The organism is Candidatus Neomarinimicrobiota bacterium (assembly GCA_012964825.1).
Lineage (GTDB): Bacteria > Fidelibacterota > Marinisomatia > Marinisomatales > S15-B10 > UBA2125.
In genome coordinates this window covers 1-53,373 of sequence record DTTI01000082.1, presented here as the reverse complement: position 1 = coordinate 53,373, position 53,373 = coordinate 1, and the positions used below count along the sequence as shown (strand labels likewise).

Genomic DNA, 53,373 nt, shown 5'->3' with positions numbered 1-53,373 from the left:
GACAGGCCGGCGTTCTAACCAACTGAACTACGATCCCGAAAAATCAATTTTCAAGTGTTGATGGCGATTTTCTATCATTGTCCTTGACTACAAGAGCGAGAGGTATGATCACCAGGTATCCGACGAAAAGCATGATGGGTGACAATGTGAGGGACTGAAAACTATTCACATCCCCGGTTGCCATCACGATATAACCGGATATAATCGTCACCAGACCGATACTAAAGAGCAGATAATTCTTTTTTCCAAAAGCCCACCCTTCAAAAAGATGAATTTCAGATTTTTCATTTTTTTTCGCCACAGCGGGGGCAAATATACGACCGACATTTACCCGTAATCAATTCTATTATCCCTTCCTCTTTTCTGAAAAACTATTGTTGTGTGCTTTGTGAAAGGATTAAATTCGCGCCCGAAATTTATGGCATTTTTAAATAGTTCTAAACCCGATCACGTAGCGGGATTCATACTCTCAATCCTGGTTCTTTCTGGAGTGGCCTTCTATTCTCTGGTGGTCTTCTGGCCTCTTCCCGAAGCAGAAACGCCCGTTGTAGTAAAGGTGGATAAAGGAGCATCTCTTAAAGAGATTGGCGATGATCTCAAAATGAAGGATGTCATCACTGATTCGGAAACTTTCGTTATGGCAACCAGGATTATGGGACATGAGACCACCATTCGAGCTGGTGTTTTCTCGCTAACTGACCTCAGGTCGAATTACCACATAATTAGACAATTGGTGGAAGGAACACCTGTACTACACAAAATCACTATTCCTGAAGGACTAAGCAAATATCAAATTGCGGAAGTTTTTCAGGATAAGCTGAACATAGACTCGGGCGTATTTTTGGCCTTATGCGAGAATTCCCAATTTATTAAGTCTCTGAATATTGATGCTTATTCCCTCGAAGGATTTCTCTTTCCGGATACTTACCATTTTCATGAGGGTGAGACACCCGAACGAGTCATTCAAACCATGGTGACCGAATATCACGAGTTTTTCGATAAAATATTGAAGAGTCGACTTCAGATTCATGGTTTGACGGAGCTTGAAATGGTGACATTAGCATCCATTATAGAGGGGGAAGCCATATATGACAGCGAACGTCCACTTATCAGTTCAGTCTACCACAATCGCCTCAAAATAGGAATGCGTCTTCAGGCGGATCCCACCATTCAGTACATCATTGAGGATGGTCCGCGCCGGTTGTTGATAAATGACTTGAAAATTAAATCACCCTACAATACTTATATCCATTATGGTCTTCCAGCCGGTCCCATCAACAGTCCCAGCCGGGAGTCGCTCATTTCAGCGCTTTCGCCGGCTGATGCCGACTATCTCTTCTTTGTGGCTAACGGCGAAGGATACCACACATTCAGCAGGACCGAAGCGGAGCACAATGTTGCTAAAAAGAAGTTTCAGCGCTCCAGACGCCAAATAAGAAGTAAAAAACATGCGCAAACAAAAGATATACAAGATTGATTGAATGAGTGATTTGAATCTTAATGATGTTCAGAAACAGGCCGTTGAGGCTATTGATAAACCAACTCTGATCTTTGCAGGCGCCGGCACAGGTAAAACGCGAGTTCTTACCCACAAGATTGCTTATCTCATTATCGAAAAGGGTTACAATCCTGATGATATCCTGGCGGTAACATTTACAAACAAAGCAGCTGCGGAAATGAGGACCAGGGTCCAGTCATTGCTCGGGAAGAAATCAATGTCGCTTAACATTGGTACATTCCATTCCATTTGTGCCCGTCTCCTAAGGCATGAGATTGTATCTCTCGGTTTTACCCCGGATTTTGCCATTTATGACACTGCGGATCAGGATCAGCTCATCAAAACGTTAATGTTAAACCTGAAGTTGACGACCAACGGTATTTCGGCAGCCGCTTACCGTTCCAGGATGAGTTTTATTAAAAGTAGTATGGAAGATCCTTCACAATTGATGAAAAATGGTGCTTCGCCGTTCGATAAGTCAGTGGCTGAACTTTACCCCGTTTACAAGAAAGCTTTGAAGGAAAATAATGCTGTGGACTTCGGTGACCTGCTCTTGTATCCGCTAGAGATTTTTAAGAAACATCCGAAGGTGCTGAAAAAATATCAGGATAAATTCAAATATGTTTTGGTGGATGAATACCAGGATACTAATCGACCTCAGTTTCTCTTTGTAAAATTTCTTTCTGATACACATAATAAGATCTCTGTCGTGGGGGATGATGATCAATCCATTTATGGCTGGCGTGGGGCAGATATTTCCAATATTCTGGAATTTGAAAAGGCTTACCCCGATTGCGAAGTCTTCAGGCTGGAACAGAATTACCGCTCCACTGCGAATATTCTTTCTGTTGCCGGAGCCGTTGTCAAGAACAATGAGTATCGTGCAAAAAAAGAGCTTTGGACAGATCAAGGTCAAGGTGAAAAAATAGGCATAATGGAAACCTATGATGAAATAGAAGAAACGGACGGTGTATTGGAGCTGATCCAGAAGGAAATACAACAGAATAAAAGAACTTTTCAGGATTTTGTGATCCTTTACAGGACCAATGTTCAGAGCAGGGCACTGGAAGACGGTCTGAGGAGAAAGGGCATCGCCTATCACATTGTCGGCGGTGTGAAGTTTTACGAAAGGAAAGAGGTAAAGGACCTGCTAGCCTATCTCAGAATTCTTGTTAATCCAGTTGACTCTGTGAGTTTAAAAAGAATTATCAATTTCCCTTCCCGCGGTATCGGTGCCAAGACTGTTGACAAATGTGAGGTGTTGGCGGCCAAGAAGGGTATTCCGCTCCTTGCTGTTCTGGAAACGCCAGACGCCATGAATCTGAAAGGCAAACAGGCTGTCGGATTGGTTGAATTTTATGAGCTTGTTCAGAAGTATCGAGAACTGAAGGATAAACTGGATGCGTCTGAACTTGCCTCCGTACTTGTGGATGAACTGGGCTTGGTCAACTTCTACAAGGAGCAAGGAACTGAAGATGCCAGTGAGAGGCTGCAAAACATTCAGGAACTTTTGAACAGTATTCATCAGTTTTGCAAACGGAATGAGAATGCCACTGTACGGGAATTTCTTGAGGAGGTGTCACTGCTGACCGCTATCGACACGTGGAACGACAGCACAAATCATATTACACTCATGACGCTCCACAGCTCGAAGGGACTGGAGTTCCCCGTTGTCTTTATCACCGGTCTTGAAGATGGATTATTCCCTATCTACCGTTCACTTGAGGACCCCAGGGAACTTGAGGAAGAACGCCGTCTGTTCTACGTTGGTTTAACAAGAGCCAAGGAGAAAGCTTATCTTCACTTTGCGCCAAACCGCCGCCGATCTAGCGGTGCCGTTGGTCTCGGTCTGGCTTCACGTTTTCTTCAAGAAATACCTGAAGAATACCTGGATCGCATAAATTTTCACTCCGCTCTCACTAGACGTCTTGTAAAGGATAAAAGTTCGAACAAATACAAACTCAAATATGTAAGAACCATCACTTCATTTAACGAATTTGAACGTAGTGATAAAGTGAAACATCCCCTCTTTGGTAAAGGGATGATCCTTGCTGTAGAGGGTTCAGGTGACAACCAGAAAATCACCGTCGTATTCCAAGGCAACATTCAGAAAAAACTTATCGCCAAATACGCCAACCTAACACCGCTCAGCTGAGCACGATGGTTGTTCCACACAACCTGACATTTTAAATTCTTATTGAGAATGAATCCCAAATGAGTCCATTATGACTGACGTAGAGCTGAAGAAATTCATGAAAGTCCTTAGGAACGAGAACCTGAAGCTGACTCCGCAGCGTGTGGAGATTTTCAGAGAGGTGTGTGATTCAGATGAACACCGCGAAGCTGAGGAGATTTATTTGGCACTACGGGAAAGGGATGTGCATGTTTCCCGTGCTACGGTCTACAGGACCATGAATATTCTGTATCAGCATGATCTAGTATGGCGGATGAATATCGGGGACGGAAAATGGCGGTATGAACACTGGCTGGATTGTCATCAACATGACCATCTTATTTGTATTAGATGTGGAACCATTGTTGAGTTTATGAACCCTCAAATTGAGGAAATTCAGAAAGATGTTGCAGATAAGTTTAACTATAAACTTGTGAGGCATGTCCATCAACTGTTCGGCCTATGTAAGCAATGTAGAAAGATGCCAATTTCTGTGAACTGACTTCTGCTTCTCCTTCTTTAATAATTATACCATCAATAATAACTGAGAACATTTTACTTCGCTGATCAACCTAGACTCATGAATAGGCGGGAATTCACCCGTTTCTTTTCTATAGCTATAACTGGAATCCCGTTATTAATGGGAACAAGTATTTTCCCCGACAGCCCAAATCCTAAACCGTTACTCGTGGATGGCGCCCGCCTTAATAAAATACTCCTTGAACTGGCAAAATATGGTCGGAATGATCACGGCGGCATTGATCGGGTTTCTTTCAGTGAAGCAGACAGAAATGCCCGACGATACGTCATAGGGTTGATGAAAAATGCCGGATTGGATGTAAAAATTGATGCAGCCGCCAATATAATCGGTCGACGAAAGGGAAATAATGCAGATGCTAAACCGATTATGCTCGGTTCACATATCGATTCAGTGCCAAGCGGGGGCAATTATGACGGGCAGGTTGGTTCAGCGGCGGCTGTTGAAGTAGCACAAATACTCCATGAAGATAATCAGATTACTCGTCACCCTCTTGAATTCGTGATTTTTTCCAATGAGGAAGGTGGAAAAACCGGGAGTCGTGCCATGGCCGGTGAGATAGAAACATTTGAGTTAGATATTATGACAGCTAGTGGCTTTACCATTGGTGAAGGCTTAAGGGCCAATAGCGGCGATCCTGATAAGTTGACCAAAGTTAAAAGGTTGAAAGGGAGCATTGCCGGTTTTCTTGAGCTTCACATAGAGCAGGGGGGTATACTTGAAAGAGAGGGATTAACCATCGGTGTTGTAGAAGGAATTGTTGGTATCAAGCGGTGGAGCGTTACTGTTAAGGGTTTTACTAATCACGCGGGCACAACACCCATGACTGAAAGAAGAGATTCTCTTGTGGCGGCGGCGCAGTTCATACAAGCTGTGCACCGAATAGCAAAAAATATGTCTGGGCGTCAGGTGGCAACAGTTGGTCAGATAACTCCTGAACCGGGAGTACCAAATGTTATTCCAGGTCGTACATCTTTAACTCTTGAAATTCGCGATCTGGATATGGCAAAAATAGACAACCTTTTCAAGGTCTTGGTGAAAGAGAGTAAGTTGATTGGTGAAGAAACCGGCACTCAATTTTCATTTGATCAATTCTACCTTAGTAAGGCGGCTCCTACAGATGATTTATTTCGAAAGGTGATTGAAGAGGAAACAGAGAAGCTGGGTTTCAGCTATACTCGCATGCCCAGTGGTGCTGGTCATGATGCGCAGAGCATTGCTCAACTGGCACCGGTGGGGATGATATTCATTCCAAGTCTCGGTGGTATAAGCCACTCCCCTAAGGAAAAATCTCGATCTAAAGACATTGAAGCAGGTGCAAATGTTTTACTCCGGTCACTTCTGACTTTAGATCATCAGCTTTCATAATTGAGAACAGCTTGCCTTCGAATTTTGCATCAGTTACTTTTCCTTACTATTTATTAGACAGTACGGGTTTTATCCTTTTCAAGGAGATGTAGCCATGAAAAAGTATCCTTACGGCATTATCGTATTAGCTTTCATCTTTCTTTTGTTGCCATCATTGACAGATGGAAAAGCAAAGAAAAGTGATGTTGTCAAATCAATTGAGAAACAGGCTAAGACATATGAGAAAATGGCCAAACAGATCTGGACATGGGCGGAAGCAGGTTATCAGGAGTATAAAAGTTCTGAGCTTCTCCAAAAAACCTTGGAAGAAGAAGGTTTTTCTATTGAAGCAGGTGTTGCTGAAATACCCACAGCTTTTGTTGCCAACTATGGGTCTGGTAAACCTGTCATTGGAATATTGGCTGAATATGACGCTTTGCCTGGACTTTCTCAGGAAGTGATTACCGAGCGAAAACCCCGAGTAGTAGGTGCAGCCGGTCACGGCTGTGGCCACCACCTGTTCGGTACCGCTTCAACCGCTGCTGCCATAGCTGTGAAGGATTGGATGAAATCGTCTGGTGCAAAGGGGACACTCCGCCTCTACGGTACCCCTGCTGAAGAGGGTGGCTCAGGCAAAGTATATATGGTCCGGGCCGGGCTTTTTGATGATGTGGATGTTGTACTCCACTGGCATGCTTCTGATAAGAATGATGCCAGTCCGTCCACCTCTCTGGCAAACAGATCAGCCAAGTTCCGGTTCACTGGCTACTCATCGCACGCCTCGAGCTCACCTCACAGGGGTCGTTCGGCACTGGATGGAATTGAAGCTATGAATCACATGGTGAACCTGATGCGGGAGCATGTCCCCCAGGAAACCAGAATTCATTACGTGATTACCCATGGCGGCGGGGCACCCAATGTTGTACCGGACTTTGCTGAAGCTTTTTACTATGTTCGACACCCGGAAGTGGATGTTCTGGAGGATTTATGGAGCAGGGTGCTGAAAACCGCGGAAGGTGCAGCATTGGGAACGGGTACTGAAGTAGATTTTGAGATAATTCACGGCAACAGACCCGTCCTGAGGAATGATATCCTTCAAAAGGTTGTATATAACAATCTCAAAGAAGTTGGTGGAGTGAAATACAATCGAGAGGAAAGGAAGTTTGCCGAATCTATTCAGGGAACCTTCAGGAAAGTGGACACTCCTATTGAGTCTGCAGAGGAGATTCGGCCCTGGAAATTTCGCCCACCGGGCGGTTCTACGGATGTGGGTGATGTAAGTTGGATGGTTCCAACGGCCGGATTGAATGCTGCGACCTGGGTTCCCGGGACGTCAGCTCACACTTGGCAGGCTGTGGCCGCCGGAGGTATGAGCATCGGTTTTAAGGGACTTATGGTGGCCGCAAAAACTTTGGCTCTTTCAACCGTAGATATTTTTGAATCTCCGGCTACGATAAAACAGGCGAAAGCGGAATTAATTGACCGCAGGGGACCGGATTTCAACTATTATGCATTACTGGGAGAGAGAAAGCCTCCTCTCGACTATCGAAATTAGTCTCTAAGGGTTAGAGATTAATTGATCAATTTTTTTCCTCTAATTACGGGGCTGGTTTTGACCGCTTTTGTTGCGGATCAGGAAGTCACAGTTGTCGGTTGGACACCCGAGACAAAACAAAAACTCCTTGACCAAATTGCTGAGAATGAACTGGCCAGAAAAATTTACAGCCAAATTTTTGACCAGCTAGAGAACCAAGATGTCCCGCCTCAATTTCTCGAAGGATCATTTAATCATCCCGATATTTATATTGATGATGAGATTATTCGGAGATTCCACCGGCCTGCTGAAAGACTTTCTTACGAACGTTACAGAAAAATTTTTGTCACTGACCAACGGATCAAAGAGGGCGTAAAGTTTTACAGTCAGAATAAGGCACTCATTGAGACTGTTTACGCTGAATTCGGTGTTGACCCTTTTCTTCTTGTGAGCCTGGCGGGGGTGGAATCAAAATACGGGACTCATGCTAAGACACACTTAGTCTTTGTGGCTCTCCATACTGTCATACACAAATTGCCCCGGAGAGAAAAGTGGGTGGAGAAGGAAATGGCGGAATTTCTCAGTTACTGTTACGAAAACAATGTTCCACCGCTTTCCCTGGGTGGCTCCTATGCTGGTGCCTTTGGGTATGGTCAGTTCATCCCCTCCAGTTTCCGGAGTTATGCGGTAGATTTTGACGGTGATGGTGTCCGGGAACCTTTTGACTGGCCAGACGTCCTGGCGAGCATGGCCAACTATCTGGTAAAAAATGGGTATGCCAAAGGGAGCGATAATTTTTCAAAAGACAGCCCCAATTGGAAGTCTGTATACCGCTACAACCCAGCCCTGAACTATGTGAAAGTTATCTTTGAACTGAGGGAAGCCATAATAGAGGCTCGGGGATAAAGGCCGGTTCTTTAACGGATATAAACCGTTTTTATATTCACAAATTCCCGAATCCCAAACTGAGATAATTCCCGTCCATAACCGCTCTCTTTCACGCCACCGAAAGGCAGCCTTGGGTCAGAACGGACAAAATCGTTCACGAAGCAAGTCCCGACTTCGATCACCTTGGTGGCGATCAGCTCTCCTTTTTCCACATCGTCTGTGAAAACGGCGCCGCCGAGGCCAAAAGGTGTGTCGTTGGCGGCTTTCAGTGCTTCAGCTTCATCTTTAACGGCTATAATGCTGGCCACTGGTCCAAATATTTCCTCTTCATAGGCGGCCATGCCCGGGGTTACATCCGCGAGAACGGTTACTGGATAAAACGCTCCTTTAATCTTGGGGACCTCGCCGCCCATGAGACACCGTGCTCCCGCATCCACGGACCGCTTCACCTGATCATGGAGTTCATCACGTAGATCGTGGCGTGCCATGGGTCCAATGTCGTTTGATTCGTCTGTGGGATCGCCCATTATTTTTCCCTTCAAAACTTCCAGTAGTTTTTCTTCAAAAGGTTTGGCTACAGATTCCACAACGATGTACCGTTTCGCGGCTATACAGCTCTGTCCGGTGTTGATGAGCCGTCCTGTAACGCAAGCGGTCACCGCCTGATCAAGATCTGCGTCTTCAAGAATTACGTACGGGTCACTGCCACCCAGTTCAAGAACAGTCTTTTTAAGTGCCCCTCCGGCACGGGCCGCCACCGCCTTTCCGGCTGCTGTGCTTCCGGTCAACGTAACCGCCTTCACAACAGGGTGATCGATCAGTTCTCCCACCCGGTCGCTTCCCATGACCAAGGTGCTGAAACACCCTTCAGGATAACCAGCATCACGAAATATCTTTTCGATAGCCAGGGCACAGCCCGTGACGTTGGAGGCATGTTTCAAGATACCAACATTGCCAGCCATGAGGGCGGGTGCTGCGAACCTAAATACCTGCCAGAAAGGGAAATTCCAAGGCATGATAGCCAGAACCGTCCCGATAGGTTGAAAAGTGACAAAGCTTTTGGATGCGTCCGTTTCCACAGACTCGGATGCGAGAAATTCCTCCCCGTTTTCAGCATAATATTCGCATGCCCAAGCTGATTTTTCAGCTTCCGCCCGCCCCTCTTTGATGGGTTTACCCATCTCTTCGGTCATGACCTCAGCATAACGTTGAGCGTTTGAACGCAAATCTGCCGCAACTTTGTACAAGAGATTATTGCGGTGTTCAAAATCGGTCTTACGCCAACTCAGGAAATCATTTTGAGCTCGTCGAAGAATGACTTCGACCTCATTTTGGGAAGTTTCTTCATACTCTCTAATCTTTTCGCCTGTGGCGGGATTGATTGAAACAAGTGACATAATTATCTCCTTACGGTTAAGAAAAAGATTCTTATTAACTATGGGAATTTATTCGTTCAAGGTTATGAACAAAAGAATCGTCGGCAAACCCGTTGAACCTGAACAATCCGCCATGTAAGTTTGTCGACCACTAACTCATCATTTAAGGAGACTGAAAGTTGAATTATCGCCGATTAGGAAAATCGGGCCTGAAGCTGAGCGAACTTTCTTACGGTTCCTGGGTTACCTTTTCTTTTCAGCTGGATGAGTCCGCCGCGGAAGACTGCATGAAAGTTGCTTACGATGCGGGTGTCAATTTTTTCGACAATGCGGAAGTGTATGCTGATGGAGAGTCAGAAGTGATCATGGGGAAGGTATTGCAGAAAATGAAATGGTCCAGAGACACTTACTCTGTTTCCAGCAAGGTCTACTGGGGTGGAGAGAAGCCGATGCAACGGGGGCTCTCCCGGAAGCACATTCACGACGCCTGCCATGCTGCTTTGAAACGGCTTCAGGTTGATTACCTGGATCTTTTCTTTTGCCACCGTCCTGACAGGCACACTCCAATTGAAGAGTCAGTCCGAGCCATGGATAGCCTCGTCAAGCAAGGTAAGGTGTTGTACTGGGGTACTTCCGAATGGTCCGCTGATGAAATTCGAGCGGCGTACGGTGTGGCAAACCAGTACAATCTGGAACCGCCTACCACAGAACAGCCTCAGTATAATCTGTTCGAAAGGGAAAAACTTGAGCGCGAATATCTTCGCCTTTTTGATGATGAAGGTCTTGGTACTATCATCTGGTCGCCTTTGGCATCGGGAATACTGACAGGGAAGTACGCTGAAGGTATTCCAAAAGGATCTCGCATGGAACTGCCCGAGTATGGCTTCCTACGGAAACGACTGGAATCTCCCATCGGACAGGATATGGTGGAGAAAACAAAGCAACTAGTAGCGTTTGCTGATGATATCGGTATTTCTCTGATTCATCTTGCCCTGGCCTGGTGCCTGAAGAATCCCAATGTTTCAACCGTCATTCTCGGGGCATCAAATTCAGATCAGCTTAGGGACAATCTTAGAGCTGCTGATGTTGCAGAGAAAGTGACGCCGGAGGTCATGGATAAAATTGAACAAATTGTTCAATCGAGACCGGAGTCCTGGACTGAATGGTAAAGGCCCAATATCCTAAAGAAATAAATATACAGGGTGAGTTTGTCCGGCAGGTCAGTGCATTCCGTAAGTGGGTGACAGCTGACGGTAGTTCGGGTTTTCCAACGGAATCCGGCAGATATCACCTTTACGTCTCACTTGCCTGTCCTTGGGCTCACCGAACCATCATTTACAGGAAACTGAAAAAATTGGAAAATGCTATATCAATGTCAGTGGTGGATCCAATCCGAGAGGAGCGGGGATGGCGTTTTAATGATGAATTCCCAGATTCATTGAACGGATTCTCTTTTCTGAGCGAAGCTTACCGTGCCACAAACCCCGAATTCGAAGGACGGGTCACTGTACCTGTATTATGGGACAAAAAAACTGGCGGGATTGTGAACAATGAATCATCAGAGCTGATTCGAATGCTCAACTCTGAGTTTGATGCTTTCGGTGATCCAGCAATCGATTTCTATCCCTATTCTATGAGGAAAGAGATAGATAATATGAATGAAATGATTTACAACAGTGTGAACAATGGTGTCTATCGATGTGGATTTGCCACCGCTCAGAAAGCTTATGAAAAAGCATTCAATGATTTGTGGGGGACCCTTGAAAAGCTTGAGGAACTTTTAGGAGACCAGACATATCTCGTTGGAGACACCCTAACGGAGGCGGATTGGCGGCTTTTTCCAACTTTGGTACGATTCGATCCTGTTTATTACAGCCATTTCAAGTGTAATAAACATAGATTGGTAGACTGTCCGAATCTTTGGAATTATATAAAAAGACTTTATGCAGTTCCTGGTATTGCTGAAACAGTGGATATGGATCATATCAAACATCACTACTTCATGACGCACGAAAAATTAAATCCTTCGAGGATTGTACCAGTTGGACCTGCAATATCCTTCAATGGAGATAAATAGATACATAATCATTTATGCAGGCGCCCTGATCGGTGCTAAGTCAAAAGGAGATTGATTATGCTGGCATCTGTTTGGAGGGCACTGACATGATTGATAAGAAACGTCAGGTATTACAGACAATCGAAGGCCTGATGACCAGCGACGGCGGTGGTGTTAACTTGAAGCGGATCATCGGATCGCCCCAGCTTGACACTCTCGATCCATTCCTTCTGTTGGATGAGTTCAGGAGCGAAAATCCCGACGATTACCTGGCCGGTTTCCCGCCCCATCCTCACCGCGGTTTTGAGACGGTGACCTACATGCTTCAGGGTAGCTTCCGCCACAAGGATTCGGCGGGCAATGAAGGTCTACTTACGTCCGGCTCTGTTCAGTGGATGACCGCCGGCCGAGGGGTAATCCATAGTGAGATGCCCGAGCAGGAAGACGGTCTTGTCTGGGGTTTCCAGTTGTGGGTAAATCTGCCAAAGAAACTGAAAATGACGGAGCCGGATTATCAGGATATTCCATCTGAAAACATTGCGGAGGTTAATGAAGAGGGCGTCACCGTCCGCATTGTGACAGGAATATATAACGGCACAACAGGCCCGGCTTCGGCAAAGACGGGCATGTCATACATGGACGTCCATCTTGAAAGTAATACCGTGTTCAACCACGACCTTGTGGATGGGTGGAACAGTTTTGTCTATGTCTTTGAAGGTTCTGTGAAGGTGGGTGATGAAAATGAAATTTTTGTCGGCAACTTAGCTGTTTTGGACACTGAAGGTGAGGTTCAACTCTCCGGAGGACATGAGGGCGGCCGGTGCTTGTTGGTGGCAGGTGAGCCGCTCAATGAACCCATTGCCCGGGGTGGCCCATTTGTTATGAATACCAGGGGAGAGGTGCTTCAGGCGTTTGAAGACTATCAGAATGGTGTTTTTGATAAAACTATTTCCCGATGAGAACACACTATCTCGGCCACATTGTTTTCTACGTTCGTGACCTTGATGCCTCTCTGAATTTCTACGCAGAACTCCTCGGACTTAGACGTATTGAAGGAAGTAATCTTCCTTTCAAGGCAGCGGCCCTTACTTCCGGACGAACGCACCACGAATTGCTGTTGATCGAAGTTGGTGATGCGCCCGGTCCGCAGCCGGGTCCCCGCCGCGGTTTTTACCATGCCGGCTTCAAGATTGGGGATTCATTAGATGAGCTTCGGAAGGCTTACGATGAATTACAATCGGCCGGTGTTCAAGTGAAAGGGTTGAGTGACCACACCGTCACCAAGAGTCTCTATCTTTACGACCCTGATGGCAATGAGATTGAGCTTTACGTAGACGATCCTGATGTGGACTGGGAAGATGACCCTGCTGCCGTGCTGTCGCCTATCAAGCCGCTGGATTTATAACGCATAAATTAAGCTGCCAATGATAGCAGGGACTGCTCATCAGGTGTCAGGTTGAGTTTCAAGTATTTGCCGTCTTCTGGCGATTCCGGAAAATGGAAAACTGTCTTGGAACCGGATTCTCGCAGTTGCCTAATTCACGTGGAAATACCGCGGCCAAAGGATGGCGTCAAGAACCGCCGTCTGAATTATGAAAGGGATGAGCCCCGCCACCGCCGCCCAGAAGAGCCAGTCGCCCCGTTCACTATCTGAGGCTAAGAGAGAAACCAGCAATGTCACAGATGCTATACCCGTCACCGTGAGAACTGACCGTATCGCCAGCCATGTTCCATCGCTGGGAGCCTTTAGCATGGCGAAAGTGAGGGGCATCCAGAGAGCTGAGGAAATGAGGAAAGCTGCGTAGAGAAAGATGATCCACTCAAACCCAAGTCTGTTGAAAAAGAGTGCCCCTGATGGCAATGCCCGCATCAAAAAGTGAGCGGTGAAGAAGAAGTAACCTCCCGCCGCCAGGAACATGTTAACGGTGTAGAGCGGTTGCCACGCTTCGGGTACACCACCCCACAGCTTCGGTCTCAGTGCCACCTCTGTCAGCAGACCGTGGGCGTAGCTTCCTAACACAGCGATGCCGCCTACCACGTTTACGATGAAGAAGATGATTCTGAGACGGTCTGTCATTATCACTTCAATCCACCGTTGCCCAACACTCAATCTCCACCTTGGCACCTAGAGCAAGTCCAGTTCCGGCGAAGGCGCTGCGGGCCGGTTTGTGATCCGGGAAGAATTTCACATAAGCTTTGCTCATATCACCCCATTCTGAAATATCGGTCAACATGCACAGACACTTCACAACCTTGTCCATTGAAGAGTTGTATCTTTCCAGTACATCACTGATATTTTTCATGGTCTGTCTTGTTTCAGGTCCTATGCCGCCGGGGATTAATTCGTTGCTGTTTGGTAGCGTTCCTATTTGGCCGGAAAGATAAAGCATATTCCCAACTCGAACAGCCTCGGAAAAGGGATAGTTCAAAGCGGCAAATTCTTCCGTTTGAAGATACTCTACATCAGGTTTGCCTGCCTCAACACTCACATCACATGTTGCCAGCATCAAACTAAGCATTGCAACAGCCACAGTTTTGAATTTCATAGATGACTCCTTTCTTGGCCTTCCCTAATCCTGCCAGACGAATTTAGATGAGCGCTTCCGAATCCACAATAATACACCTTTGATCTCTTGACATTGTGTCACTCCAACCGTTAATTCTCATGCAGTGAAAAAGCTCGTACCCATCTCCAAGTTAAAAGTAGACGCCGACATCCAGGGTTTTTACCTATGTAAAGAGAAGCACCTGAGGAAAACTCGGTCCAGGGAATTCTATCTTGACCTTACACTAACGGATGCAACTGGTGAGATTGGTGCCAAAGTTTGGGACCAGGTTCAGGAGTTTAATGAGAAATTTGAGCAGGGCGACGCCGTCGCTGTCCGAGGCAGGATAGACACCTTCCAGGACCGCAACCAGATCATTGTGGGGCGTATCAATAAGGCAACGGAGGCAAAATATGCCAGGTACGGCTTCAAACCGGAGGCCCTGGTACCCGTATCACCCCACGATCCGGTGCGGATGTGGACATCCCTGGGAGCCATCATCCAAAAAATGGAGAATCAGTTCCTTAAAAAACTGGTGTCCCAGCTTTACCGGAAACACAAGGACAGACTCATGTTCATGCCGGCGTCCATATCCATGCACTACACCTACCGTTCCGGCTACCTGGAACATGTGCTCTCCATGGCAAAGCTTGGTGTCACTCAGGCAAAGCATTACAGTGCTAATATTGATATGCTTCTTGCTGGAATCCTCCTTCACGGCATTGGTAAGGTTCGGGAGCTCACTGATGCATTCATGCCGGAATATTCTGATGAGGGTAATTTCATCGGTCATTCCGTTCTTGGTAGGGATATGATCAGGGAAGAGGCGGCGGAGATCAAAAACTTTCCTGATGATCTATTACTGGAACTGGAGCATCTCATTATGTGCCATGAGGGAGGCTTCGATTCTCGGTATAGAAACCGTGCCCGGACAAAAGAAGCGCTTTTGCTTCAAGCTCTGGACAACCTAGATACAAAGGTTAGCTTATTTAACAGAATTTTGGATGAAGACAGTGAAGACGGTGACTGGACCAGCAGAAGGAATTACTTCGGAGCAGCGCTCTACAAGGGTGACAGACCGTAAGCTGAGTAATCTCAGCCGCGGCGCCATGTTTGTGGCGCTGGCCGTCGGTTCAGGATTCGCCCTGCTCATGGTTCCCAACATTGAACTGATTACTGCTGTGGTATTTACTTCTGGAGTCTACGTCGGAACAGGATGGGGACTCACCGTGGGAATCGTTGCCGAATTTATTTTCAGTGCCGCCAATCCACTTGGGTCAGGAGTCGTTTTTCTTCCAATGTTGCTGGCACAGATGTGCGGCATGGGACTTGTGGGTGCCGTGGGTGGGAGATTCAGAGGCTTGGCCAGATCATCTGACTGGACGTGGCGCAGGAGAACGTTTTTCGGCGCTGCCGGTGTTGTATTGACTTTTATATTTGATGCTCTGACGACCCTCAGCTATCCTCTGGCCGCCGGCTATCCCGTCACACAGACAGCTGCCCTGTTTGTCACCGGTATCGGCTTTACTTTCCTCCATCAGGTAGCGAACGGTGTCATCTTCGCCACCGCCTTGCCGAAAGTTTTTTCCAGACTCAAGCCGTGAACAGACGGAATCAGTTGCTTCCGGCGCTCGTGTTGGCGGTTTCATTTCTGCGTGCGTACGGCTTTTCCGCTGGGGTTGTTCCCTTTGACTGGAGCGGTCAGTGGGGTCTTGTTCACAGGTACGGTTTTTCTGGGTGGGGTGTGGAAAGGGTGGTGTCGCCCCTTCATTTTGACGGCAACTTTGCCCACTGGCCAGCAAGGTACCGTTTCCCATTTCTTTCCAGTATTGATTCGGATGAGAATGAGCTTGGCCTGAATACCTCACTGTGGTATCGGACCGGGGACTACAGCCTGGATGAGTTGAGCTTAGACATACTCTCAAAATCGCCTGAACGGAGGTTTACACGCTTTCGTGCCCTGAAGAAAAATTTTGAGGATTACCACGGCCTGCTGGATCCGTTGGCTCGACCTGGTGGGACAGTCCAGCAAAACTACCGTTTCGATCATGTCACCGGGAACAGCAAAGGTGGCCGATGGCAGATAGCATCAGCATTTTATCTAACCACAGATGCCATTCCGTACGGCTCTTACGGCATTTGGGAGAAAGGGGCTGAGCGGAGCGAAAAAATCATCTCTAACGGCCTCAGTTACAGCGGCAATAGAGGTAATGTCAAATACAAGGTTGAGGGATCGTCATTTCTTCAGCGGTACAGAATCACACGGTTGCTGGAGGACGTCACCCAATGGTCGGCTGATCTCATGAGCAACCGTCTTCATGCCATTGGTGAAATGCCTGTGAGAAAAGGTTTTTCACTCTTTCTCTCCGGAACAGGGCGAGTGAGCGTCGTCAGTTCCGACACTCTTGGTAATCAGTCATTATCTTTTATAGGGGTCTCGGGGGGCGTACACATGCGGGCATCAGACCTGGAGAGCAGAGCAGGCATGGGCGTTTCCGCAGTTTTTCCAGGGGAAATGGCACCCAATTTTCAAGGCCACTTCCGACTGAAAAGGGGGAAGAGCGAACTCTTTCTGGATCTAAAGCACAATCTTCAACCGCTGCCGTTTCAGTTCACGGGACGTCCATTTCTGTTTGTACCTGATTCATTTACGCCTACCATGGTTCCCACTGTCCGTCCCGATTCCAGTGCCACCATGCCGACCCGAACGGTGATGCGGATCGGTGCCGAGATGAGGTGGGACAGAGCGTCCGGTGAAGTGACGCTGTTCGCTTCCCAGGCTACACCGCATCACTACTTTGAGAGTACTACGGAGATTGCAGGTATTAAGATGATCAGATTGAACAGAGATCAGATTTCGAAAGTTACTGGAGCCATGTGGGGTAGCCGTATCAACTACTTTCGTGATTGGGTTCTTTCACTGAGAGGTATTTCACTCCTTGGGAGCGAGTCCGGGTGGGGAAATCTCTTCGATCACCAGGGAGAAATGGCTTTACATTTCCGGGAACATCTTTTTCAGAAAAGGATGGATGCCCGAATCAATCTCTCTTTTAATTACTGGAGCGGCAGAACCAGTTTTATCTGGGACCCCATTCTTAATCTGGGCTATTCTAATGCTACCACCACACCTTCGCGCAATACGGCGGGCATTATCACCGCCGAGTTTAAGGCTGTTATCTCATCAGTGGAAATTTCTTATGTACTCACCAATGTGCAGTACATCATGGAGAGTGCATCAGGGGGCACTTCCGGCACCACTTTTTCGGCGTCGCCCCTTTTCCCTCCCGCTGGGCGACTGGCCTACTTCTCCGTCCGGTTGAATCTCAACGACTAAAGTTCCAGCCCAACAGCCATGAAAATGGTTCTGCCGGGCTCGGGGTAGTCATAGACGGACTGGAGATCTTTGGTATCCAGCATATTCCGGACGCCTCCTTCCAAATTGACGTTGAACTGACTTACCGAAAAGCTGTAGTTCAGAGCCCCGTCCATCCGCTCGTAGGGCCTTAGTAATTCCCCTTCACCGTAGCTGTAGCGGCGCTCACCCAGGCTCCGGACGTTGAGGTTGGCCGCCAATCCCCCTAGCTTCAGTTCCACTTCAGCCCAGAGTGATGTGGGAGGGACATAAAGAAGGGATTTTCCCTTGTCATTGCCTTCAGAGAGAATTTGGCTCTCCGTACTTTCAGTACCTAAGCGTATGACAACGGGGAGGGAGTTCGGGAGAAACTGAGCTGACATTCGCATAACGGATGATTCAGATTTCAGAATATTTTGTGGAGAATAGACCCATGCATCATCCGGCGCCCACTGGATGAGGTTGTCCGTAATGAAATAGGAAACGCCAGCAGAGAATTGCAATTGATTTTCAAGTATGGGTCTTAAGTCCACTTTCATGTTTGATGACATACCCCGCTCAGGTATCAGATCGGGATTCCCTTTGGAGTATCCCATAGCATCTTCCCAGAAGAGGTCGTTAAAGGTAGGGTTCCGGTAACTGGTTCCACCACTAACCGCCACCGACTGTACCATACTCTCCTCCGGAGACCACAATAACGCCAGGTTTCCAGTGGCAATCTTGTTGTCTGAATGGTCATCCCAGTCCAGCCGGACGCTGGGAGAGATCGTGAGTTGTGACCCCACACGAATCTGAGAAAGGAGGCCGGCAGCACCAGTGGCCATGACGTGCTTACCTGCATCGTTGCTCTTAACATCCACCTGGGCAACTTCCAGGCTCACCGTATTCGTAAAATTTTGGTCAGGCTGACTCCGATGGATGAGCCGAAGCCGGTTGTTGGCTGTCTTATGCTGCGAATCGACGGCCCAGTCCGGATTGGTGTAATGTTCATCGGACTGAAAAGAGCCGGCATAAACTTCACTGTATCCCCATCTGGAAACGGTCCGCCCGCTCACAAGTAGAAGCATATCTTCATTATTCTTGTAGGCGCTAGGGGAAGGGTACTGAACCGACCCGGGAATACCCCTTTCAGTCAGGGAAGCCAGGAGATAGCTGTTAACACTCCAGCCTCCCACGGCCGGCAGAGTCAGTTTTACAACCACCGCATCCTGGGCGAACTGGTTGTTCTCACGATAATTCCCTTCACTTTCGAAGCGGTTACCGTGCAGCGATGCGGACATCTCTCCCACCCGAAATGTCGATTCGCCGCTGGTTCCCTGTTCACCCAGTGATCCAACGCGGAATTTCAGAAAGTTTCTCCCCGCTGCCGGCAGGAGATTGAGTGTTCCGCCTACGGCGTGGGAGCCGTAAAGGGAGGAGGCTTGCCCAGGATAGAACTCAGCGTGGGAAAAGAACTCTGCCGGCAGGGTGCTGAAATCGACGATGCCATTCTGGGGTGAGTTCAGCGGGAAGCCGTCCAACATCACAAGTATATGCTCTGAATAACCTGTGGGGGAAGAGACAGTCTTCAGTCCCGCCGGGCCGCCGTAATCGCGGACCTGAATCCCTAGGCGGTCAAGCTTTTCCCCGATGCTGTTTCCGCTGGCGGGATATTTTTGCAATTCCACGGCACGGTGACTCACCGGTAGCTGAAGACTCTCCCGGTTGTAGAGGTTGCCATAAACAACAACAGGATCAAAACGGTATGTTTTTATCTCCATGGTGATCTCGCCGCCTAGCCTGTTCATCTCCTGAATGGATATCTCTACCGGCTGAAATGCGGAGTGACTAATAAGGAGTTTCCGACTCTCTTCACCGTCGGTTTGCAGAATGAAACGTCCCTCTCTGTCGGAGGTGGTACCTGCTTCACCATCTTTGAGATAGACGTTTGCATATGGTATGCCTCTCCCGTCCGGGCCTGTAACCCAGCCGATAAGAAGCGCTGTTGTCTGGCCAGTCAAAATTTGAGCTATAGCCAAACCTATGATAAGGGGGAAAATATATTTAAAATGAGGTGTCATCATTCTCTCCTTTCCCTCGAAAGTACTTTCTATCAATGGATAGATACTGAGAATTTCAACTGGGCAGATATCCTGACTTGCGCTTCACCGTCTGGCTCCACCTTCCCGTCCGTGATTAATTGGACAGTGGCTTCCACACGTGTGTGGATTGGAGTTTCCTCAGCGCTCACAGTAGCGGGGCTGCACCCGATTTGCACGGGTTTCCCTGCCGCAATCAACTTGTCAAACAGTGCCTGAATGTACTGTTTTTCTCGTCGGAGAGCAAAGGCTTTTGCCTTGATTCCGTCTGAGGCTTAGGATAAATTCCGCGAATAATTACAGTGATTGTTCGATCTGAAAAATATTGAAGACGTTTAAAAGACATGTGAACGGAATTCTCAACAGGCAAGTACTGGTCTTGAACCAGAACTATCACCCCCTTCTTGTCTGCACAGCCCGCCGGGCCATCTCCCTTGCTTATCTTGGCAAAGTAGAGATTGTTGAAAAGTACCGGGAGACCGTTCATTCACCTTCCGTTTCCTTGCCCCTGCCAAGTGTGGTGAAGCTCGATAGGTTCATTCATGTAAGGGAGAGCAGCATTGTCCTTTCTAGGCGGAACATTCTGAAAAGGGACAGACACCAATGCCAGTTCTGCGAAAGGCAGAGTGTCCCTATGACGCTGGATCATGTAATTCCCAAAGAACGAAATGGTCCGGACACTTGGGAGAACCTGGTCTGTTGTTGCCATACTTGTAACAGGGCAAAAGGGAACCGCACGCCTAATGAGGCGGGGATGAAACTCATGCGCCCACCGAAGAAACCCACAAGAATTCATTACATCAGACAGTTCGTGAAACGGGAACAGTCAGCCTGGCGGCCCTACCTCTATATGGAACCGATACGGACAAGGGCGCTTGCTTGAAGAAAAGGCGCATCCTGAGCGGGATTCAGCCGTCCGGCAACCTCCACATCGGAAACTACTTTGGAATGATGAAGCCGATGATCGATCTGCAGGTTGAGAACGAGCTGTTCTGTTTTCTCCCGAACTATCATGCTCTTACATCCCAGACAGACGGAGATGCGTTGAGGAAAAACACTATCGAAGCTGCTGCCGATTTTCTTTCTCTCGGCATGGACCCTGAAAGGTCTGTATTCTGGGTTCAATCTGATGTGCCAGAAGTGACAGAACTGACCTGGATTTTGAACAATGTTACCAGTGTTGGTATGCTGGAGCGAGCCACCTCCTACAAAGACAAAGTGAGTCAGGGTCTACCTGCCCACCACGGTCTATTCAGTTACCCTGTCCTTATGACGGCTGACATTTTGCTCTTTGGAACCGAGGTAGTCCCAGTGGGAAAAGATCAGAAGCAGCACCTTGAAATGGCCAGGGACATAGCCGTCAAATTCAATACCATTTACGGAGAAACTTTTGTTGTACCAGAAGCGCTTATCGCTGAGGAGACGGGCCTTATCCCGGGTATAGACGGGCAGAAAATGTCAAAATCTTACGACAATACGCTAGAAATTTTTTGTGAAAAGGACTTCCTCGCCAATAAGGTAATGGATATTGTTACAGACAACACACCTCCGGATGAACCGAAAGAGACAGAAAACAACGCACTGTTCATGATCTACTCTCTTTTTCTTGAAGAAAGTGGGAGAAAGGCTCTCAAGGTAAGATTTCAAACTCCTGGTCTGAAGTATGCCGAAGTGAAAAAGGAACTGGTGGATGTCATCTGGGATTTTTTTGAGCCTTACCGTGAAAAGCGTAACAGCCTGTACGCTGACGATGCTACCATTGTAAAGATTTTGAAAGAAGGAGCGGAAAAGGCGAGGGATGCGGCGGAGCCCTACCTGAAAATGGTCCGGGCAAGAACGGGCATCCTGTATTGGGATTCATGAGCTATCAGATTGAACTAGAAAATTTTGCTGGTCCCCTCGATTTACTCCTCTTTTTCATCAAACGGGACGAGATCGATATCATGGACATACCCATCGCCCACATCACCAAGGAGTATTTCGACTATATTGAAGCGCTTCAGACCCTTAATGTGACTGTTGCTGGTGATTTCATGGTGATGGCAGCGACGCTTATGCACATCAAGGCTAAAATGCTTTTGCCTTCCGTGAGCGAAGAGGACGATGAAGAATTCGAAGATCCTAGGACCACCCTGATACACCAACTCTTGGAATATCAGCGCTACAAGGAGGCCGCCAGCAATCTCAACGAAATGAATACACTCGAGAGCCAGAAATACGGTCATTCTATGGCTGTGGATTCGGCGACGATGGAAGAGGATCCGAGCTTCTACCTGGAGGATGTGACTCTCTTTGAGTTGGTAACAGTATTCAAGAAGGTCCTTGAGCAAGTGCCGCCTGCGGTTCAGTATGAGGTACACCGGGAAGAGGTACGTGTCAAGGAAAAAGTGGCCATGATCCTGAGCCGTTTCGTGGAAAAAAGTCAGATCATGTTTTCAGAACTTTTCCCGAAGTTTTCTTCTCGGCAGGATGTTATTGTCACATTTATTGCCGTTTTAGAACTGATTAGGGACGGCCTGATAAGGGTCCACCAAAAGAAACTTTTCGATGATATTTTGTTGGAGCGGTTTGAAGCGTAATGGCGAAGAAAAAGATTTCCAAAAAAGATCTTCGTGTGGTGGAGGCGCTGTTGTTTGCTTCAGAGAAAGTACTCACTCAAGCAAAACTGAATGTCTGTTTTGATGATGGCACAGCGCCGGCACTTCCTAGTGTGGTGGAGACCCTTCAGAAAGAGTATGAAAAAAGTGAGCGTGCTTTTTCCATTGAAAAAGTGGCAGGTGGCTTCCGACTCACCACTCTTACCGAGTACGCTCCGTGGGTTCGTAAGCTCTTTACAAGGGTAGGCAAAACACCCCTTTCACAGGCAGCCTTGGAAACCTTGGCCGTGGTGGCCTACAAGGGCCCTGCCAGTCGGGCGGTAGTGGAAAGTATTAGAGGAGTGAACAGTGCCGGTGTCATCAAAACGCTCTTGGAAAGGAAACTGATTAAGATCAGTGGAAGAGCGAAAGGACCGGGGCGTCCTTTACTTTATTCCGCCACAGAACAGTTTTTACTTTCTTTCGGCCTCAATTCAACTTCGGATCTGCCCAAATTGAAAGAAATCTCAGAGCTCATCGCTGAAGGAAACGACAGTACCGGTGCAGAAGAAGATTTCCAGCCGGCTTAGGATGAGGTTGATTAGGTATCTAGCCGGTGCCGGCGTCGAATCCCGCCGAAAATGTGAATTAATTATAAAAAGGGGCAAAGTCACTGTCAACGGGAAGAATGAGATGGATCCTTTCAGAATCATCTCACCGTCAGACAATGTTGAACTGGATCAAACCCTACTCAAAATGCCCACTGAGAAAACGATTGTTATCTTGCATAAACCTGCCGGTGTAGTCACCACCGCAAGTGATACTCACGGTCGAAAAACGGTCCTTGATCTGGTCTCCAATATGGATTCTCGGCTTTTTCCAGTGGGGCGCCTTGACAAAGAGACAACAGGAATTCTTCTTCTGACCGATGACGGAGATCTTGCATACCGTCTTACCCATCCCAAGTTTGGTGTGGAGAAAATTTATGAGGCCACTGCTGACCGTTTTTTGACTGATACTGAAATCAAATCGATTTTTTCCGGTATTGATATTGGTGAAGAGGAGATTGGGCAAGCGGAGGTAATTGATCAGACGGACACGGCAAATGGCGCCAAGATCACAATGAAACTTCACCACGGAAAGAAGCGGGAGATTAGAAGGATTTTCCGAGAGATGGGTCTGAAATTAATACACCTTCACAGAAGTGCCTTCGCTGGTCTGGAGCTGGGGAATCTCGCCTCTGGAGAACAGAGGAATTTATCTCACGAAGAGCGTAATGTGCTGGGAATATCAGTCGATTTGATAAAAAACGTTTTTTAAGGTTACTGTTTTGGTCATTTTCGGCTCATACCTAAATTACTGGGCTTTTTGAAAGTCAGTTGATTTCAATAACCACAGCAAATCATTGCAGTTAGGTGGCTGGTGATGATTGTCGCTATTGACGGCACAGCCGGTTCCGGCAAGAGCACTACTGCAAAGGGTGTTGCCGAGAAACTCGGTTTTCTCTATCTGGACACCGGTGCTATGTACCGGGCCGCCACCGCCGCTGTTCTCTCAGCTTCAATTGATAGTGATGACGAGTCGGCGGTGTCAGATTGTGTTGAAACCATCGAAATCGATTTCGATGAAAGCGGCCGTCTTATCTTCCTCAATGGTATGGACGTTTCCCAGACTATCAGAGGCCGGGAAGTGACTCAAAACGTCAGTGCTGTCAGCGCTTACCCTCGAGTGAGGAAACGAATGGTTGCCATGCAGCGGGAGATCGCCGGTTATCGCGATTTTGTCGTGGAAGGAAGAGACATCGGTACAGTGGTCTTCCCCAACGCCGATTTCAAGTTCTTCATAGTTGCGAGTATTGAAGAACGGGCGAAACGCCGACAGAAAGACCTGGCCGGGTTGGGTATTGAACAGACTGTAAATGATATCGTCAAAAATTTGAAACGGCGTGATGCTCTGGATTCTTCCAGAGAGGTATCTCCTCTTACAAAGTCTGAAGATGCTGTAGAGGTGGATACGACATCAATGACCATAGAACAACAGATCGATCTTATTGTTACACATGTTAGGGATCGATCGATAAAAAAGGAGACACAATCAACAAGTGAGTGATAGAATTATGACAGAAGAAGAAATAACAGAAGAGCCGGCAGAGACTGTAGCTGAGGAACCTGAATCCACGACCCCGGATGAGGATAATGGAGAAATGGATTTAGCTTCTGTTGAATATCAAGAGATTGTAAAGGACTATTTGGATCCGGGCCTCATGAACGGCATTCGCATTATCGAAGCTTCTGAGCTCTCCCATGAGAATGCCGAGGAGGTTTCTGTCCCAAGTGAGGAGATGGAGAAATATATCGAGACATTTTCTGACATAGCCCAGAATCAGATTATCAAAGGCCGGGTGATCGGGCAAAATGAAAAAGAGATCATCATGGATATCGGCTTCAAGTCAGAGGGTATTATTCCCAGGTCAGAATTCAGCGGTGCCGAACCTCCAAGCCTAGGTGATTCCATTGAGGTTTACCTTGAGAAAATTGAGGACAAAAATGGTCAGACCATCCTTTCCAAAGAAAAAGCTGTATGGATGAAAGGGTGGCTGAAACTAATGCAGATTCAAAAGGAGGACGGTACAGTCAACGGCACCATCACCCGTCGAATAAAAGGCGGTCTTGTGGTAGATGTGGATGGTATACAAGCGTTCCTCCCCGGCTCTCAGATAGACGTCAGACCCGTTCAGGATTTTGACAATTTCCTTGGTAAGGAGATGGAATTCAAGATCGTTAAGATTAATCAGCTCAGGAAGAACGTTGTTCTGTCCCGCAAAGCTTTGCTTTACAACACCCTGAGGGAGCAAAGAGAATCTCTGTTCGATGAGGTCGAACCTGGTCAGATTGTGGAAGGTGTTGTAAAGAATATTACAGATTTCGGCGTTTTCGTCGATCTAGGAGGTGTGGACGGCCTCTTACACATCACTGACTTGTCATGGGGCCGCGTTAATCATCCCTCTGAGATGACTGAAGTTGGAGAGACCATCAACGTCAAGATTATCGACATCGACAAGGACAAGCAACGCATTTCTCTCGGCCTGAAGCAATTGACGCCTCACCCGTGGGAAAATGTTGAAGAGAAGTTTCCCGTGGGGATGAAGATTTCCGGCAAGATTGTCAGCTTGACAAACTACGGCGCTTTTGTAGAGCTGGAGAACGGGGTAGAGGGTCTTGTGCATGTCTCAGAAATGTCTTGGACCCGCAGTGTTCACCGTCCTTCCGAGATTGTTCAGTTAGGGCAAGAAGTTGAGGCGCAGGTTCTCTCTATCGATACGGAAGAGAGAAAGATCGCCCTCGGCTTTAAGCAGCTTCAGCCTGATCCGTGGGAGGGTGTTGATGAGCGGTATACCGTTGGGCCTACGCTGAAAGGAACCATCCGCAATCTTACTCAGTTTGGTGCTTTTGTTGAACTGGAAGAGGGTGTAGACGGTTTGATCCATGTCTCAGACCTTTCATGGACCAAGGTAGTCCGTCACCCCAAAGAGATTTTGCGGAAGGGTGAAGAAGTGGAGGTGAAAGTTCTGGAAGTCTCCCGGGAAAATCATCGCATTGCATTGGGCCTGAAACAAACCATGGAAGATCCCTGGGATGATATAATCGCCCACTTTGAGGTAGGCAAAAATGTTGATGGAGCTGTCATTCGTACTCTTGACAAGGGAATCATTGTAGAGTTGGAGATGGATGTGGAAGGGATTGTCCCGGCTGATTCGCTACTCGAGGATGAAAAAGATCAAATTGTTAAATCTATCAAAGACGGACAGAAAATTCAGTGTGAGGTGGTGGAAGTAAAGCCTGAAGACAAAAAAGTAATTCTTACTTTTGTAGATGCTTTTTTCCAACCCGAAGTGCCTGCTGAAGAAGAGGCGTCTAAAACCGAAGAAGTCAAACCTGAGATTGAGGCATCTTCTGAGGGCCAGGAACCAGAAAATGAGCAAAATGATACTGAGGAAAAATCGGAATCTAACGAGGATACTGATTCGGAAGAGACTGAGTAGGGTATTAACAAGTTGTAATCTAGTGGTTCAGTGAATCCACAGACTTTTTCAAAAACAATCGAGGAAGGGCACCTATCAGTTTGGATCGGTGCTTTTTTTTTCGCCGTTGTTCTGTGGCTCTTTGTCATATCGGAACAAAGATATAACTATGTGGTTGAGATGCCAATCGAAGTTCGCAATATCAGGGAGGGCAAAACCCTCGGAGGGGAGGTGACACCGACCGCAGATGTTCGATTTAGCGCAACGGGCCGGGCTTTCCTGAAGACATTGCTCTTGAAATCATTGTCTGATTTCAAGCTGGTTCTGGACTTGGAACGTGTCAGCACAGAGTACGACTTTTATCTCAATGACTATTTCGATAAATACAGTCAGAAAGTGGTCGTTCCCCCAAGTTTTGAACTGGAGTTCGTTGAGGTGGTGCGCCCAGATTCGATTCACATTTCTCTTGACGATTATATGGTCAAACCTGTGACAGTAGTTTCCAGAGTGACCGTGGAGCCGGCGGCAGGATATATTATGGTGGGGAACAGTAACATTTCTCCCGGAAATATCGAACTCAAAGGGCCGCGGGAGATCATCATAAGTGTTGAGACCGTTGAAACAATTGAGCGAACTTTCCGTGCCGTTCAGGCATCAGTTCGCTCCAGTATACCGCTTCAGTTGGATTTTCCCCGTGTGGTGGAGGCATCTGACACGTTCGCAGTTTTCAGAGCTAATGTACAGAGCATTGGTGAAAGGATAATGTCTGAGGTGCCTGTGAATATCCTCAATATTCCTGAAAATATACGTGCTTTCCCAAATCCCTCAACCGTGTCACTTACTGTTACGGGAGGTGTCCAGTTTATCGCATCTCTGGAGCCTACCGATATCTATGTTTCCCTGGATTACAACGAATTCCAGGAAGGGGAGTTGTCTCAGGAACCGAGGGTTCAAGTCCCCGCTGATGTTCTGGACTGGCGGGATCTGTCTCCCAAAGCTATTGAACTGACCATACAACGCTTGCCGAAATGATCGTTCTCGGCATTGAGACGTCTTGTGACGAGACGGCCGCTGCTGTTTGCAAAGACGGTGAAGTCCTCTCTTCCGTGGTAGCCTCTCAGGAAGACCACGCCAAGTATGGTGGTGTTGTGCCGGAGGTTGCATCGCGAATGCACGAAAAATTGCTAATGGATACAGTGGAAACAGCACTTTCCAGAGCATCCATTGCAAAATTTGACCTCCAAGGAGTCGCAGTTACAAGAGGACCCGGTTTGATGGGCGCTTTGTTGACAGGCGTTAGTTTTTCCCGGGGGCTGGCAATGGGATTGAAAATTCCTCTTCTCGGTCTCAACCACATGGAAGCGCACATATTCGCGAACTTTATCGCTTATCCTGAGTTAGAATTTCCGTTCATCTGTCTTCTGGTCTCCGGCGGTCATACTCAAATCTGGAAAGTTGACGGTCTCGATGATTACAGCCTCATGGGTGAAACACGGGACGATGCTGCAGGTGAGGCATTTGACAAGGGAGCAAGGATTCTTGGTCTCGGTTATCCCGGCGGGATCGAAATTGAGAAAGCAGCTGAGGGAGGTGATTCCGCCGCTGTGAGTTTCCCGCGAGCCTTTTCAAAGACGGATTTAATTGAATTCAGTTTCAGTGGTTTGAAGACATCACTTCTAAGATACGTGGAAAATCTTGGCGGCAAAGTGCCGGAAGATCAAATGCCTGATGTAGCAGCCAGTTATCAAAGGGCCATTGTTGATAGTCTCCTGTCAAAACTTCAGCTTGCCATCGACAAGACGGGAACAGGTACAGCACTCATAGGCGGCGGGGTGGCTGCGAACATGGAGCTGAGAGAAAAGGCCGGTAAACTGTTTCCCGATTGCAATATTCTTTACCCAGACATTGATCTCTGCACAGACAATGCAGCGATGATCGCTTTTCTCGGTGAAATCTATCTGCGTGATGGGAAATCTTCTGAGCATAGCCTTTGTGTCGTTCCAAATCTGAAACTTTCTGATTAGAGTCTTCCATAAATGTCACCCGTTGTTCCATCCTGGCTGCTTCTGATCCTGGTAATTGTTGCGTTTTTGTTTGTCAGGTTGAGTTACAGACAGCAAACAGGCAATAGCGACAGAATTCACAGGCTGCTCACCTTCTTTCGGTTATCCGTTTTTCTTTTGATTGTGTTTTTGGCGGCAAACATTCAGTGGGTCCGGACCGGTTCGCTTAATAAGAAACCGCTTATCAAGATTTTTTTTGACAACTCAGTTTCCGCTGGCTATCATCAATCTGTTTCCAAACAATCTTTGCTCAATGGTTACGAAGAGATTCTTAATGTTGTGGATGAGTTGGCTTACAATGAACCCACTGATTTTAGCATTGAGGCTTTCACATTTGGTGAAACTGTATCACCTCTCTCCGGAAGTCCGCTGGGGATGGGGATAAATGAATCATCCACAGACCTTTCGGCCGTTCTCACTTCGTCTTCAGAACTGGCCGGAGACGAAGAACTGAACGGTGTCATTATTGTAAGCGACGGTCAGACCACCGTGGGTGCTGATCCCGTCAGCAGTGCCGGCGATGTGAAGGTTCCGATTTACACTATAGGAATCGGTGAACCGCTCAGGATGGTGGATATCCGGATCAACAGTGTGGAAGTCCCCACCGTGTCGATTCGTGGCGAGATGGTGTCTGCCAAAGTGACCATTGAATCATTTGGGAAAATAGATCAGCGGGTGCACGTTTCACTGGAGAAAGGAGGTGCTCTCCTCGGTACCCAAATTATTGCGCCGAGTGGTGAGGGGAGCAGTCAGATTGTACGGTTTCAGTTTGAAGCGGACCAGATCGGAAATGAAGAATACGTGGTACAAGCTTCCTCAGTTAAAGATGAGATCAATATTGACAATAACCGTTATCCATTTTCACTCAGCGTCTTGAAAGACCGTTTCAGAGTGGCACTCATTACAGGTGCTCCCTCATTCAATACTCGTTTTCTCAAGCTCGTCCTGGAGAGCGAGCCAAAACTGTCTGTGGAACACTTCGTTCAGCAATTGAGTGGGTGGGTACCGACAATTGCCAATTTCTGGCGACAATCCTACGATCTGATTATACTTGACAATTTTCCTACTTCAACCACACCTAACAGGTGGTCCGAGGATTTGGCCCGGAAACTAGACCAAGGCAAGACCGCTGTAGCCTTGATTGCTGGGGAAGCTCTTTCTGAGGATAAGTTGTTAGCCTATCTGTCAATCCTCGGCCTACAGCCTCTTGGTGGAAAGACCCGGACGGGGGGTCAGTTCCCAGTGGAGGCCATTTCCGAAAGTTCCGATCCCATGAAGTTTTTTGAGTTGGATTGGTCACAATTTCCGCCACTTTCACCAAAAATCTTAGTGGAGCCGGGAGAAGAGAGGATGGTCACTACGGCACAACTGTCAGCTCTGTCACCAATTCCTCTAATCATTGCAGGGAAAATGCCTGATTTTTACCAAAAAATCCAGACTGTGAGGCGTTATGTTTTTACGTCAGCTGATCTTTGGCACCTCTATTTCCGGGGAAAGGGCACCGAAGTCAATGCCGCAGTGAAAGAGTATTGGGTAAACCTGTGGAGATGGCTTGTGGCAATGAGTGGCGAAGAGGACCGATATTTCCGAATGACAAAATCGACCTTTCAGAGAGGGGAGGAAGCATCTATCGAAGGGGCATTTTCCAGTATGAACACCAAACAGTTACAGGGAGGCATATGGTGGCGGATTTCGCGTACCGACATGGAGGAGACTCTTGTTCCGCTAACTAAAGAAAATGAGAGTGACATGTGGAAAGGTTCCTTTATTGCCGCTGAACCCGGTAGATATAAATATTGGACTCTTATAGCTGATGAACAGTTCTCAGAAGAGGAACCTCACGGTGTATTCTTCGTTGAACAGGCACTGTTAGAGCTCAAAAATGTTTATTTGGACAAAGAATCCCTGGAGAGTATATCAGAATTGACAGGCGGTAATTACCTGCCCTGGTCCGAGAGGTTAAACCTAGTTGATCATTTGACAATCAAACCTCGAAAGGAAGTTTTTTCTCAGACCGTTGACCTTTCTCACTGGTCCCCATTCCTCATCTTACTTCTAGTTTTTCTCGCAGCAGAATGGGCATTGAGGCGCGCCAAAGGTCTTCAGTAGGGTTTTTCACTAACTGTTTGTCATTCCACAGTTGATGTCATATTTTCCCGCCATTATTAGCGGATACCTGCAATGAAAAAGATTACAGTGATTGGCACGGGCTACGTTGGGCTGGTAAGCGGATCAGGATTGGCAGACTTCGGTAATTATGTTACCTGTGTCGATGTGAACGATGAGCGAATTAACTTACTCTCTTCCGGGCACATTCCATTCTTTGAGCCCGGGCTCAAAGAAATTGTAGGGAGAAATATGGCTGCGGACCGTCTCTGTTTCAGTACAGATGTGAGCGGGGCCATTTCACAGGCCGATGTCATATTCATTGCTGTCTGGACCCCTATGGATGGTGACGGCAGTGCGGATCTTTCCGCGGTAAAGGATGTTTCCAAAACAATTGGTGAGAACATCAATTCCTATACCCTCATTGCTACCAAGAGCACAGTTCCTATCGGGACAAGAGAGATAATTAATTCGATCATTTCTGAACATGCGCCGCAAAACTCCACATTTGACGTTGTGTCGAATCCAGAATTTCTCAGAGAGGGTTCCGCCGTACGCGATTTTCTTCTCCCTAACCGTGTTATCATCGGTACAGATTCAGAACAGGCTGTCGAACTCATGCGTGAGATATATCGACCGCTATTCTTAAATGAAACGCCATTTGTTTTTACAGATATTCCAACAGCTGAGACAATAAAATATGCATCAAATGCTTTTTTGGCTGTGAAGGTTTCCTACATCAATGAATTGGCTAATCTTTGTGATGCTACCGGTGCTGATATTCATGTAGTGGCGAGAGCCATGGGTCTGGATGGACGAATCAGCCCCAAGTTTCTCCATCCCGGTCCTGGTTTTGGTGGTTCCTGTTTCCCGAAAGATACGAGGGCGCTCATTCATTCAGCTGAGATAAAAGGTGTGGAACTTAAAGTTGTGAAGGCAGCCGCCGATGCCAATGAAGCCCAGATTGATGTTATTATCAAGAAGTTGGAGCGGCTGGCCGGTGGCTCATTGAAAGGTAAAAGAGTGGCTGTTATGGGGCTCGCGTTTAAGGCGAATACGGACGATATCCGGGAATCGCGGGCTGTTGCGATGGTAGACTATCTTCTATCCAGGGAAGCTGAAGTGGCTGTGTATGATCCGGCCGCCATGAGTAACATGAAACTGTTGTATCCGGACTTGGATTATGCCGATTCTGTTGAATCGGCTGTAAAGGGAGCTTCAGCAGCTTTGGTGATGACGGACTGGAACGAATTCAGGGGCCTGGATTTGGCACATATTGGTGAATTGATGAAGAAAAAAGTGATTGTTGATGCAAAGAATTTGCTGAGCCGTGAACAGCTTGCGGAGAATGGATTTGCATTTGAAGGGGTGGGGCGTCCCTACAACGGATGAAGATTGAAGGTGTAGTTGTTAAGGAGTTGGCGGTCCATCAGGACATTCCTGATACGGACGAGAACGTCGCTAAGCCAGGTTTTCTCATGGAAGTGCTGAGAGATGACGACGACCTTCTTCGCAAGTTTGGTCAGTGCACTTTTACAGTGGCTTACAAGGATACCATCAAAGCTTTTCACTGGCACAAAAAGCAGGACGACTTGTGGTTTGTGGCGTCCGGGAAAGCGCACATTGTTCTTCACGATTTAAGGCAAGAGTCCCCAACATGCGGCACCACTGAAACAGTTACGGCGGGAGAAGGTGACTATAAGTTGATCGTAATCCCCGTTGGTGTCGCCCACGGATACAAAGTGGTGAGTGAAGAGCCGGTGCTCCTTTTTTACCACACTACCGAAAGTTACGATCCGGGTAACCCCGATGAGGAGAGGATGCCGTACAACGATCCAGTCATTGGTTTTGACTGGGAGTCAATTGCATGAAAATATACCTGGTTACCGGCGGCTCAGGCTTTATCGGGAGCAATTTCGTCCGCTATATGCTTCAGAATGATCCCGATTGCCACGTCTTAAACCTGGACAAGCTCACCTACGCCGGGAATCCGGCGAATCTGAGCGATATTGAACTGGATGACAGGTACACTTTTATTCATGGTGATATCTGTGATAGAAATGTAGTTTGGGATATCTTTCGGAAACATTCGCCTCAGGTGCTCATCAACTTTGCTGCGGAGACCCACGTAGACCGTTCCATCGGTTCCCCGGATGATTTTATCAAAACAGATGTATTTGGTGTCTTTACCTTGCTTGAAGCTTCGAAGGAATTCGGTGTTGATCTCTTTCTTCAGATCAGCACCGATGAGGTTTACGGAAGCATTGCAGAGGGGAGTTTCAGCGAGGGTGATCCCTTGCTGCCCAGCAGTCCCTATTCGGCTAGCAAGGCAGGAGGAGACCGGCTTGCCTATTCGTATTACGTCACCTACAATCTTCCTGTTATTATCACTCGCGCCAGCAACAATTATGGTCCGTTCCAGTACCCTGAGAAACTTATCTCACTCTTTGTTACCAACGCTCTCGAGGATAGACATTTGCCTGTCTACGGTGATGGGAAAAACGTTCGTGACTGGCTCTATGTGTCAGATCACTGTTCTGCCATTCATTTTATCATTGAAAACGGCGAATTGGGAGAAGTCTACAATGTAGGTGGGGGCAACGAACTTCAGAATATCCATATCACTCATCAGATACTGGAACTGCTGGGTAAATCCACCGATCTTATCAAATTTGTGGAAGATCGGAAAGGACACGATTTGCGATACTCTCTAGACTGTTCAAAACTTAATCAGCTTGGTTGGATGCCGAAGCACAGCTTTGATGAGGCGTTGGCTGAAACCATCCAGTGGTACCAGTCCAATGAGGCGTGGTGGGTACCCATCAAATCCGGAGAGTTCAGAGAATATTACAAAACTCACTACAACGTGGCCTATGAAAGTGAATAAGTACTCTTTAACACTTCTGGTACAGATCGGTTGTCTGTTTGGGCAGGCCAATCAACAGATGCTTCTACCACCCACGGGCACGGAACCGCAGACGCCCATTCTCTACCGAGAATACGATACAGTTCCCATTGCTCTGGAGCAACCCATTGATCCAGAAAACTATTTTTTGGGTCCCGGTGACCGTCTAAGAATCAATATCAGTGGCGGTGTGTTCGAAGAGCCCATCACGGGCGAATGGGCCCTAGAAAACATCGACAATTACATTTTAGTGGACCCCACCGGGAATCTCATCATTCCACGTTTTGGCTCACTCAATGTTCTGGGGATGACCCTGGCGGATTTGCAAGATGAAGTTTCGCGACGGGCAAAAGACCAAATTTATGAAGAAGCTCTGGTGGCTGTGAATCTCATCCGCGTGCGGACATTCCGGATTCTCGCTTACGGTGCTGTCAACCAGCCCGGGTTTATCACTGTAACGCCTGTCACCAGACTGTTCGACTGCCTGCGCTACGCTAAAGGTGTCCACAAGTACGCCCACAGTGATCTTGTTTATCTGATTCGAGATGGAGAACGTACTTCCATCGATCTGAAAACTTTTTTGATGGAGGGTAATCTTCAAAGTAATCCGGTGGTTAGAGAAGGAGACCGGATTTATGTTCCCTTCAATGACGAAATGGCGACCCAGGCCAGAGTCTTCACAGAATACAACAATAATGAGGTCATTGTTACCGGGTTTGTCCGGTCACCACGGCGGTTGACGCATATTCCTGGTTATAGCGCTCGGGATTACATCGCTATGGCTGGAGGTATCCTTGATATCGGTAATGAGTCCGGATGCAGGATCATTCGGGCCGATGGCTCACAACTGCGACGTGCTCTTGATGAAATTGTGAAGCCCGGCGATATAATAGATGTACCAGAAGCTGCTAAGAGTAAACTTTTTAAAAATATGGGTGCCATTCAGTCACTCACCAGTTTGGCCAGTCTTATCCTTGCCTGGATGGCTATTGATCGAACCACCCCGGATTGATGCTTAATCTCACAAAACACGAACGAAAGGTATACGATTTGATCCAACAGTATCCTGAGATACTAACCGATCGCGATGTACGCGGCAATATTGCGGTGCAAAACGGCATGACGGAAAAGACACTACGCAATCGAATTGGTGAACTGCGCCGTTTCGGGCTTGTGACCAAGGATGGACCTTCCAACGGATCAGCTACTCAGACTGATGAATATGAGAACATTTTGCTTCTTTGGAAAAGAAGGAAATTCATTACAAAAAATGTTATCTGGGTTGGTTTGGCTTCAGTAATTATTTCGCTTTTCCTTCCCAAATGGTATGCCTCTCAGGCAGTGATTCTTTCATCGGGCGCGGGCAGATTTAGCCTCATTTCGGCATTTGCGGACCTTCCTCTCAATGAATTCGGTTTTTCGCCTGTAAATGAGGATATCACCAGTTTTATCTCCATCCTTGATAGCCGCAGTATGAAAGAGCAGATGGTAGAGAAATTCAATCTTATTGAACGATACGGTTCCAGAGACGTAGAGTACGCAATGAAAGAACTGGAAGGGAACACTGAACTTCGTGTCACAGATGAAGGTGCCCTTGCTATCACACTTATGGATAGGGAACCTGAAGTTTCTCAGCAAATGGTTCAGGCGATGCTGAGCCAACTGGATCTCATCAATCGGCGGTTGAGCCGGGAACAGGGTAAATACAACCGCCAATTCATCGAGGAGCGCCTCAAGCAAACTAAGATAGATATAATGAAGGCTGAGGAAGAGTTAAAACTATTCCAGCAGCAAACTGGTGTTGTTGATATTCTCGCTCAGGTCACTGCTCAACTAGAGGCCTATGGTCAACTATACTCGCAGAAAGTAGCTGCTCATGGCGGTGTTTATTCTCAAGAACTGCAGGCTTACACTGAACTTTACGCTCAAAGAGCTGGAACAGAAATCCAACTCAATGTGGCTAAATCTACGCTCTCACAGAATAATCCAACCATCAGACAGCTTACAATTCTTTTAAAAGAACAAAATCGTCAATTGGAAACATTGGCTGAACAGCTTGATTCTGAACTTGGAGTAATGCTTCAGGATGTTGACGAGAGACTAGGTAGCGTGGGATTTAATGATGGCTCAGCTCCCATCTGGATTACTTTATCAGACTTTCCAGCTTTAGCCATGCAGAGTGCCAGATTTATACGGGAAGTGGAGGTTCAGAGTAAATTGCTAGAGATTCTGGTTCCCCAATATGAGCAGGCGAGGATGGAGGAGAGCAAAAACATTCCTACTCTCCAAGTCATTGATGAACCAAAGGTTCCCTTGAATAAAGAAAAGCCTAAAAGAATATTCATTGTTCTTGGAGCAGTTTTTATGGCTGCCATATTCTCTTCCGGATATGTTCTTGTTGAATATCACACCCGTGATCTGAGAAAAAGGCTTGGTTCCGTTTAGAACCGCTCCTTTCACATTGGGTCTTCTTGGGCTCATCTTAATTCAGATTATCACATTTTATCTGGGCATCGCATTCCACCCAGCGATGTTTTTTCTGATTCCCATTCTTGTTCTGGCAACTGTTTGGTTGATTCAGCGCCCTGAATTCACTCTCCTTATGATTGGTTTTACAAGCATTATTAAAGGGTTCATGCAGGAGCAATTTCCCATTTTTGAGACTCTGGATCTTACTCTCTTGTTGATAATTATTCTTTGGACCGGTCTTGCCAAAATTGCATTCACAGGCAAATGGGGATTACCTGAGTGGACCAGAGATATTCTCATTCTGTTTGCTCTCTTTTGTGGTATGGTGTTTTTTTCCGGATTCTATACACCATCACCTGTTTCCGGGTGGCTAAAAATCGGACGGTTTCTGATTTTCGCATCATCCATGTTTGTAGCACCATTCGTCTTCCTAAGGAATATATCAGATTCTATCAGGATGCTTAACTATTTCAAATTTCTTTCAGCTACGATTCTCGTTGCCATGCTCATTAACCTCTTGCTCATTGCAACATCTGGCGGTTTGTTCACCTATCTTGTGCGGGCATCACTGCTGGGAGCTAATCCCATTGCTGTAAGTCGCAGCCTGGCTGTCATCGCCGCCATGGTGACGGTGATTGGTATCCGCCGGGAAGGTTGGAAACGACTGACCGCCCTAGTTTTTTTGGCCTTGATTTTATTGGCCATTGTTTCCACTGGGTCCCGTGGACCGTTGGCCAGCTTTTTTGCCGGGATCATTCTATTTATGCTCATGTTCGAATCGTCTGTTTACAGGTCACGCTTGGTTCTTGTAGGTGGCATTTCAATTATGATTGTGTTTGGACTGCTGTTTGTCTTGCCCGAAAGTTTGACAACGCGGTTTATGCAGATCACTCAGGGAGATGTTATTGTTACAGCAGGAGGTGTGGAGCGGGTTAGCACCATCGCCACACGACTGAATTTCTGGAGTATATCACTAAAGGAATGGCTCAGCAGTCCATCCAACTTTCTTTTTGGCATGGGTGCCGGTGGATTTAGCTCTTTTTTTGTTTGGCGTGACTTTAGGTGGTACCCTCACAATATTTTCTTTGAAGTTCTGATCGAACAGGGTTTTGTGGGGTTCATTCTGCTGGTCATGATGATTGCTGTTGCTGTGCATTATCTTCTGAAGGTGCGAAAAGCAGGCATGCTGTCGGAGCACTCCTCTGTCTGGGTGGCTGCCACGCTGGTCATCTTTTTTTCAGCTCAGTTCTCCGGCGATATCAATGATAATCGTATCTTGCTCATGTTCCTTGCTATTGCCCTCTCCTCAATACATCTCGACCGAAGATTCCATGAGTCCGTCTCTGCTTGAAAAAAGGCTGAGCCTCAAGGCTGATTTTCTTGTTACCGGATTGAACGGGATCGGTACCGTTGTAGGCATATTTATCGTTAGCGGATATCTTGCCCGTACGTTGGGTCTGGATGCACTGGGTGAATACCTTCTTGTGAGGAGAATCGTTACGGCTTTGCTGGGCGTTCTTCTTCTTGGTATGAATGTGGCTCTTCCAACCTTTCTGGCGAGAAATGAGGGTAGGGGTTATGGTGATGCAGCGTTTTCTGTCTTTCTGCTGGGGACCCTACCGCTCATTGTTTTATTGACTTTAGTGATTACCGAAGGTTTCATTGTATGTGACCGGGCGGTTCCTTACATGGTCTATGGTGTAGGTTTCTGTGCACTCACCCTTGCCTATGCTCTCTACAGGGGCCACTTGAACATGATTGGCGCGAACCTGCTCCAGTTCACGGCCGGGACGGTGGTCTCGCTGGTGGCGGTTGTGGCAGCGCAATCAATTGGCCAACTTTTTATCATGATCGGTTTCCCCATGATCATCCTTTCATTTAGTGCTTTTTTAGTCAGGAATGGGGGAGTAAATCCAAAAAAGATCACGAAAGACAACTCCGGTGAAATGCTCATTTTTGGAGTGGTTCGTATTCCCGGTTTCATTTTCCAATTCTTTCTTCTGGCAGGTGTTCCCCTTCTGTCACTTTCTTACCTTAGTTTAACTGATCAGGCATTCCTCAACGCCGGTATAAGTCTGGTGCGTGTTTTCCTCGTTTTGGTGGGTCCTCTGGGCATCATTCTGCTGCCTAGAATTTCTCATGCTGTTAGTGGGGGTATTGATGACCGCCTCAGGTCTAATCTTTCTCTCCTTGTTCGGGCCACCTTCTATTACGGAATGCTTACAGGCTTTGTATTAAGTCAATTAAGTAGTGAAATTCTTATCATCTGGCTTGGAGAGGTGACTGATCGAGCCGCCGGTGCTGCCACCGTTTTACTAATCTCTGTTCCGTTTTTCGTTCTTTCTGCCGTTCTCAGGAGCCCTATTGATGCAGGTGCTCAGCGTGGCTATAATTCTCTCATCTATGGTGCCGGTGCGATTGCCATGGCAGGATCATTTTATCTTTCTATAGTTACGAACAACGATCCATTCATATCGGCGGCCGTAGCGTTTCTGATAGGACAGACCGTCAGTGGCATGGGGAGCTTTATCGTAGCCCGGAAACTATTTAACTTGAAGGTGTTCGAGCTGCAATTTGTTGCTTCCGCAGTTGTCACTCTGTCTGTCACTGCCGGCGTGCTCATGGTTCTGGCGAGAATGACAAGCGGCACCATTACGGTGGCGACATCGCTTTTTTCCCTCGGCGTTGTCACCTTTTTGCACTTCTTTTTTTCCAGGGAAGCGTGGGTCAAAACGCTCCGGAACGCCGTGGGTGTTAAGTGAACCAACTTCATAACGATGATGTGAATTCCGGTGAACCAGCGGATAAACCGAAGATTCTCCTCGCTTCGTCACTCCACCGGTGGAATGATGTTCGGATTTTTCATAAAGAGGCCTGCTCTCTTGCTGTCAAGTATGATGTGACTGTCATGGGTGTGGCCTCAGAGAGCATCTCTAATGCCGGTGAAATCAGAATCTTGACACTTCCACGTCCAACATCATTGTTGCGACGTTTTTTCAATGGGTGTAAAATCCTCGGAGAAGGCCTAAGTGGCGGGTACTCCATCTTTCATTTCCACGATCCAGAACTGCTGTGGGTAGGCTTCGTGGTGAAACTGTTTAGAATCAAAATCATCTATGATGTTCATGAAAACACCCGGGCTGCAGCACAAATCCGGGAGTGGATACCACAGCTGTTAAGGAGAGTCTTGGGCGGTCTGGTCCACGCATTTGAGCTTTTTGGACATTGGGTATTCAACGGCGTAATCTTGGCGGAAGATTCTTACTTCCACAATTTCCCGATAAATGATAAAACCGTTGCTGTCCGGAACTATGTACGGGTTGATAACTCACCGTTGCATCTCCGGAATCAGAGTAAGAGGATATTATATGCCGGTTCGGTAACGGTGGCCCGCGGCATCGGCGATCTGCTGGATGCTGTGGCCATACTCCAGAGGGAAGACCCTGAAATAGGGGCAACCATCATCGGTAGTGGTCCGGCCGATGACAAAACAGGGTTGGAAAAGTTGACGAGTCAACTGTCGGATCCCACATCGGTAGAGTTTGTTGGCTATGTTGATTTTGGAAAGCTGAAAAAATTTGCCCTGGATTGCCACCTTGCGGTAGTGCCGCTTCGTCGTACGAAAAATTATGAGCGTTCCATACCAACAAAAATCCTAGATTACATGAATTGGGGCCTTCCTTATGTTTACAGTCGTCTGCAGCTTACAGAGGAACTTTTTGGCGGAGAGTCAGGCGGTATCGGTTTCGAACCCGGGGATGTGGACGGTTTGACAAAATGTCTCAGACTTTTGCTTAACGATGACTCTCTTTGTCATCAACTCAGAGAGGAGGGAAGAGCCAAAGTTCGCCAGTTCGACTGGAAAAGCGAGGAGAAGACACTCCTTAGACTATATGACCGTGTTTTGGGAACAAGTGAGGGTGTAATTCATTCTGTTGTGCCTGAAGTTTGAAAAGGTAAATTTGGGCCGGTCTCCATATTTAGTCCAAAAGATGAACATTATCCCGCCGGAATAGCCTTTTCCCTATACATGTATTATGAGTGAAACAACCGTATCTTTCGTCATCCCCATGCGTAATGAAGAGAAATATATAGGCAAATGCCTCGACTCTCTCTTGGCGCAGGAGTGGGACGGCGGCCACCTTGAGGTGGTTGTGGTTAACGGAGAATCTGAGGACGGTTCAAAACAGATTGTTGAGAGCATGATGCCCACATTTCCCCGACTTAAATTGCTGGATAATCCCCGCCGCATTACGCCGGTCTCTCTCAACATGGGTGTAAAAGCTGCCACCGGCGATGTAATCATTATTCTTGGTGCCCACAGCTATGTGGACAAAGATTTTGTCTCGAAAAATCTTCATTTTCTTGACACCATGGCCGTTGACTGTGTGGGTGGATCCATCGCCCCTGTGGGAGATACCTATCAGGGTGAAGCCATTGCTCTCGCCATGAGTTCGCCCATAGGCGTGGGGAACGCCTTTTATCGCTACTCGAAAGTCCAGCGCCTGGTGGATACAGTTCAGTATGGTGCTTACAGAAGGGAAATATTTTACAGAATAGGCTACTTTGATGAAGAGTTGGTGAGGAACCAGGATTTTGAGCTTAACCACCGGATTGTGAGGACGGGCGGAAGAATTCTATTGGCTCCTCAGGTCCACGGCTATTACGTGGTTAGAAGTTCAATACCCAAGTTGTTCAAGCAGTACTTCGATTACGGATTTTGGAAAACAAAGGTCATTTCTAAAGAGGTAAGCGCATTCCGGTTGCGATACCAGATCCCTCCCATCTTCATTGTAACGCTTGCTGTAACAGGACTCTTGGGTTTCTTCATCCCCATGATGTGGTCGCTCTTTCAGGGAATAGTGATCCTTTACGCCGGTTTGGTCCTTTTTACCAGCCTCAGGATCAGTCTAAACAGCGGCCTAAAATATCTGCCTGTTTTACCTTTTGCTTTTATCACATTGCATTTTGGTTTTGGTCTGGGACTAATCACATCCTGGATTCAGAGGTTGATAAAAAAGGGTAACGGTTATAACTAATGAAGCTGCAATTCATGCTGCAAATTATTAACTCAAATCAGCAAAAAAGGGTGATGTAACTTTTAGCATCTGACCAGAGGATTTTTTGACACATATGACCAAATATCCTGGTGTTCAGCTGGGTGAAAATGTTACAGTCGAAGATTACGTCATCATTGGTAAACCATCGGCAGGAAAGAAGCCGGGTGATCGGGAAACGGTTATTGGCGACAGGACACTGATTCGATCTCATACAGTTATCTACATGGGCAATGTTGTGGGAACCAACTGCCAGACAGGCCACCACGTTCTTATCCGGGAAGATAACATCATAGGTGATTCAGTCAGTATTGGTAGCCACTCTATTGTTGAACATCACGTTACCATTGAAGACGATGTTCGCATTCATTCTCAGGCTTTCATCCCGGAATTTTCAATATTGAAAAAAGGGTGCTGGATCGGTCCCAATGCTGTGCTCACCAATGCGCGGTACCCACAGTCACCCCGGGCTAAAGAGAATTTGGAAGGGCCTACTATCGGTGAAGGCGCCAAAATTGGTGCCAATGCCACCATCCTTCCGGGGGTAAGAATTGGTGAAAATGCTCTGGTAGGTGCAGGTGCTGTGGTAACAAAAGATGTGGCTCCTGGTACGGTGGTTGCGGGTAATCCTGCTGTTGTAATTAATGAAATTTCGGAGTTGAACACCTGATGGATATCCCTCTCGCAGATTTAAAGGTCCAATACACCACAATTAAACGGGAAGTTGATGATGCCATCCAGAGCGTTATTGAAGAGACTGCTTTTGTTAAGGGTCATTATGTCAAAACGTTTGAGGATTCATTTGCGAAAAAGAACGGGGTAAACCACTGTATTGGTGTTGCCAATGGAACCGACGCCATTTATATCTCCCTGAGGGCGCTGGAGATTGGTCAGGGTGATGAAGTGATTACCACAGCTTTCAGCTGGATATCTACCGCCGAGACCATTCAGCAAACAGGGGCCACCCCGGTATTTGTGGACATACATCCTGACACCTACAACATCGATGTTTCGAAAATCGAAGAAAGAATTACTTCAAAGACAAAGGCTATTCTACCTGTACATCTCTACGGTCAACCGGCCGATATGGCTCTCCTCATGAAAATCTGTAGCAATCACGGGATAAAACTTATTGAGGATTCGGCACAGGCACACTTTGCCGAATATAAAGGCCAGATGGTAGGCAACTTCGGGGATGCGGCCACATTCAGTTTTTATCCTGGGAAGAACCTGGGTGCCTACGGAGATGGTGGTGCCGTGGTTACCAATGACGATAAGCTGGCTGAAACCATACGCCGTATTGCCAATCATGGTGCTCTGGGAAAACACGATCACAAAATCGGCGGTATCAACAGCAGACTGGATGGTATTCAGGCGGTGATACTCTCTGTGAAACTTAAATATATTGACCAATGGAATGATGACCGATTAAACAATGCAAAGGTCTATAATGAAACTCTTTCAAGCGTAGGCGATATTGAGACGCCGGGGATTCATCCGGATGTGAAACATATTTTCCATGTTTACACCATCCGGACAGACCGACGGGACCTATTGCGTGAATATTTGTCGGAAAATGGGATAAGCACGGGGATTTACTATCCTGTGGCCCTGCCTTTCTTACCTCCTTTTAAAGAACTGGGCTACACCTCCAAAAAATTGCCAGTTGCATCTAATTATCAAAACAGAATACTTTCACTTCCCATGTATCCCGAACTGACCGAAGGTCAGATCCAGCATGTATGTGATCTGATAAAAGCCTTTTTCCAGAAAAGATGAAATGCCGGCCGAATCTCTCGCTTCTTGTCGGGTTTGGCTTGGTCTGTTTTCTCACTACTTCTTGTGACGACCCCACCAGATCGGTCAACTCTAATCCTGGCCGCATTATCGAGCCTGGTTTCCAGTACCGGGTGGAGTTCGACAATCCTGTGGACTCGTTGGCTTCAGGTCAATTATTTGAAGGTATATCGAATCTTGCTGTGTCGCCTATGGAGCCCATGTATCAAAAGCCTCTCATTATCAAGGCAGATGATTTGCTGGCAAGGATTTCGCCGAACTGGCGTTCCTTCATTCGTTGGGCCGATAGTCACTCTTACGCTCTAAGCCTGGGACTAATCTGTAATTCACTTGCTGGTGCCCCAGCCGCAGATCTGAAGTATCTAAGGAATCTTAACCGATGGCAGAACGAACTTTGGCTTCACGGTTGGGATCATGAAGTCGGAAACAATGTAGCTGAGTTTGCTGGCCACTCCCTGGCGTATCAGACGACTCATTTAAAAGAGTCCATCAGGTGGACGGAAGCAAAACTTGGGTTGGAACTCCGGACTTTCGGACCGCCGGGCAACCGGTTCGATTCATTTACATCGGCCGCCTTCTTGGCCAATCCTCAGTTAAAGGTGTGGTTTCACAACGACGATTCTCTGAACCTTCCCTACGTGATCAAGATCAGATGGATTGCTGAATCTTCAACGGGTGTGCTGCGTCCCTTTGATCAGTTTCGTGAAGAACTCCGCCGAAACTCGGATGATGATGTCATTATTCTCCAAGTTCACCCCGCAGGGTGGGAAGAGAGCGATTTGAGGCAGTTCCAGGAAATGGTTGACTACGCTCTTGAGACTTTCGATCTGCGGTTGACTACACCCTACGCCTATTATACATGGCGTTACGATAAGGCCAATCCCGTTGTGGAGAAAGTGTCCGAGACTGAATACATCATTGACTGCACTTCTCTTTTATACCCACACAAGCTAGAATTGGTGGCTGAACCGGCATATTTTACCCGTTTGAATCCATCTGGGAAAATTCTTGACGAGTAACTTATGTCCCACTAAATTGAGGCAAATAGAAGGAGAAAATCATCGAATTAGACTGCTAAAGGTTTAGAACATAAAAATAGATTAGTTCAATTTGACTCAGTCAACCTTTAGCCGATGACAGCTCTCCGAGAAATTTATCCGAATGTGATCCAGCGCATTCGGTTTTTTATATCCAGACCATACATTTCCTTCAAAAGGCTGAAATCTTAATGCCATCCATCAATTTCAGAAGGAACTATAAATACTGGGTAGTGGTAGCTGTTCTCCTAACCACAGATTTCCTGTCGGGGCTTTTCGCTTTTTCCCGCACAGTGTCCAAGACCCTGGAGGCGCAATTTTTTACCTCCAATGAAATCTGGGCTATTTTCTTGGTGACTCAGTTTGTATGGACAGGGTTTTTCTATGCAAACGGTAGGTATCGTGCGGACCCCACCATTTCTCGTTTCCGTGAGATTCAATCTCTTCTCAGGATTACACTCACATCAGTCGTCGTAGTTATACTTTTTAATGAAATATTTCCAGGGATCCTGGCGGTTGAAAGCGCACGTATTCTTACCTACTGGTTCTATTTAGTGGCCTGTCTGTGTATCGGAAGAATGGTTATAAGAGTGATTCAGAAAGCGTTAATGGCGAGAGGGTACGGAAAGAAGAATACAATAATAATAGGCATAGACTCTAGAGCACACGATATTGCGGAGCATCTCGCTGCTGAGTCTACTGGTCACAATCTTATCGGTTTCGTAAAGCCTGGTGGAAACGATGCTAGTAAACCCAATGGACCAACTGATCTTCCTGTACTTGGATCCCTGAATGAAATTCGTCCAATCATTGAAGACCATCATGTGAATGAGGTTGTCATCGCACTGGAAAAACCGGATCACAGCAAGTTGCTTGATATTTTGACCAGATCCAACGGCGCCCCTGTGTCCCTCAGGATCATCCCAGACATGTACGAAGTGATCAGCGGACTGGCAAAAACAGAGGAGTTGTACGGATTGCCTTTGGTGAACATCAATCCGGAGATTCTCACAATCCAGCAACGGTTTGTCAAGCGGCTCACTGATTTAGCTGTTTCTCTATTTGTAATTGTGCCGCTGTTTCCCGTTTGGTTAATTGTTTCCCTGGCGATCAAGATAGAATCGAGAGGACCTGTACTTTACAGGCAGGAGAGAGTGGGCCAGAACGGAAACGTATTTATGATCAACAAATTCCGGTCCATGGTGCAGGAAGCAGAGACTATGACCGGGCCCATCTGGGCGAAACAGGAGGACCCACGCATAACCAATGTTGGCCAGTTCCTCAGACGATTCCGATTGGATGAAGTTCCTCAGTTCATTAATGTACTTATTGGGGATATGAGCGTGGTGGGCCCTCGGCCCGAGCGGCCCTATTTTGTGCAGAAACTGATGGAGGAGTTCCCTTATTATTACCGCCGCCACCGGATCCGCACCGGGATTACAGGGTGGGCTCAAATCAAGCACTCCTACGATTCTTCTCTTGCGGATGTGCGGCAGAAGCTGAAGTACGATTTCTTCTATATCGAGAACACGAGTTTCTCTCTCGATCTCCTAATCATGTTGCGCACGGTCCTTGTCATGATCTCGGGCAAGGGCCATTAAGAGCCCATCCGGGCAGTCCAAATCTCTGTTTGAAATACGCTGGAAGCGGTTATAGTTTTTATTCAATGAGTAGAGTCCCACTAGACAGGTATGTCTCCGTCGAGGCGGTGGTCCGTTTCGTCAGAATAGTGATTTCTTCATCGGCTGTGTCGTTCCCACTTCTCTACAGTCAGGTGCTGATGATTTCTTCCCAGGCACATGTCTATGATGTTGAAAGAAATAGTATTCTCCGTGGGAGAACTGACAGCTACTTATCTCTCCGGTACCGACATGAATGGCGCAATGCCAGCCGTGGAGGCAATGATCTCATGACCACTTCACTTGGGGATAAGCGTCTTCGGAATGACCGTTTCAAGATTTACCCTGAGCTGTCGGCGAGAGCATACCTAGATGGTGGGCATCTTCAGCCGGAAGGTCTCTATATAGATGTGGCGCCCACTGTCACCGCATCGGGGCGTTACAACCTTTCTTCTGACAGGAGTTTCAGCATTACGGGGTGGTCTAGATTAGAGAAACATTCTGTAGTGGCATCTGAGGAGTTTGATGTCCGGGTATCGGCGGGGCGACCCCTTCTGCACTCAGACTTTAGTTGGGACCAGGCTGTGGGATATAGCGATTTGCCCAGCTCAGACAATTCATGGATTGAGTACCGCCTGGGAGATGGTGGGGTCATTATCAATTATCCCGGAGGAGATGTGACTTTTGCCAAGAGTGCGCCCATCTGGTCATCGGGTTACTCGGGGCAGTTGTGGTTTTCGGATAAAACTTCTAGCTTTACATTCTTAAGCTTCCGTCATCAACTATCCGAGCGATGGTCATTCGCCTTTTTGCACGGCTCACTGAATTCCACTATTCTCGATTCCACATATTCCAGCTACTATCCAAAAGGAGGCGGACTCCCCCTCATTAAGAAACAAATTGCCGTTCATCGTCTTGACTTTACTCCATTCGAAAATATGAGGATCGGTTTTGGCGAATCTGTGATTTACGGCGGCCGCGGTTTGGAGACAGCCTACGCGCTCCCCTTCGTTCCATACTGGACGGCTCAGGCCGATCTTAGCAATTCAGACAACCTGCAAATTGTGCTAGACTGGGAAGTGATTAAGAGGCATTTAGGGAGATTCTACGGGACTCTCTATCTCGATGAGTGGGACCTTGTGGACACGTTTAACAGAGATTCAAGCAGGAACTGGGCGGCTCTCCAGACAGGCCTTACGGTGAATCTCGACCAGTTTCTCCCGTGGAAGCCTCTACTGCGAATGGAATGGACTCACCTCACTCCATACGTCTACGTTCACCGCAGTGAGGTGAATACATTTGAGCACTTCGGCGCCCCTCTGGGCCACTGGATTGGACCCAACGGTGAAGGTCTATTTTTATCTCTGGAAGGGCGACCTAAGGATCAGGTTTGGGTTCAGGCTTATACAACACTCTCCCGGCGGGGTGAAGTGGACGAAGAGAGCCTGAACAGTCAATACCGGCATGAGAAAGTTTCTTTCTTATACCGGACCTATGAAGGTGAGGCCGAACAGCGGACACTGTTTGGTATCAGGGGAGAGTGGTCCTTCAACAGTTGGGCGAGGGTCAGGTTTGATTTTTTCAGCAGCAACTGGAGTCAGTACTTGGCCACCGATTCAGCCACCCGATCGGACATACAAAAAGTGGATGCCACTCTGCAGATCGTTATTGGTCTGTGATCTTTCTCTTCACCACAACCGCTGCCCTCTATTTTTTCTTTTTGGTCTGGCTTCGAGCTGGATTATCTAATGAACAACCGAAAAGTAGTAACCTTCCCACGGCCTCCGTGGTGGTGGCGGCCAGAAATGAAGAGGTCGTTATTGGGAAACTGCTGGAAAGTCTGCTGGCACAAGAATATTCCGGGGAGAGATTGGAATTCATCATCGTTGATGATCACTCCAATGACGACACGGCAGAAGTTGTGAGAAATTTTGCGGCGAGAGATGAACGGCTCCGCCTAGTGACAGCGGTGGAGATGCCACCGGGTGTGGCGCCAAAAAAGTGGGCGCTGCATCTGGGGGCAAAGGCGTCGAAAGGTGAAATACTTCTCATGACAGATGCGGACTGTACTATGGGCCCAAACTGGGTTCGGGAAATGTTAACCCCTTTTTCCCGGGAGAGTGTGGGTATGGTGCTGGGGTCAAGCCCTTTGGGGCGAGGGGATTCTTTGTGGGAGAGGATCGTAAGAGTTGATTCAGTGGGGCTGGACGCATTGATGGCGGCGGGAGCGTGCCGACAGTTCCCTCTCACTGCTAGCGGTCGAAATTTGGCTGTCCGGCGACGTGCGTTTGATGAGGCCGGCGGTTACGAAAAATTTCGGGCGTTTATTTCTGGTGATGATGACCTAATGATGCATCTCATTACCAAGAATGGTTGGACTGTTTTGCCGTGCTTTTCAGCAGGTTCAGAGGTGGAGAGTCCATCGCCAGATGGGTTCATGGCGTTCATCCAACAGCGGTTGCGGTTTGCCTCCAAAGGAAAGGCTTACTACAGGCTCGACTTTGTGGATCGACGGTTCAGGCTTGCTTTGGCTCTCATCTATGTTGCCAATGTTGCAGTCATGGCGGGACAGATTATTTTCCTCATCGATTTTTCATCCCATTGGCTTCTGCCGTGGTTTATTAAAATGATTGCGGATGGTCTTCTCATCACTACTTATCTTTCCAAAATTGAGAGACCTTTCGATGTGTCCGTCTTTTTGCTGAATGAAGTTTGGCACGGTCTCTATGTGGCGGTTTTGGGTGCTTTAGGGTCATTCGTGAAGATCCGCTGGAAAGGGCGGCATAGCCAATCACAGCTCACCACCGCCGGCCAGTGATACTGCCGGGAACCGATGGAAATTTCGGAGAGCGGGTCGTAATTTCCCGTCGAGAAAAGAGCTGGTAAAATTTAATTAATATGATTTCACTGAAAGAGATCAGAGAAGATCCAGAACGCATCAGTCGAGCCGCTGCTGCGAAGGGGGAATCCATACAGATGGAGAAACTCCTGGAGCTTGACAACAAATCGCGAGAGCTGATTCAGGAAGTGGAAGAGAAGAAGGCGGAGAGGAACAGGGTCAGTGAAAAAATCGCCCGGCTGAAGCGGGAGGGAAACGATGCAGACGGTCTCATCAGTGAGATGCGGGAACTTTCTTCAAAGATTCAAGAGGGAGACTTTGAGCTGGCATCATTGCAAGAGCAGCTTGACAAGCTACTGAGGTGGGTGCCTAACGTTCCTCACGAATCCGTACCTGTAGGTGATGATGAGTCCGCCAATGAGTTGGTACGAACCTGGGGTGAGGAACCGTCATTCGACTTTATACCTCTGAATCACACCGATCTGGCCGAGTCACTGGAATTGTTTGATTTCACAAGAGCCGCAAAAATTTCCGGTTCAGGATTTCCCTTATACACTAAATCTGGAGCACGTCTGGAGCGGGCTCTCATCAACTTTATGCTGGAACATCAACTCGGGCGCGGTTACAGTGAGGTGATGACACCCTTCATGGCGCTGGAATCTGCTACGGAGGCCACGGGGCAGCTGCCGAAACTGGAAGAAGATATGTATCGTGTGGAGAATAATGGTCTGTACCTTATCCCAACTGCAGAAGTTCCTATTACCAATATTCACCGGGAGGAGATTCTTGACAGCTCTGACCTACCCATCCGTTATGTGGCCTATTCACCCTGTTTCCGACGGGAGGCTGGTTCATACGGCAAGGAGACTCGGGGGCTGCTACGGGTTCACCAGTTCAACAAAGTGGAGATGGTGAAATTTGTCAATCCTGACAGATCTTATGATGAATTGGAATCATTGACGGCTGATGCGGAATCTGTACTTCAGGCACTGGGTCTTCACTATCGTGTCGTTTCGCTGTGTACTGGTGATCTTAGTTTCGCGGCGGCAAAGTGTTACGATCTTGAAGTGTGGGCCCCGGGTGAAAAACGGTGGCTGGAAGTCTCCAGTTGTAGCAATTTTGTGTCTTTCCAGGCGCGGAGGGCGGAGATCCGTTTTCGGGACAAGGATGGAAAAGTACGACATGTTCACACTTTGAATGGCTCCGGCGTGGCCACACCAAGATTGATGATTGCACTGTTGGAAACCTATCAAACCGATGAAGGGACGGTTACAATCCCCGAATCTCTTCAATCTTATTTTGGGGATTCAGTCCTGAAATAAGAAAATGGTGTTCCGGCGAGTCTTTTTCCTGGCAAACTCTTTTTTCTGGACAGTTTTCCTCGGTACAGTTGTCATTATTTCGGGTCTCGCTGACTTTAGGGGACATTTTACTGGATGGATTACAAGGGTCTATTGTAAAATTCTGCTGGCATCCAGCGGTGTTAAGTACAAGGTGGTGGGCCTCGACAGGCTGGATCGAAACAGTCACTATATTTTTGCATCAAACCACGAAAGTGCGTTTGATATTCCACTGATTTTTGGTGGCTTGCCGTTTCATATTGTTTCCATCGCCAAAAGGGAGTTGATAAAAATACCTATTTTCGGCTGGGCCATGGTGGCGGCCAGGCACATTATTATTGACCGCAATAACAGGACGAAAGCGAGGAAATCGCTGGAAAAAGCGAAAGCATCGTTGGACTTCAATCCTCGTTCTGTGATCATTTTCCCTGAAGGGACTAGGAGTGAGGATGGTGAAATACATCAGTTCAAAAAAGGGGGGCTTGCCATAGCCATTGACTTGGGGATGGACGTGGTACCGCTAGCTGTTTGTGGTACTAGAGATGTTCTGGAAAAGCGGTCTCTTGCCCTGCGATCTGGCGAGGTGGAACTCCGGGTGGGAGACCCGATTCCGGTTGTCCAATGGAAAGAACGTCCGAAAGGCGAGTTTGCCGAAACTGTGAGGGAGTGTGTGGTGGCCATGAAGCGTGACTGGGCCAGTGAGAGGGTGACACCATCGTAGGAAGCCGTGGCAGCGTGATGTATCAATCTGTAATGAGAACACCACTTTTTTCCGCCAGTGAGGAGCGGACGTGTATCACCTGGGCTTCTGCGGAACTTTGCCGCTGAGATGACACAGCTTAACCGTGAAGAGACTGCAAGGCGGGCCACTGAGGCCCATCACGCCGGTGAAATTGTTGTCTTTACTAATGGATGTTTTGATCTTTTGCACAAAGGACACGTTGCCCTTCTGGAAGCAGCGACGCGCGAAGGGGATCTTCTTATTGTTGGATTAAACAGCGACGATTCTGTACGCCGCCTTAAAGGAGAGGGGCGGCCTGTTCAACTGCAGGCGGAAAGAGCTGAAGCTCTTCTAAAAGTTGAGGCGGTTGATGTTGTAACAATTTTCAGTGAAGATACACCACTGAAGCTCATTGAAAACATCAAGCCGGATGTACTGGTGAAAGGTGAAGATTACAGTAGCGAAGAAATTGTAGGTGCGGACATTGTCCTTTCGAGAGGTGGCGAAGTTGTGAGAGTGCCCCTTTTAGATGGTGTCTGTACAACCCAAATCATTAAGGAGCGGGTGGGCAAGTAAAGTGCTGAAAGAACTTGACTGCTCCTCGGTTAAACGCCTAAGTTCCCCGCTGGTTTACCCAGGAAATGATGTATCTTAAACAATACCTTAAGTTAGAGGAGCATATTATACTTCTCTCCATTCTGCTTCTCACTACTGTGCTTTTTGCTCAACAGGGAAGTGCCAAGTCGGAGAACGGTTCCCATATTGATAATGAAGATTTTGTTAATGTAAACGGAAACGAGAACCGGTTTCCTCTCATACTGTCGGATGCCAAAAGTCTTTTTTCGGAAGCGATCATTGCAGATCATCATGGTGACTCTCTGGAAGTGCTCTATGTGCTCGATAAGATCGTGGAGTTGTTAATGGAAGCGGAACAACTTGGTGATATGTCTGAAGATGATCAAGAGGAGTTCAGCCGTTTCGAAGAAACACTCATACACACTTACCAGAATAACTTCATCACTATTGACGAGACTAGTGCTTCCATTGCCACCGCCAGCCTGAAAGAGGAACTATCCCGCTATCTTGACCCGATAGAGATTGAAATAAACGGTGCATCTTTTAAGGTGATTGATGACCGAGAAGGCCATATGCCCCTGGTGATGAACAGTCGTGTTGAGCGTGCTATTAGCTTTTTCCAGACAGACGGACGACAGAGTTTCGAAAGGTGGTTAGCGCGTTACCCGGTTTATGAATCAGTCATCAAAGAAATCCTTGATAAAAACGAACTTCCTGAAGAGTTGATATACCATGCAATGGTGGAGAGTGGATTAAATCCCAGGGCTTATTCCCGTGCTCATGCTGCGGGAATGTGGCAGTTTATCAGTTCCACGGCCAAGCTTTATGGTCTTGAGCGGACGTGGTGGGTGGATGAGCGCCGGGATCCCATTCGCGCCACCGATGCAGCAGCCAAATATTTAAAAGACCTCTACATTGAATTTGATGACTGGTATCTAGCACTGGCGGCCTACAATGCAGGTGCTGGTAGGATCAATCGCGCCATTCGCCTTCATCAGACGAGAGATTTTTGGAGTCTAAACTCTCTTCCCAAGGAGACAAAAAATCATGTTCCTACAGTACTGGCAACTGCCATTATTGCTACAGATCCATTAGAGTATGGATTCGAAGAACCTACTGGCTCACCTTTCAATTATGATCAGGTAACAGTTGAGAGAAGTGCCGATCTTGCCGTTCTTGCCAAATGTGCTGGTATTAAGCTCAATGAGCTCCGGGAATACAATCCGGAACTGCGCCAACATGCGACCCCACCGGACGAATCTTATGTTCTGAAAATTCCGGCCGGGAAACGGGAAACATTTCTTGCCGCTTTTACCTCTTTAAACGATGAACAGCGGTTTGCTCCTCAATACATGGTTCATGTCGTTCAGCGTGGAAACAACCTCAGCTGGATCGCAAAGAAATATGGTGTTTCCATAAACCAAATTGCATCATTTAATAAAATAAAGAATTATCACCGCCTCCGCATCGGGCAGAAACTGACGATCCCCGTTTCCGGAGCTTCCTCTGGACCGGTACTGGTAGCTGGTACACCGCCTAATACTGTAGCCTATGTAGTACGTAAAGGCGATACTCTTGGTCATATTGCCATGAGATACGGTTCATCGGCAAGGCGGATCCGTCAACTGAATGGCCTGAGGTACGGCACCTATATATTGCCGGGCCAGAAACTGAAAGTACCAGTGAGAGAGGGGAATCAGGTGACCAGTGCTAGCAAATATGTTAAAGAGATATATACAGTGAGAACAGGTGACACTCTCAGTCATATCGCTGATCGGTACCGTGTGGGGATGTCCAAGCTTCGTCAGTGGAACAGTATCAAAGACAATGACTTTATTATACCTGGACAGAAAATTGTGATTTATGTGAGGCAGGGATGAGCCAGAGGAGATGAAATGAATAAGATTGAAGGTAAGACAGTGACCAAAGCAGATATTGTAGATAGGGTCTCCAGTGCCACAGGATTGACCAAAGTGGAGACAGAAACAGTTATGAACGGTATCATGAATACCATTACCTCAGCATTGGAAAATGGCAGGCGCGTTGAATTGCGTGGTTTCGGTACTTTTGGAGTCAAAAAGCGGGATCCCCGCAAAGCGCGAAATCCGGGGACGGGAGAAACGGTTTATCTCCCCGAGCGATACGTCCCGACGTTTAAACCGTCCGGTTTGCTTCGGAAAAATGTAAACAAAGCTTTAACGGAGTAATAGTCTATGCCCTGTGGGAAAAAACGGAAAAAGCGAAAGATTTCCACGCACAAGCGTAAGAAGCGTCTTCGCCAGAACAGACACAAGAAAAAGGTCAGTTAGACTAGGGTGCCGAACTGGGCCTGCGGTTAACGTTGAAACTGAGGCTTCTTCTCCTCTTTCTATATATAATGACCCACCAGTGGGCCTACGGGTGGGGCTATACAGCACACAGGCTCATTAACAGGGAAGCTGTTAACCTTCTTAATTTTCCCTTGGGTGAATTTTTCAGCGGCCACATAAATTATATTTCAGAACATGCGGTGGATCCTGATCTGTGGAAGATAGATAAAGAAAATCATCCCAACGAATCTCCCGGCCACTTCATCGATGCTGATCTGTTTGATGACCATCCGTTTAAAAAGATTCCCCGGAAGTGGGAGGATGTTGTTAATAAATACGGAGAAAAAAAACTGGATAGCTGGGGCACGGCGCCATGGAGAATCGAAGAATATTATTACCGACTGGTGAGACAATTTCGTGATGGGGAGTGGATTAAGGCGCGCCTCACAGCCGCCGCTTTAGGGCACTACGTGTCGGATATCCATGTGCCATTTCATACCTGTGAAAACTATAACGGACAACTCACGGGAAATAAGGGTGTTCACAAAAGAT

49 protein-coding genes and 1 riboswitch are annotated in these 53,373 nt (G+C 47.4%); of the genes, 44 read left to right on the top strand and 5 right to left on the bottom strand.

What is annotated here, in order from left to right:
- Window positions 1-43: 43 nt before the first annotated feature.
- Complete coding sequence (locus EYO21_09055; protein ID HIB03951.1) at window positions 44-316, bottom strand: DUF3098 domain-containing protein; 273 nt, start codon at window positions 314-316, stop codon at window positions 44-46.
- Window positions 317-418: 102 nt separating this feature from the next.
- Between EYO21_09055 and mltG the strand changes: the two genes are divergently transcribed.
- From mltG to EYO21_09025, 6 genes are all read left to right on the top strand, one after another.
- Window positions 419-1,477 carry an endolytic transglycosylase MltG gene (gene mltG, locus EYO21_09050; GenBank protein ID HIB03950.1) on the top strand — a complete coding sequence of 353 codons (1,059 nt, stop codon included), beginning with the start codon at window positions 419-421 and terminating at the stop codon, window positions 1,475-1,477.
- Between the two features lie 4 nt (window positions 1,478-1,481).
- A complete protein-coding gene (locus EYO21_09045; protein ID HIB03949.1) occupies window positions 1,482-3,653 on the top strand; it encodes a DNA helicase in 2,172 nt (723 codons plus the stop codon).
- A gap of 70 nt (window positions 3,654-3,723) precedes the next feature.
- Window positions 3,724-4,173, top strand: coding sequence for a transcriptional repressor (locus tag EYO21_09040; protein ID HIB03948.1), 450 nt, complete (start codon window positions 3,724-3,726; stop codon window positions 4,171-4,173).
- A gap of 138 nt (window positions 4,174-4,311) precedes the next feature.
- A complete protein-coding gene (locus tag EYO21_09035) occupies window positions 4,312-5,577 on the top strand; it encodes a Zn-dependent hydrolase (GenBank protein HIB03947.1) in 1,266 nt (421 codons plus the stop codon).
- Window positions 5,578-5,671: 94 nt separating this feature from the next.
- Window positions 5,672-7,111 carry an amidohydrolase gene (locus EYO21_09030; GenBank protein HIB03946.1) on the top strand — a complete coding sequence of 480 codons (1,440 nt, stop codon included), beginning with the start codon at window positions 5,672-5,674 and terminating at the stop codon, window positions 7,109-7,111.
- Between the two features lie 21 nt (window positions 7,112-7,132).
- Entirely contained in the window at window positions 7,133-7,996 is an 864-nt protein-coding gene (locus EYO21_09025) for a lytic murein transglycosylase (GenBank protein ID HIB03945.1), read from the top strand.
- A gap of 11 nt (window positions 7,997-8,007) precedes the next feature.
- On the opposite strand, the gene EYO21_09020 is transcribed toward EYO21_09025, so the two are convergent.
- Entirely contained in the window at window positions 8,008-9,375 is a 1,368-nt protein-coding gene (locus EYO21_09020; protein HIB03944.1) for an NAD-dependent succinate-semialdehyde dehydrogenase, read from the bottom strand.
- A gap of 158 nt (window positions 9,376-9,533) precedes the next feature.
- Here EYO21_09020 and EYO21_09015 point away from each other — a divergent pair, with 158 nt between their 5' ends.
- From EYO21_09015 to EYO21_09000, 4 genes are all read left to right on the top strand, one after another.
- The gene (locus EYO21_09015) at window positions 9,534-10,523 is read left to right on the top strand and encodes an aldo/keto reductase (GenBank protein ID HIB03943.1); all 990 of its coding nucleotides are present in this window, start codon (window positions 9,534-9,536) and stop codon (window positions 10,521-10,523) included.
- A complete protein-coding gene (locus EYO21_09010; GenBank protein ID HIB03942.1) occupies window positions 10,517-11,431 on the top strand; it encodes a glutathione S-transferase family protein in 915 nt (304 codons plus the stop codon). The genes EYO21_09015 and EYO21_09010 overlap by 7 nt, the downstream gene beginning before the upstream one ends.
- Before the next feature lie 86 nt (window positions 11,432-11,517).
- The gene (locus EYO21_09005; GenBank protein HIB03941.1) at window positions 11,518-12,369 is read left to right on the top strand and encodes a pirin family protein; all 852 of its coding nucleotides are present in this window, start codon (window positions 11,518-11,520) and stop codon (window positions 12,367-12,369) included.
- Window positions 12,366-12,815, top strand: coding sequence for a VOC family protein (locus EYO21_09000; protein ID HIB03940.1), 450 nt, complete (start codon window positions 12,366-12,368; stop codon window positions 12,813-12,815). The genes EYO21_09005 and EYO21_09000 overlap by 4 nt, the downstream gene beginning before the upstream one ends.
- A 129-nt stretch (window positions 12,816-12,944) precedes the next feature.
- On the opposite strand, the gene EYO21_08995 is transcribed toward EYO21_09000, so the two are convergent.
- Together EYO21_08995 and EYO21_08990 are read right to left on the bottom strand one after the other, a co-directional pair.
- Entirely contained in the window at window positions 12,945-13,487 is a 543-nt protein-coding gene (locus EYO21_08995) for a hypothetical protein (protein HIB03939.1), read from the bottom strand.
- A 7-nt stretch (window positions 13,488-13,494) separates the two neighbouring features.
- Window positions 13,495-13,956 carry a RidA family protein gene (locus EYO21_08990; GenBank protein ID HIB03938.1) on the bottom strand — a complete coding sequence of 154 codons (462 nt, stop codon included), beginning with the start codon at window positions 13,954-13,956 and terminating at the stop codon, window positions 13,495-13,497.
- Window positions 13,957-14,080: 124 nt separating this feature from the next.
- Here EYO21_08990 and EYO21_08985 point away from each other — a divergent pair, with 124 nt between their 5' ends.
- The 3 genes from EYO21_08985 to EYO21_08975 are packed head-to-tail and all read left to right on the top strand — an operon-like array spanning window position 14,081 to window position 17,290.
- Window positions 14,081-15,040, top strand: a complete 960-nt coding sequence (locus EYO21_08985; protein HIB03937.1) for an HD domain-containing protein — start codon at window positions 14,081-14,083, stop codon at window positions 15,038-15,040.
- Entirely contained in the window at window positions 14,961-15,560 is a 600-nt protein-coding gene (locus EYO21_08980) for a hypothetical protein (GenBank protein HIB03936.1), read from the top strand. Before EYO21_08985 ends, EYO21_08980 begins: the two co-directional genes overlap by 80 nt.
- A complete protein-coding gene (locus tag EYO21_08975) occupies window positions 15,557-17,290 on the top strand; it encodes a hypothetical protein (GenBank protein HIB03935.1) in 1,734 nt (577 codons plus the stop codon). Before EYO21_08980 ends, EYO21_08975 begins: the two co-directional genes overlap by 4 nt.
- Here EYO21_08975 and EYO21_08970 read toward each other — a convergent pair.
- On the bottom strand, window positions 17,287-19,371 hold the full coding sequence (locus tag EYO21_08970; GenBank protein HIB03934.1) for a hypothetical protein: 2,085 nt from the start codon (window positions 19,369-19,371) through the stop codon (window positions 17,287-17,289). The two genes, EYO21_08975 and EYO21_08970, sit on opposite strands and share 4 nt — an antisense overlap.
- 41 nt (window positions 19,372-19,412) lie before the next feature.
- Window positions 19,413-19,620: riboswitch (cobalamin riboswitch) on the bottom strand.
- A gap of 121 nt (window positions 19,621-19,741) precedes the next feature.
- Here EYO21_08970 and EYO21_08965 point away from each other — a divergent pair.
- From EYO21_08965 to EYO21_08815, 31 genes are all read left to right on the top strand, one after another.
- Window positions 19,742-20,269 (top strand): HNH endonuclease, encoded by a 528-nt coding sequence (locus EYO21_08965; GenBank protein ID HIB03933.1) that lies wholly within the window; start codon window positions 19,742-19,744, stop codon window positions 20,267-20,269.
- Entirely contained in the window at window positions 20,266-21,249 is a 984-nt protein-coding gene (trpS, locus tag EYO21_08960; GenBank protein ID HIB03932.1) for a tryptophan--tRNA ligase, read from the top strand. The genes EYO21_08965 and trpS overlap by 4 nt, the downstream gene beginning before the upstream one ends.
- On the top strand, window positions 21,246-21,965 hold the full coding sequence (locus tag EYO21_08955; GenBank protein HIB03931.1) for a segregation/condensation protein A: 720 nt from the start codon (window positions 21,246-21,248) through the stop codon (window positions 21,963-21,965). The genes trpS and EYO21_08955 overlap by 4 nt, the downstream gene beginning before the upstream one ends.
- Entirely contained in the window at window positions 21,965-22,552 is a 588-nt protein-coding gene (scpB, locus tag EYO21_08950) for an SMC-Scp complex subunit ScpB (protein HIB03930.1), read from the top strand. Before EYO21_08955 ends, scpB begins: the two co-directional genes overlap by 1 nt.
- 1 nt (window position 22,553) lies before the next feature.
- Window positions 22,554-23,282 (top strand): rRNA pseudouridine synthase, encoded by a 729-nt coding sequence (locus tag EYO21_08945; protein ID HIB03929.1) that lies wholly within the window; start codon window positions 22,554-22,556, stop codon window positions 23,280-23,282.
- Window positions 23,283-23,387: 105 nt separating this feature from the next.
- Window positions 23,388-24,071 carry a (d)CMP kinase gene (locus tag EYO21_08940; protein ID HIB03928.1) on the top strand — a complete coding sequence of 228 codons (684 nt, stop codon included), beginning with the start codon at window positions 23,388-23,390 and terminating at the stop codon, window positions 24,069-24,071.
- Entirely contained in the window at window positions 24,064-26,004 is a 1,941-nt protein-coding gene (locus EYO21_08935; GenBank protein ID HIB03927.1) for a 30S ribosomal protein S1, read from the top strand. The genes EYO21_08940 and EYO21_08935 overlap by 8 nt, the downstream gene beginning before the upstream one ends.
- A 30-nt stretch (window positions 26,005-26,034) precedes the next feature.
- Window positions 26,035-27,015, top strand: coding sequence for a YbbR-like domain-containing protein (locus EYO21_08930; GenBank protein ID HIB03926.1), 981 nt, complete (start codon window positions 26,035-26,037; stop codon window positions 27,013-27,015).
- A complete protein-coding gene (gene tsaD, locus EYO21_08925) occupies window positions 27,012-28,007 on the top strand; it encodes a tRNA (adenosine(37)-N6)-threonylcarbamoyltransferase complex transferase subunit TsaD (GenBank protein HIB03925.1) in 996 nt (331 codons plus the stop codon). The genes EYO21_08930 and tsaD overlap by 4 nt, the downstream gene beginning before the upstream one ends.
- A 12-nt stretch (window positions 28,008-28,019) precedes the next feature.
- Window positions 28,020-30,155: a hypothetical protein gene (locus EYO21_08920; GenBank protein ID HIB03924.1), complete on the top strand. Its 2,136-nt coding sequence runs from the start codon at window positions 28,020-28,022 to the stop codon at window positions 30,153-30,155.
- A gap of 72 nt (window positions 30,156-30,227) precedes the next feature.
- Window positions 30,228-31,544 (top strand): UDP-glucose/GDP-mannose dehydrogenase family protein, encoded by a 1,317-nt coding sequence (locus EYO21_08915; protein HIB03923.1) that lies wholly within the window; start codon window positions 30,228-30,230, stop codon window positions 31,542-31,544.
- Window positions 31,541-32,023, top strand: coding sequence for a spore coat protein (locus tag EYO21_08910; protein ID HIB03922.1), 483 nt, complete (start codon window positions 31,541-31,543; stop codon window positions 32,021-32,023). Before EYO21_08915 ends, EYO21_08910 begins: the two co-directional genes overlap by 4 nt.
- Entirely contained in the window at window positions 32,020-33,039 is a 1,020-nt protein-coding gene (rfbB, locus tag EYO21_08905; GenBank protein HIB03921.1) for a dTDP-glucose 4,6-dehydratase, read from the top strand. Before EYO21_08910 ends, rfbB begins: the two co-directional genes overlap by 4 nt.
- Entirely contained in the window at window positions 32,915-34,069 is a 1,155-nt protein-coding gene (locus tag EYO21_08900; GenBank protein HIB03920.1) for a hypothetical protein, read from the top strand. Before rfbB ends, EYO21_08900 begins: the two co-directional genes overlap by 125 nt.
- Entirely contained in the window at window positions 34,069-35,502 is a 1,434-nt protein-coding gene (locus EYO21_08895; protein ID HIB03919.1) for a hypothetical protein, read from the top strand. The genes EYO21_08900 and EYO21_08895 overlap by 1 nt, the downstream gene beginning before the upstream one ends.
- Window positions 35,489-36,877, top strand: a complete 1,389-nt coding sequence (locus tag EYO21_08890; protein ID HIB03918.1) for an O-antigen ligase domain-containing protein — start codon at window positions 35,489-35,491, stop codon at window positions 36,875-36,877. The genes EYO21_08895 and EYO21_08890 overlap by 14 nt, the downstream gene beginning before the upstream one ends.
- Window positions 36,858-38,288, top strand: coding sequence for a hypothetical protein (locus EYO21_08885; protein ID HIB03917.1), 1,431 nt, complete (start codon window positions 36,858-36,860; stop codon window positions 38,286-38,288). The genes EYO21_08890 and EYO21_08885 overlap by 20 nt, the downstream gene beginning before the upstream one ends.
- Complete coding sequence (locus tag EYO21_08880; protein ID HIB03916.1) at window positions 38,285-39,478, top strand: glycosyltransferase family 1 protein; 1,194 nt, start codon at window positions 38,285-38,287, stop codon at window positions 39,476-39,478. The genes EYO21_08885 and EYO21_08880 overlap by 4 nt, the downstream gene beginning before the upstream one ends.
- Window positions 39,479-39,563: 85 nt before the next feature.
- On the top strand, window positions 39,564-40,565 hold the full coding sequence (locus EYO21_08875) for a glycosyltransferase family 2 protein (protein HIB03915.1): 1,002 nt from the start codon (window positions 39,564-39,566) through the stop codon (window positions 40,563-40,565).
- A 94-nt stretch (window positions 40,566-40,659) separates the two neighbouring features.
- A complete protein-coding gene (locus EYO21_08870) occupies window positions 40,660-41,253 on the top strand; it encodes an N-acetyltransferase (GenBank protein ID HIB03914.1) in 594 nt (197 codons plus the stop codon).
- Window positions 41,253-42,362, top strand: a complete 1,110-nt coding sequence (locus tag EYO21_08865; GenBank protein ID HIB03913.1) for a DegT/DnrJ/EryC1/StrS family aminotransferase — start codon at window positions 41,253-41,255, stop codon at window positions 42,360-42,362. The genes EYO21_08870 and EYO21_08865 overlap by 1 nt, the downstream gene beginning before the upstream one ends.
- Complete coding sequence (locus EYO21_08860; protein HIB03912.1) at window positions 42,359-43,399, top strand: hypothetical protein; 1,041 nt, start codon at window positions 42,359-42,361, stop codon at window positions 43,397-43,399. The genes EYO21_08865 and EYO21_08860 overlap by 4 nt, the downstream gene beginning before the upstream one ends.
- A gap of 209 nt (window positions 43,400-43,608) precedes the next feature.
- Window positions 43,609-45,018, top strand: a complete 1,410-nt coding sequence (locus EYO21_08855; protein HIB03911.1) for a sugar transferase — start codon at window positions 43,609-43,611, stop codon at window positions 45,016-45,018.
- A 65-nt stretch (window positions 45,019-45,083) separates the two neighbouring features.
- The gene (locus EYO21_08850) at window positions 45,084-46,715 is read left to right on the top strand and encodes a hypothetical protein (protein ID HIB03910.1); all 1,632 of its coding nucleotides are present in this window, start codon (window positions 45,084-45,086) and stop codon (window positions 46,713-46,715) included.
- The gene (locus tag EYO21_08845) at window positions 46,628-47,854 is read left to right on the top strand and encodes a glycosyltransferase (protein HIB03909.1); all 1,227 of its coding nucleotides are present in this window, start codon (window positions 46,628-46,630) and stop codon (window positions 47,852-47,854) included. The genes EYO21_08850 and EYO21_08845 overlap by 88 nt, the downstream gene beginning before the upstream one ends.
- A gap of 80 nt (window positions 47,855-47,934) precedes the next feature.
- Window positions 47,935-49,197: a serine--tRNA ligase gene (gene serS / locus EYO21_08840; GenBank protein HIB03908.1), complete on the top strand. Its 1,263-nt coding sequence runs from the start codon at window positions 47,935-47,937 to the stop codon at window positions 49,195-49,197.
- A gap of 4 nt (window positions 49,198-49,201) precedes the next feature.
- A complete protein-coding gene (locus EYO21_08835; protein ID HIB03907.1) occupies window positions 49,202-49,936 on the top strand; it encodes a 1-acyl-sn-glycerol-3-phosphate acyltransferase in 735 nt (244 codons plus the stop codon).
- A 108-nt stretch (window positions 49,937-50,044) separates the two neighbouring features.
- Window positions 50,045-50,512, top strand: a complete 468-nt coding sequence (rfaE2, locus tag EYO21_08830; GenBank protein ID HIB03906.1) for a D-glycero-beta-D-manno-heptose 1-phosphate adenylyltransferase — start codon at window positions 50,045-50,047, stop codon at window positions 50,510-50,512.
- A gap of 65 nt (window positions 50,513-50,577) precedes the next feature.
- Window positions 50,578-52,392, top strand: coding sequence for a LysM peptidoglycan-binding domain-containing protein (locus EYO21_08825; GenBank protein HIB03905.1), 1,815 nt, complete (start codon window positions 50,578-50,580; stop codon window positions 52,390-52,392).
- 39 nt (window positions 52,393-52,431) lie between these two features.
- Window positions 52,432-52,719, top strand: coding sequence for an integration host factor subunit beta (locus EYO21_08820; protein ID HIB03904.1), 288 nt, complete (start codon window positions 52,432-52,434; stop codon window positions 52,717-52,719).
- A 134-nt stretch (window positions 52,720-52,853) separates the two neighbouring features.
- Window positions 52,854-53,373, top strand: a 520-nt coding sequence (locus EYO21_08815) for a S1/P1 Nuclease (protein ID HIB03903.1), incomplete at its 3' end; no start/stop codon positions are given.

What these genes read in the sequence shown, in the direction of transcription:
- scpB (HIB03930.1), top strand. Translation starts at nt 21,965, where the DNA reads ATGGCGAAGAAAAAGATTTCCAAAAAAGATCTTCGTGTGGTGGAGGCG.
- EYO21_09035 (HIB03947.1), top strand. Translation starts at nt 4,312, where the DNA reads ATGGGAACAAGTATTTTCCCCGACAGCCCAAATCCTAAACCGTTACTC.
- EYO21_08910 (HIB03922.1), top strand. Translation starts at nt 31,541, where the DNA reads ATGAAGATTGAAGGTGTAGTTGTTAAGGAGTTGGCGGTCCATCAGGAC.
- EYO21_08865 (HIB03913.1), top strand. Translation starts at nt 41,253, where the DNA reads ATGGATATCCCTCTCGCAGATTTAAAGGTCCAATACACCACAATTAAA.
- EYO21_08980 (HIB03936.1), top strand. Translation starts at nt 14,961, where the DNA reads ATGAAGACAGTGAAGACGGTGACTGGACCAGCAGAAGGAATTACTTCG.
- EYO21_08850 (HIB03910.1), top strand. Translation starts at nt 45,084, where the DNA reads ATGAGTAGAGTCCCACTAGACAGGTATGTCTCCGTCGAGGCGGTGGTC.
- EYO21_09000 (HIB03940.1), top strand. Translation starts at nt 12,366, where the DNA reads ATGAGAACACACTATCTCGGCCACATTGTTTTCTACGTTCGTGACCTT.
- EYO21_08945 (HIB03929.1), top strand. Translation starts at nt 22,554, where the DNA reads ATGAGGTTGATTAGGTATCTAGCCGGTGCCGGCGTCGAATCCCGCCGA.
- EYO21_08870 (HIB03914.1), top strand. Translation starts at nt 40,660, where the DNA reads ATGACCAAATATCCTGGTGTTCAGCTGGGTGAAAATGTTACAGTCGAA.
- EYO21_08855 (HIB03911.1), top strand. Translation starts at nt 43,609, where the DNA reads ATGCCATCCATCAATTTCAGAAGGAACTATAAATACTGGGTAGTGGTA.
- EYO21_08825 (HIB03905.1), top strand. Translation starts at nt 50,578, where the DNA reads ATGATGTATCTTAAACAATACCTTAAGTTAGAGGAGCATATTATACTT.
- EYO21_08875 (HIB03915.1), top strand. Translation starts at nt 39,564, where the DNA reads ATGAGTGAAACAACCGTATCTTTCGTCATCCCCATGCGTAATGAAGAG.
- serS (HIB03908.1), top strand. Translation starts at nt 47,935, where the DNA reads ATGATTTCACTGAAAGAGATCAGAGAAGATCCAGAACGCATCAGTCGA.
- EYO21_09005 (HIB03941.1), top strand. Translation starts at nt 11,518, where the DNA reads ATGATTGATAAGAAACGTCAGGTATTACAGACAATCGAAGGCCTGATG.
- EYO21_08915 (HIB03923.1), top strand. Translation starts at nt 30,228, where the DNA reads ATGAAAAAGATTACAGTGATTGGCACGGGCTACGTTGGGCTGGTAAGC.
- rfaE2 (HIB03906.1), top strand. Translation starts at nt 50,045, where the DNA reads ATGACACAGCTTAACCGTGAAGAGACTGCAAGGCGGGCCACTGAGGCC.
- EYO21_08895 (HIB03919.1), top strand. Translation starts at nt 34,069, where the DNA reads ATGCTTAATCTCACAAAACACGAACGAAAGGTATACGATTTGATCCAA.
- EYO21_09010 (HIB03942.1), top strand. Translation starts at nt 10,517, where the DNA reads ATGGTAAAGGCCCAATATCCTAAAGAAATAAATATACAGGGTGAGTTT.
- EYO21_08940 (HIB03928.1), top strand. Translation starts at nt 23,388, where the DNA reads ATGATTGTCGCTATTGACGGCACAGCCGGTTCCGGCAAGAGCACTACT.
- EYO21_09020 (HIB03944.1), bottom strand. Translation starts at nt 9,375, where the DNA reads ATGTCACTTGTTTCAATCAATCCCGCCACAGGCGAAAAGATTAGAGAG.
- EYO21_08995 (HIB03939.1), bottom strand. Translation starts at nt 13,487, where the DNA reads ATGACAGACCGTCTCAGAATCATCTTCTTCATCGTAAACGTGGTAGGC.
- mltG (HIB03950.1), top strand. Translation starts at nt 419, where the DNA reads ATGGCATTTTTAAATAGTTCTAAACCCGATCACGTAGCGGGATTCATA.
- EYO21_09045 (HIB03949.1), top strand. Translation starts at nt 1,482, where the DNA reads ATGAGTGATTTGAATCTTAATGATGTTCAGAAACAGGCCGTTGAGGCT.
- EYO21_08990 (HIB03938.1), bottom strand. Translation starts at nt 13,956, where the DNA reads ATGAAATTCAAAACTGTGGCTGTTGCAATGCTTAGTTTGATGCTGGCA.
- EYO21_08970 (HIB03934.1), bottom strand. Translation starts at nt 19,371, where the DNA reads ATGATGACACCTCATTTTAAATATATTTTCCCCCTTATCATAGGTTTG.
- EYO21_08835 (HIB03907.1), top strand. Translation starts at nt 49,202, where the DNA reads ATGGTGTTCCGGCGAGTCTTTTTCCTGGCAAACTCTTTTTTCTGGACA.
- tsaD (HIB03925.1), top strand. Translation starts at nt 27,012, where the DNA reads ATGATCGTTCTCGGCATTGAGACGTCTTGTGACGAGACGGCCGCTGCT.
- EYO21_08885 (HIB03917.1), top strand. Translation starts at nt 36,858, where the DNA reads ATGAGTCCGTCTCTGCTTGAAAAAAGGCTGAGCCTCAAGGCTGATTTT.
- EYO21_09040 (HIB03948.1), top strand. Translation starts at nt 3,724, where the DNA reads ATGACTGACGTAGAGCTGAAGAAATTCATGAAAGTCCTTAGGAACGAG.
- EYO21_09030 (HIB03946.1), top strand. Translation starts at nt 5,672, where the DNA reads ATGAAAAAGTATCCTTACGGCATTATCGTATTAGCTTTCATCTTTCTT.
- EYO21_08860 (HIB03912.1), top strand. Translation starts at nt 42,359, where the DNA reads ATGAAATGCCGGCCGAATCTCTCGCTTCTTGTCGGGTTTGGCTTGGTC.
- EYO21_08920 (HIB03924.1), top strand. Translation starts at nt 28,020, where the DNA reads ATGTCACCCGTTGTTCCATCCTGGCTGCTTCTGATCCTGGTAATTGTT.
- rfbB (HIB03921.1), top strand. Translation starts at nt 32,020, where the DNA reads ATGAAAATATACCTGGTTACCGGCGGCTCAGGCTTTATCGGGAGCAAT.
- EYO21_08900 (HIB03920.1), top strand. Translation starts at nt 32,915, where the DNA reads ATGAGGCGTTGGCTGAAACCATCCAGTGGTACCAGTCCAATGAGGCGT.
- EYO21_08955 (HIB03931.1), top strand. Translation starts at nt 21,246, where the DNA reads ATGAGCTATCAGATTGAACTAGAAAATTTTGCTGGTCCCCTCGATTTA.